Below are 57671 nucleotides of genomic sequence, written 5' to 3'. Positions count from 1 at the left end.
GTTAATAAAAACTTTTTGTTTAACTTTTTTTGTAGCTGCTGTTTTTAAAGAACTCTCTCTACAAAGTCTATCAAGATTAAAGTTCATATCATTTCTAGTAGACTTTTCAAATAGTTCATTTGGATAGATTAAAGTTCCATCAGGTCTAACACCTCTAACTAAAGTCTCATATCCATAAATTTGCTCAGTTTTTGCATCAATTATTGCTTGAAAATGTGAAGTTAAAGATTGATTTTTTATTACATCAAAAAACTCTTCATCTTCAATCATATTTATATATCGTTGAAGTGGTTTTGAATTTAAAACTGCTTTATATGATAGTCCTTCATTGTTGTAATCAATAAAAACTTTTATATCTTCTGATTCTAAAGAGTTAAAAGTTGTTTCAATAGCATCTATATTTTCATAGAAGAACTCTTTTGTATTTTCTACATCTATATAGACTATATTTTCAATTTTTTCAAAGTGAATATTTAATTTTTTTAAAAATAGTTTTACTTTAGTTATAAGCTCATCAAATTCACTTATAAAATAAATTTTAGAAGCAACATTACTAAACTCATATTTTATATCGCATCTATTACAAGGCATAATTTTCCTTTATGGTTCTAATCTATAAATATCCCAAGAGTTATCATCTTTTAGTTCATAAACAAATCTATCATGAAGTCTGTTTAATCCACCTTGCCAAAACTCAAAGTAAGTAGGAACTATTTGGTATCCACCCCAAAAAGAAGGGAAGGGAATCTCCCCTTTTGAAAACTTTTTTCTCATTTCATCAAATTTTGATTCTAAAACACTTCTTGAGTTTACTACTTGGCTTTGGTGTGAAACCCAAGCTCCTAGTTGACTACCTTTAGGTCTAGATAAAAAGTATTTCATAGAAGCAGCTTTTGAGATTTTTTCAATTCTTCCTTCAATTCTTACTTGTCTTTCAAGACCTAACCATGCAAAGTGTGCAGAGACATTTGGATTTTCATCAATATGTTGTGATTTTTTACTTTTATAGTTTGAGAAAAATACAAAACCTTTATCATCATACATCTTAAGTAATACAGTTCTTTGAGTAGGTTTTAGGTCAGTTCCTACAGTACTTAGTGTAAATGCATTTGGTTCTATAAGTTCTGCTTCTAAGGCTTGACTAAACCACTTTTCAAACTGTTTAAAAGGTGTTTCTTCTAAATCTTCTCTATCTAAGCCTTTTGAGATGTACTCTTGTCTCATCTTTGTTAAGTCAGGCATAAAACTTCCTTTATTTTTTAAGCTCTTCTTTTAATTTTTTTAAGTCTTTTTTAGTAGCCAAATCAAGCTCGTTGATAACTTCTTTGATTAAAGATTTAATCTGTTTTTTGATTTTTTTATCTTCAATCTTTCCTTTTTTTTCTAAAGTTTTTAAGAACTCTTTAGCATCAGATTTTTTAATTTTCCCTTTTTTTTCTAAGGTTTTAATCTCATCTTCTACTTTTTGTCTTACTATAACAGCAGCTCCAAGTCCAGAGTAAATTAGTTCTTTAAGCATTATTGCTCCTTTACATTTTAATATGTAGTTTATATATTATAATGAATTTTAATAGATAAAGTAGAATCTTTGTAGTAAAAAAATGTCAGTTTATGTAGAAAGAGGATTTATATCCTCAATAATTATATCCTGAATCTTTTTTGACTGTCCAAAGTGAGGAAGTAGTTTAAACATAATGTTTTTGTGTTCTTCTTTTAACTCTTCAACTATTTTAGGTAAATCTCTACTTACATGTTTTCCAGAGTTTAAAAAATAAGGATAAAGAACAACTTCTCTCGCACCTTTTATTATTAGTTCTGTTACAACACTTTTTATATCAGGAGTTGCAATCTCTAAAAAAGCTGCTTTTTTTAATCCATAAAATCTATCTTTGTGAGAAAGTTCTTCAACTAAAGATAAAAACTCTTCATTTGATTCTTCTTTTTTACTTCCATGTGCTACAAAAACAATCGCTCTCATAATTATCCTTCAAAAGATTTTTTGAAACTTTTACATTTCTCTTCTATATTTTCACTTTGCCATATGTCACTTATAACTGCAACCATATCAGTTCCTTTTTTTATCAGCTCTTTTACATTATCACTTGTAATTCCACCAATAACACAAACAGGAATACTTAATTCTTCTTTTGCTTTAGCTATAACTTCTTTATCAACAACTGCTGCATTTGGTTTAGTTGATGATGTGAAAAATGCTCCAAAAGCAACATAGTCAACATTTTTTTCTTCCATGCTTTTAGCAAGGTTTAGGTCACCATAACAAGAAATACCTAAAACACCTTTATACTCTTTTCTTATTTCTTCAACTCTATGATGGTCACTTCTTCCAATATGTAAACCGTCACATTGAAGTTTTATTGCAAGTTCAACTCTATCGTTTAATACAAATAAAGCATTGTATTTTCTACAAAGTTCTTGCAATTTTAACGTTAGGTTTTCTATCTCTTCATCAGAAGATATTTTATCTCTTAATTGAACTATTGTTGCTCCACCTATTAAGGCTTTTTCTATTTGAAATAAAACTGTCTCTTTAGGTGTTAGTTTATCATCAGTAATTACATATAAACCATTTAAATTTATAGACATTCTTTTCCTTTTTTATGTGCAATTGGTCCTTTTCCATGACCTATGTTTGGTGCATTTAAAATTGCTTGGTATATAAACTCTTTTGATATTTTAATTGCTTCTTCTAAGGACTTTCCAAGGGCTATATTCGCAGCAATTGCACTTGAAAAACTACAACCTGTTCCATGGTTATTTGTAGTTTCAATAAGTTTTGTATAGAAGACTTTTTTATCATTATTATCAAAAAAAGTATCCATACTAAAATCTTCATTCTCTTTTTTTACAATATCATTTTTGATAACTACTTTACAAGGAAGTTTAGAAATCTCTTCTATGGCTTTTTCATTTAATACATCATAATTAAACAAAGCTTTTGCTTCATATAGATTTGGAGTAATAATATTTACATAGGGAAATAGTGTTTTTAAGTTTTCAATTGCATCATCATTTAGAAGTTTTGAACCAGCTTTTGAGATAAATACAGGGTCAAATACAATAGGAATATCTAAATCTTTAATTGTTTCTCTTACAATATCAATTATTTCATTTGAAAAAAGCATTCCTATTTTTATAGCACTTACTTCAAAATCCTCTAATACTCTTTGAATCTGTTCTTGTACAAATGAAGGAGAAATCTCTTGAATATTTGTAACACCTTGTGTATTTTGAGCTGTTAAAACAGTAAGGGCACTACAACCAAAAGTATCAAAGGCTTCAAAGGTTTTCAAATCAGCTTGAATACCAGCTCCACCACTACTATCACTTCCAGCAATTGAAAGTACTACTTTCATAAAAATCCTTCATCTTTTTTGCATATTGTCTTGAAGTTTGACTTTAAAGCAATTTAAAATATTTATTAAAAATTACTTTTTAGGAAAATCTTTTATTATAGTAATTACAAGTTCTCCAACTGTAAAGCCAAACTTTTTCATTTTTGAGTGGTTTATGATTACTCCATCTTCTTGTAAGTGAAGCCAATCTTTTACACTAATATCAATAGTACTATCATTATATGGAACTCTCATTACATAATCAATCATAACAGTGTTTCCTAAAGCTTGCATCTTTGCAGTTCCTACAATATCTCCTGCTGTTGCATCAAAGGTCTTATCTCCTGTGGGAACTAGTTTCCAAACTCTTGTAAGCTCTTCACCATCGTCATAAATAAACTCTTCATGTAAGGTTCCAACTCCATTTTTATCCCAAGAACCTATTAGTGTTCCTTTAAAAGTTCTAATGATTTTTCCAGATCTGTCTTTTACTAAACCATAGGCAGTTAGTTTTCCATTAAAGTACTCTTGTGGAATAAACTCAGGGCTTTTATTTTTAAAATCTTCTATTTGCATTTTGCTACATCCTGTAAAAAATAAAATTGCTAAAGCAATAAAAAAACTGCTAAAAAATCTAGTTAAATTTTTCATGCTACGAGTCCTTCATTTAAATGCATATTCTCATATCTTGTAAACACAAGTTGTACAAGGTTTATATTTCTTGTTAAAAAACCTGCTTCACAATAACAAAGGTACATTTTCCACATTCTTATAAAGTATTCATCAAAACCTAATCTTTGCACTTCATGAAGGTTGTTTAAAAAGTTTTGATGCCAAACATTTAGTGTTTTTGCATAGTGCTCTGTAAACTCTTCCATATGAAGTAAGTTTAGTTTTGTATGTTTTGTTGTTGTTTCAAGTATTTTTCCTACACTTGGAAGATGTCCACCTGGGAAGATATACTTTTGAATGAAGTCTGTTCCTTTGCAATATGAACTATATCTTTGGTCAGGCATTGTAATTATTTGCATAACTAAAACACCACTTGGATTTAACAGACTTTGACATTTTTTAAAGAAGATATCAAAGTATTCACGTCCTACTGCTTCAAACATTTCAACTGCAATGATTGCATCAAATTGTCCTTGCATATCTCTGTAGTCTTTCAGCATAATATTTATTGATTCTTCTATTTTATGCTCTTTAAATCTATCTTCACAAAGCTTTTTTTGCTCTTTTGAAAGGGTTAAAGTAGTAACTTCACACTCATACTTTTTTACTAAGTGCATAGCCATAGCTCCCCAACCAGAACCTATTTCAAGTACTTTTGAACCTTTTTTTAGATTTAGTTTTTTTGCTAAAACATCAAGTTTTCTATTTTGAGCTTCAAATAGGTCTTCATTTTCATTTTGAAAAACAGCAGCAGAGTACATCATCGTATCGTCAAGCATTAGTTTAAAGAAGTCATTTGATAAATCATAGTGTTCTTGAATGTTTTTTTGTGCTCTTGTTTTAGAGTTTTTTCTAAGAATATGTTTGATTTTATTAAAAAAAGGAAATAGATTATAAAGACTAAAACCTTTTTCATCTTCACTTTTTGTTTGAAGTTCACTTGAGTTTAAAAGAGCAATTTTAATTAAAGAAGTTAAATCCTCACAATCAAAATCTTTATCCATATAACTTTCTGCAAAACCAATATCTCCGTAAAAAGTAAGTCTTTTAAAAAGATTTGCATTGTTTAAAATAAGTTTTGCTTTTGGATAAGTTTTATCACCATAGGTTTTTATTTGTCCATTACTAAAGTGAACTTCTAAGTCACCTATTTTTATTTTAGATAAAAATTTATCTCCGATTTTATTCCAGAAAGTTTCCATTAGTATCTCCTTACTGTATCTTTTTGAATAGGTTTATTCCATTTTAAACCCAATAGTTTTAGTTTAATACTTTGATAAATTGTTCTTGTAACAACCCAAAAAGTTAAAAACGTATGTTTAAAAAACAGGCTTGTTAGGTTTTGAGTTGTAAACTCTTTTGCTTTTGCTGTAAAAGTTGAAGTTAATTTTTTCTTTTCATCTTCAAAAAGAGTTACATCTAAACTTAGTATCTTTTCATCATAGATTAGTGAAAACTCATAATCTCCATCCCTTTTAAAAAATGGAGAAACATACATATCTTTTTTTGTTTTTCCTTGGAATATTTTGCCATTCCAAGAAGAGAGTTTAACTGGATAGATAACTCTTCCACCATTGTAGTTATGAACCTCTGCGATAAGAAAAGAAGGCTTATCATTTTCAAAAAGAATTAATACACTAATTGGATTGAAAACAAAACCAGCAATTCTAGGAAGAGTTATGAATCTCATTTTTTCTGTAGGTTCTATTGCAAAGCTTTTTAATAAAAAATCTATATTTTTTAAGAACTCTTTTTTATTTCCAAAATGATCTTTTGAATAAAAAGAGAATAGATTGAATTTGTTATATGAAAATAGTCTATTTTCTAAATTTTCAATAGAAGATAAATCAATATCAAGCATAAAGAATTTGTATTTAAAACTATGCTCTTTTGGTAGTAGTCTTTTATGATAAATCATTCCATCAAAAATTAAGTGTTTCATAACTGACATCCAAACTCTTTTGCAATAGTATTTGCACTATATAATCCATCTTCATGGAAACCATATCTCCAGTATGCTCCTGCATAATATGTATTGTTTTTCCCATTTATAAGCTCTCTTTTTTCTTGAGCTTTTATAGCTTTTAAATCAAATTGAGGGTGGGAATAGTTTATTTTTTCAATTACATTATCTAAAGATTGAGTTTCATTTAAAGAGACAAAATACTCTTTTTCTTTTTTTAGATTTTGTAAAGTATTTAGCCAATAAGAAAGAGTTACATTATCTTCTTTCCCATCTGTTTTATAATTCCAAGCTGCATAGGCTTTTTTATTAGGAAATAAAGCTTTTGTATCTGTATGTAAAACAGCATCATTATCTTTGTATTTAAAGCTTGAAAGAATATTCATTTCATCATTACTTGGGTCATCTAGCATTTCTAGTGCATCAGGAGCGTGCATAGCTAAAATGACTTTATCATAAATAGATTCACTTAAATCTTCATGTACTAAAATAACTTTGTCATTTTCTCTTTTTATACTTTTAACTGTAGAGTTAGTATATGTTTTCCCAGAAATTTCTAAGGCTATTTTATTTACATAATTTATTGAACCACCACTTACAGTTAACCATTGATGGTGAGTATCAACTCCTAATAAGCCATGATTTTTAAAGAAGTTTAAAAAAACTCTTGCTGGGAACTCATTCATTTTTTTAGTTGGTGTTGACCAAATTGATGCTCCCATAGGAATAATATATCTATCTTTGAAGTATTTTGAATAAGGTTTTAAATACTCTCCTAAACTTAAGTCTAAATCTTCTCTGTTGTTTTCTAAATCTTCATTTGCTTTTTTATTGAATTTCAGAATATCTTTAATCATAATATAGTGACTTGGATTAAATAGGTTTTTCTTTTGAAAAAACATACCTTTTAAATCTTGCCCATTATAAGCCGTGTTTGATTTTGTATCCCAAAATGCAAAACTCATATCAGAGTTTTCAATTTTAACATTTAGTTCTCTGAAAAGTTTTGTTAATAAAGGGTAGGTTTCATGGTTAAATACTAAAAATCCAGTATCTACACCAAACTCTTTATCATCTTCTTTTACAAAAGTAGTTCTAGCATGACCACCAAGCCTTGAACTTTTTTCATAAAGGTCAACATGATGTTTTCTACTTAATAAATATGCAGAGCCTAATCCACTGATTCCAGCTCCTAATACTGCTATTTTTAATCTTTCATTTCTCATTTGTATTTTCCATTCTTATCTTGTTTTGTAAATATTAATTTTGATGTATCCATGTAATCTTTTAGAAATACAAGCAGTTTGTCTAGTTCTTGTTTTTCTATAAAAGGGTTTCTATGCATAATCCATAGGTTTTTCATAGATTCATCACTCATAATTGCTGTTTGATAAGAATTGTCTAAATAGATAATTCTATACTTTTTAGAAAAAATCCAATAATAGGTTTTATCAAGTTGTGCAAGGTTGTTTTCTAATGAAGGTTCAACAACACCTGAATAAGAGATTCGTTTTCCAACGATTTCATATTCAAAACATCTATTCAAAACTTTTAATTTGTTGTCATTTATTGGTTTATATTCAACTGTAGCAGCTACACAGTTTTCTTCAAATTTATTGTAAGTTCTAGCTATTTCGTACCAAAGCCCAGCAAAACTTTTAGGACTGACGTATTCAACGGGCTTTGGTGCATTAAATTTAAAAGAAGTTTGAGACGCAGATAGTAGGGAAACTATACTTAGCATTAAAATTATTGATTTCATATCAAACTCCTTTCAATAGATATTTTATATGTTATTGAAGGATTTTTGTATAAAAAAAATGTTAGTTAATAAATTATTGTTTATCTTCTTTATATTTATTGATGAAAAATACTGCAATAACTTTTAAAATAACAGGAGCGAAACCATAAAGTAGGGCAAGTATTAAAATAGAATTTTCACTCGGATTAATCTTATCAAAATCAAAAAGTCCTAAAATACCAAAAGATATAGCCACACTTAAAGCAAGTGATAGTTTTGTAATCATTGCCCATAATCCAAAAAGTAAACCAGAACAGTTGCTTTTTATTTCTTCTGCTTTTTGAGTTAAATCAGAATGAATTGAAGTTGGAAAAGCTAAATCAGCTCCTAAAGAAAAGCCAGAAACAACACATATTATTAAAAAAGGAATAAAACTATTTTCATCTAAAAATGGAACAAAAATAAAAGCACTAGAGGCTAGAATAATAGAGTAAATCCATACTCTTTTTTTACTGATTTTTTTAGAAATAGCAGTCCAAACAGGAAGAGCTAAAACCCCTGATAGAAAATATAATATCAATAGTAAACCACTTGAATCAGGTTTTCTTATTACAAACTCTACAAAAAGCAAAAATAGTGTTGCTGGAATTGCATTTGCAAGGTTATTAAAAAAGTATCCTACTTGAAGAGTTTTGATTTTCGGTAACTCTTTGTAAATAGTCTTTAAATATGAAATCTTAAAATCTTCACTATCTTTTGTAGTAACTGTTTTTATTTTAAGTAATGAAACAATAGTAAAATAAGTAAAAAGTATAAGAAAAACAACAAATAGTAAATCTAAAACCTCTTTTGTATTATTTGAAATAGAGAATAAAAAAGGAAGAAGTAAAGCTATTAAAACACCAATAATTGTTCCTATCTCTCGTACACTATTTAGCTTTGTTTTGAAGTGATAGTTTGAAGTAATCTCTGCTGACCAAGTAAGATAGGGAATATTAACCATACTCCAAGCAATATAAACTATAAATGAAAAGGTAAATAACCAAAGATTTGCATACTCTTCATTTGGATTTATAAGTAAATAAAAACTAATAGTTAATAAAATAGCTCCAACAAGTACAAGAGGTTTTCTTGAGTTAAATATTTGTTTACTTTTATCACTTAAATAGCCTAAATAAGGGTCTAAAAAAACATCAAATAGTCTTGCTAAAAAAAGCGTACCACCTACAATAGCCATATCTATTCCAACATCTTTTGCATAAAATGTTGGCAAATAAATATACAATGGAAGTCCAAGTATTGCTAAAGGAACAGCAAGAAGACTATAGTAGGTTAAAGTTGCCTTAGTCATTTATTTTTCTTTTTATATATTTTATAAGTAATGATACCACAGGTAGTTTTTCATATAGATTTGAAGCTGCATCCCAAAAATCTTCATGTAAAATTACCTTGTCATCTGAGTTGAAAATAACTCTACTAACTCCTTCAAAACTTTGAGTCTCTTTTTCTTTTTTAAATCTAAAAGTAAAAGTCCATTTTATATAAGCAATATTTCTATTTTCAACTATCTCATCGACTTTGAATTTTGGTTCATCTAACTTTTTATACATATTTAAAAAGACTCTAAAAATATTTTGTAAACCTTTTACTTCATGGAAAGGGTCTTTGAATTTTGCATTCAAATCAAAGTATTTTGCATACTCTTTTAATGGTGTGTCTTTATTGATAGACTCGAAAAATGAGCCATAGTTTTGAGCTTTCATTTTAACATCCTTTTTGTAATCGCAAGGGAATACTTATATGGAATAAAACTTAAAAACTGTAGAAATAGTCTTAGTTTTGTAGGAAATCTTATCTCAAAGCAATTGTCTTTTGTAATACCTTTAAAAATCTCTTTAGCAGCAAAATTTGCTTCCATAAGTTGAGGCATTTCAAAGTTGTTTTTATTTGTAAGTCTAGTTTTTACAAAGCCATGATTTATAATTTGTAAATCAATATTCTCTTCTTTTAACTCTGGATGAATTGATTGGGCAAGATTTAGTAAAGCAGTTTTTGGAGCAGAATATCCACCGCCTTTTGGAAGTCCAAAATATGTTGAAAGACTTAAGTTCCAAACCCATTTACCACTTTTTTGTTTTATAAAGTATTTTGAAATAGTTGTCATGATATTTATTGCACCTAAATAGTTTGTACTATTCATTTGTACAAACTTATTATAATCCCATGATTTCATATCCATGACTTCATAAGCTCCTGCATTATAAAACCAAATATCTAAGCCATCAAAGGCTTCCCAAGCCTCTTTTACTTTTGCTTGGATATTTTTAGTATCTTCTACATCAAAATCTAGTAAATAGATATTATCCTTATATGAACTTTTTAGTTTTAAAAGTTGTTCATTTTCTGATGCAGTTCTTGAACTAACTACCAATTTAAAGCCATTTTCTAAAACTATTTTTGCTAATTCTAGTCCTATACCACTACTTCCACCAACTAACCAGATTTTTTTGTTTGAAGTTTCCATGATAGACTCTTTTTATTTTATTATATATTTTATCAAGTAGTTTTAATAGGTTTATTTTGTCAAGATATAGGAAAAATATAGACTATTGTTACCCTTAACAAGGCTATAAACTTTTTTGATGTATAATATATATACTATTTTTGGTTACTGAAGGACTTTTTTTGGCTTATATTAACGATATTTATTATAAAGATCTATTTGAAAATGCCCATATGCCTATGTTTATTATTGATAATGGTTTGATTGTTGAGGCAAACGATGCTATGGCAAAGGTTTTCAAAGTCAATAAAAAAGAAGATATCTATAAACTTCATCCTTCTCAATTATCACCAAAAAATCAACCAGATGGTCAAAACTCTGAAAAGAAAGCAAATGAAATTTTTCATGAGTGTATAAAGCAAGGTTTTACGCAGTTTGAATGGTTACATAAAGACTTAGAAGGCAATGAGTTTTTAGTTGAAATTACTTTAAAAGCAGTAACAATTGACCACAGACAAATGTTCTTTACAACTTTTAGAGATATTTCAAAAGAGAAAGAGTATGAAGAAAACTTACAAAAGAAAAATGAAAAATTAAAAAATAAAAATAAATACTTTTCTGAAATAAATAAAATACTAAAAACTGACCATCAATGGGAACAATTAATTGATAAAATCTTTTTGCTAGAAGAGTTTAGAAAAGCATTAGATGAAAGTTCAATTGTTTCTAAAACAAATAAAAAAGGTATTATCACTTACGTAAATGATAACTTCTGTAAAATCTCAGGCTATAGTAGAGAAGAGTTAATCGGACAAAGTCATAATATTATTAGACACCCAAATACTAAAAAAGAGTTTTTTCAAACACTTTGGCGAAAAATCATGAATAAAGAGGTTTTCAAAGGTGTAATTGAAAACAAAAAGAAAAATGGGGATTCATATTTTGTTGATACAACACTTGTTCCTATTTTAGATAAAAATGATGAAATTGTAGAGTTTATCGGTATTAGAAATGACTTAACTGAAGTTTTTGAAAAAGATAAAGTTATTTATGAGCAGTTTACTGATGATTTAACTTCTTTACCAAACAGACAAAGATTATTAGATGATATAAAAAAATTTGTAAAACCTAAACTTGCTTTAATCAATATTGATAGATTTAAAGATATTAATGATGCTTATGGTTTCGAAGTAGGGGACGAGATACTAAAAATTCTTTCAAAAAGATTACTTAATCATAGATCAACTAATTTAAAAATATATAGGCTTTCTGGAGATATCTTCGGCTTATTAGCTTATGGAAATATTTCAGAAGAAGAATTACTAAAAACAGCAGATAATATTATTCATAATCCTTTAATTCAAAAATATAAAATAGGAGAATATGAGTTTGATATTTCATATACTGCCGGTTTAGCAGGACATGGAGATAAGCTATTAACTCAAGCAGAAGTATCTCTTCAATGGGCAAAACAAACCCATAAGGATATTGTAGTTTTTGATGAAAATATGCCTATATATAAAGAACTAAGAGAGAATATTGAGTTAACAAAACAGATAAAAAAAGCAATTGAAACTGATAATATCTTAATTTATGGTCAAAAAATTGTTTGTAATACTTCTAGTGAATATAAATATGAAACACTAATGAGACTAAGATTAGAAGATGGAACTATTGTTTCTCCATTTAAATTTCTAAATCATGCAAAAAAAGCAAGACTATATCCTCTGATGACAAAGATTATTATAGACAAAGCTTGCAATTATTTTAAAGATAAAAAAGAAGAGTTCTCTATTAACTTAATGATTGAAGATATTAAAGATAGAAAAACTATTGATTACCTTATCTCTAAACTAAAAGAGACAAACACTGCTCACAAAGTTACTTTAGAAATTGTAGAGTCTGAAGAGATAGAGAAGTTTGAAGAAGTTGGAGCATTTATAAAAGAAGTTCATAAACTGGGTTGTAAAGTAGCAATTGATGACTTTGGAACAGGTTATTCTAATTTCGAATATATTATTCAGTTAAAAGTTGATATGCTAAAAATTGATGGTTCATTAATCAAGAATATTCATATTAATGACAATCTTAAACTTACAGTTTCTACTATTGTTAATTTTGCAAAGGTTTTGAATATCCAAACAGTAGCAGAATTTATTCATAATAAAGAAGTTGATAAAATAGTTAAGTCTTTAAAAATTGACTACTCTCAAGGGTTTTATCATCATGAACCCGAATTATTAAACTAAGTATATTTTTTAATCTCATTTTATTACTCTTATGATACTATTTAGTTATATAATTAGTATAATTAATTTTATAGGGAAATAGATGAAAAATTTAACAATCAAAATGAAGCTTATAATTATAGCTTCAGTCTCAACCTTCGGTTTTCTTTTAACTGCTTTTTTTGTTAACAAAATAATCAATGACTTTCATGCTTTAGCTGAGAGTGAGCTTTTAGTAGAAAGATTAAGTTCAAATGCATATGAGTTAAGAAAGCATGAAAAAGATTTTTTGGCTAGAAAAGATTTGAAATACAAAGATAAGTTTGTAAAAACTGTTCAAGACTTAGAAAACAATGAAAAGAAACTTTTAAAAGATTTAACAGAGCAAGATATTGCAACAAAAGATATTGAAATATTTTTATCATATGTAAAAGAGTATGAAACTATATTTTTAGAGTTGGTCTCTTTACAAGAAAAAATAGGACTTCATCCTAAAGATGGCTTATATGGAAATTTAAGGGCATCTGTTCATAAAGTTCAAGATTCAGCAAAAAAATCAAATAATAATGAACTACTTGCTATTGTTTATGATTTAAGAAAACAAGAAAAAGACTTTATGTTAAGAAGAGATTTAAAATATGTAAAGAAGTTTGAATCTATAATTGATAAATTATTGGATACTTCTACTTTAATGACACCAGAAAGAGTAAGAAATCTTGAAATTTATAAAAAAAATTTTTTATTTTTAGTTGATGCAGAAGTAAAAAAAGGTCTTACTTCAAACGATGGTATTATGAAGAAAATGAGAGCTACGATTCATAAAACTGAAAAAATGAATGCTAAAATGATTGAAGATATGTTACTTGCGATTGAAGATAAATTTACACAAATTAAAATTATGGTTTTTATTTTAATTATTATTTCTATTATTTTAGTATTGGTCTTTAGTTTTTATATTAGTTTTGGACTTAATAAGAGTATTATTCAGTTCCAAAGAGGACTAGAAGATTTCTTTAAATATTTAAATAAAGAAGTTGATAATGTAAAACTTTTAGATGATAGTGCAAAAGATGAATTAGGAAGAATGTCTAAAGTAATTAATCAAAGTATTAAAAATATTGAACTTGAATTAGAGAGTGAAAAGAATGTTATAAATCAAGTAGTTCAAGTAATGCATGAGTTTGAACAGGGTGATTTATCTCAAAGAATTAATGTTTCAACTAGAAATCAAGCTCTAAGTGAATTATTGACAGTTGTTAATAAAATGGGTGATAACCTTGAAACAAATATTACTAAAGTATTATCTGTATTAGAAAACTTCTCTAATCTTAATTTTAAAGCAAAAGTTGATAGTCAAGGAATTAAAGAGCATTTAGAAAAACTTGCTCTTGGAGTAAATAATTTAGGTGAAGCAACAACAAAAATGCTACAAGATAATAAAAGAAATGGACTTATCTTACAAGATTCATCTTCAGTATTATTATCAAATGTTAATAATCTAAACAATGCCTCAAATACAGCAGCAGCTTCTTTAGAAGAAACAGCAGCAGCCTTAGAAGAGATTACATCAACAGTTAATAATAACTCTGAAAAAATGCATCAAATGTCAGATTTAGCAAGTGATGTAACGGCATCAGTATCTACAGGTGAAAACTTAGCAACTAAAACAACTGCTTCAATGGATGAAATAAATGAAAAAGTTGGAGCTATTAATGAAGCAATTACTGTTATTGACCAAATTTCATTCCAAACAAATATCCTTTCACTAAATGCAGCTGTAGAAGCAGCAACAGCAGGTGAAGCAGGTAAAGGTTTTGCTGTAGTTGCACAAGAAGTTAGAAATCTAGCTTCTAGGTCAGCTGAAGCTGCAAAAGAGATTAAGACTTTAGTAGAAGATGCAAATGTAAAAGCAAATGAGGGTAAAACAATCTCTACAGAGATGATTCAAGGTTATTCTCAATTAAATACAAACATCTCTAAAACAATTGAACTTATAAATGAAGTTTCATCAGCTTCTAAAGAGCAACAAGTAGGAATTTCACAAATTAATGATGCTGTAAACTCTTTAGATAAACAAACTCAAGAAAATGCTTCTGTTGCAACACAAACATATGATATTGCAACACAAACTGCAAAAATTTCTGAGGATATTGTTGAAGATGCAAATAAAAAAGAGTTTGATGGAAAAGATAATATAAGTATCGATTCAATTAAAACAAAAAGTACAAAGCAAAAAATAGTTCAAGCTGCTCCTGTAAAAGCAAATACAACAAAGAGTAGTGTTTTTCAAAGTGAAACAAAAAAGAGTACCAACTCAATACAAGCTCAAACAAAAACAATAACTGCAAACAATACAAAAGATGATGATGAGTGGGAAAGCTTTTAAGCTTTTCCGCCTTTTCTCATCTTTAAAGTTATATAAATAGAGATTATAAAAATCTCTAAATGTATTTATAGTTTACTTTAGATATAATCGCCCAAAATCAAGAACAAAAAGGTTAATTTTATGGTTCAAGTAGTAAATCTTAAAAAAGCATTCGGACCAAGAGTGTTATTTCAAGATATCAATTTAAAACTAGATCAAGGGAAAAGATACGGTCTTATTGGTGCAAATGGTGCTGGTAAATCTACTTTTCTTAAGATTCTTTCTGGTGAAGATGAAGCAACAGAAGGTGAAGTACAAGTTCAAAATGGTAAGAAAGTTGGAACATTAAGCCAAAACCAATTTGCATATGAAGAGTATTCTTTATTTGATACAGTTTTATTAGGAAACAAAAGATTATATGACGCAATAAAAGAAAAAGAAGAATTATATATGAGTCCAGAGTTTACTGATGAAGTAAATAACAGACTTGCAGAGTTAGAAATCGTTTGCGTTGAAGAAGACCCAACATATGAGTATGATGTAAAAATTACAAAGATTTTAGAAGATTTAGGTTTCCCTGCATCTCAACATACTGACTTAATGTCATCATTAACTGGTGGAGATAAATTCAAAATCCTTTTAGCACAAGTTTTATATCCAAAACCTGATGTGTTATTCTTAGATGAGCCTACGAATAACTTAGATATCGAAACAATTGGATGGTTAGAGAATCAACTTCAACATCATGATGGTACAATGGTAGTTATCTCTCACGATAGACACTTCTTAAATGCAGTATGTACTCATATCTTAGATGTTGATTATAAGCAAATTAGAGAGTTTACTGGTACTTATGATGATTGGTATATTGCTTCAACAGTATTAGCTAAACAAGCACAAGCTGATATGAATAAAAAGCAAAAAGAGAAAGAAGAACTAGAAAAATTCATTGCTAGATTCTCAGCAAATGCTTCTAAAGCAAAACAAGCTACTTCTAGACAAAAACAACTAGATAAACTTGATATGGGAGCAATCCAAATCTCAAGTAGAAGAGACCCTTCAATTATCTTTAGACAAAAAAGAGAAGTTGGTAAAGAGTTACTAACTGTTAAGAATATCTCTAAATCATATGATGAGCAAGTATTAAATGACATCTCTTTCTCTGTTGAAAAAGGTGATAAAATTGCACTGATTGGACCAAATGGTATTGGTAAAACAACACTATGTGAAATCTTAGTTGGTAATATTAAACCAGATGCTGGTGAAGTTCACTGGGGTGCAACTATTCAAAATGGATACTTCCCACAAAATGCAACTGATATTATCAAAGGTGATATGACTTTATATGATTGGTTAAGAGGTTTCGATAGAGATGCAGATATCAATGAGATTAGAAACTGTTTAGGAAGAATGTTATTCAACGGTCAAGAGCAAGAGAAAAAAGTTGAGTCTTGTTCAGGGGGAGAAAAACATAGAATGTGGTTATCTAAGATTATGTTAGAGCAACCAAACTTTATGGTACTTGATGAGCCTACAAACCATTTAGACTTAGAAGCTATTATTGCACTTGGAGAAGGATTATTAGAATATCCAGGATCTGTGATTTGTGTTTCTCATGATAGGGAGTTATTAGACGCTTATGCAAATAGAATTATTGAGATTCAAGAAGATGGTTCTATTGTAGATTTCAAGGGAACTTACGAGGAATATATTGAGTCAAAAGAAGCTTAAGAAGCTTCTTTTCTCATATAAAATAATTAATGACTTTTAGAGTGTTTTGAAGACATTCTAAACTCTCTTCTTTTTAAAGCATCGTTATATCTTCTTTTTTCATCTTCTGTTTCAGGTTCTAGTTTTGGTACAGGAACTGGAGTACCATCTTCATTAACTGCAACCATTGTAAAGTAACAAACATTTGTATTTTTTAAAGTATGGTCTTTTATATCTTCTGAAATTACTTTGATTCCAATCTCCATTGATGTTCTACCTGAATAGTTAACTGAAGCATGGAATGTTACTAATGAACCAATTTTAATTGGGTCTTTAAATAAAACCATATCAACTGAAAGTGTTACAACATATGTTCCACAGTATCTTGCCGCACACGCATAAGCTACATGATCAAGCATTTTTAAAATCTCTCCACCATGAACTGTATTTCCAGTGAAATTTGCCTTATCTGGTGTCATTAGCATTGTCATTGTTAATGATTTATCTTTTCTATTACTCATCTTATAGCCTTATATAATTTACTAACTTTATTATATGAAATAAAGTAAAAATAAAAGAGGGATTTATTGATTTTTTTTATGATATATAAAAAACTATATAAAAAAGTAACATTTTATTTTTTGAAAAAATTTTAAAAATATATATTCTTCTAATATTATTTGAATACTATTAAGTGCTATAATAATCTAATATATTAAAGGATATCTTATGAAACGAGTTTTAGCTTTATTATTGATTTTTAGTGTAAGTGCTTTTGCAGTTGAACTTACTTTAGGTGTTGTACCACAGCAAAGTCCTTTGAAACTTTCTAAAAAATGGAAAAAAATTACACAGTACTTATATAATGAAACAGGAATAAAAGTAATATTTAAAACAGAAAGGTCAATTCCTAGTTTTGAAAAAAAATTATATTTAGGTGTTTATGATATAGCTTATATTAATCCATATCACTTTATTGTTGCAAATAAAGAGCAAAATTATGAGGCTTTTACAAGAGCAAGTAAACAAATTGAAGGTATTCTATTAAGTAAAGATAAAGACTTTAGTTTAAAGAGTAATTATTTAGAAAATAAGATATTTTTATTTCCTGCACCAAATGCATTTGCAGCGACTTTATTAACAAAATATGAGTTAAGAAAACTATATAATTTTGATATAGATAAGCAAGCAAAAGTTTTATATGTAAACTCTCACGACTCCGTATATAAAGGAGTTGCTAGAGAAGTAGGGCATATAGGTGGTGGAATAGTTAGAACATACAATAACTTTAAAGATAAGAATGACAAAGAAAAAATATCTATAGTTTATAAAACAAATGCTTATCCAAGTCACCCAATTGCTGCTCATCCAAGAGTGGATAAAAATATAATAAAAAAATTACAAAAAGCATTTTTAGATATGCCAGAAGATTTAAAAAAGATTTTAAGTATAAAGAAGTTTATTGTTACTGATTCTAGTGAGTATGAAGTAATCAAAGAGATAAAGTCAAATTAATTGACAAAGGACATACATGTCGTTTAAATATAGGTTTATAGTATCTTTTGTACTTTTAGAAGTATTTTTTATTGTTTTAATTGTATCAGTTAACTTCATAGCAATAAATAACTCTTCTAATAAGCTAATTAAAGAGCAAATTGAATCTAATATCACTTTTTTAGAAGAGATGTTGAAAGTACCACTAAGTATTTATGACTTAGCAACTATAGATAATCTTTTATATAAAACAGAAGAGTTAGGACATATTGACTCTATTGTAGTTTTAGATTCAAATAAAAAAATCTTATCAAAGGTCTATAACTTTAAGCACTTTTCTTTAGATAAGCTAATTACATTTGAAAAAGATTTTAAATATGAAATTAATGATGAAAACTATGAGATTAGATATAAAGAGATAAAAGAGGATGAAACACAACTAGGAAGTATATATATTGTTTTTGATACTTCAGAGAATAAACAGTTTATTTCAAAAAATATTAGAAATACTCTAAGTATTATTTTTTTAGAGATACTTCTTTCAACACTTCTTTCTTATTTAATTGGTTCTAGATTAACAAGAATGTTAACAAACCTTTCAGATATAGCTAAAGAAATAGGTGAAACAAAAACGCCAGAAATACCTTATAAAAACAATAAAGATGAAATAGGAGTTTTAGCAAATTCATTAAATAAAATGCAGTTTGATTTAAAAACAAGAAGAGAGAAATTAAAACTCTTAACTAAAGATTTAAAGGAACAAAAAGAAGAATTAATTCTTGCAAATAAAGCAAAGGATGATTTTTTAGCAAATATGAGTCATGAGCTAAAAACACCACTAAACTCTATTAATATAATTAGTTCTGTAATGTCAAGGAATAAAAAAGAGAACTTAAGTGAAAAAGATGTTTATAATCTAAATATGATAAATAAATGTGGACATGATTTACTTTATTTAATTAACGATGTTTTAGATATCTCAAAGCTTGAAGCAAATCAAATTGTTCTTAATAAAGAGGATATAAATCTAAAGCTTTTAATCAAAGATATAACAGAAACTTTTAAACCACAACTTACAAATAAAAACCTAGAATTAAAAGTTTCAGTTGAAGACTCAATTCAGTTTATTCATAATGATAAGCAAAGAATAAAACAAATAGTTGAAAACCTTTTAAGTAATGCTCTAAAATTTACTGCTAGAGGAAAGATAGAGGTTTCCTTAAAGGATAAAAACAATTTTGTCGAAATAGTCGTAAAAGATGATGGAATAGGAATAGAAAAAGATAAATTAGAACATATTTTTGATAGATTTAAACAAGCAGAAGAGAGTACTTCACGAAGATATGGTGGTACTGGATTAGGTCTTGCAATTTGTAAAGAGCTAAGTATTTTATTAGGTGGAGATATTAAAGTAGAAAGTGTTTTAGGAAAAGGAAGTATTTTTAAAGTTTTTATTGCTAAAAATGAAAAAGAGATTAAAACTTTAGGGAATAGTAACGAAAAAGATGATTTGAATACAAAAGAAAAAAGAAAAACGGTTTTATTTCTAAATAAAAACCCAATAAATCTGTTTAAAACTATAGTAGGGCTTAATCAGTATCTTAAAGTAGAACAAGTTGGTAGTATCGATGATTTTATAGAGGCTAAAAAAAGAAAAAATTATGACTTTTATATTATTGATGTGGCAGATGAAGATATAGAAAAGATAGAAAAAATAGAAGAGAAAGAAGTTTTATTATTAGTTGATAAAAATAAAATTGTCAATAGCTTATTAAAGTTTAAAACTATAAGTAAAACATTAGATTCAAAAGAAATAATAAAACAAGTAAGAGATGAATTAAATCATCTCTAACATCTGCTCTTCTGTAAGAGTATTTACTCCTAAATCAACTGCCTTGTCATATTTACTTCCTGCATCTTCACCGTAAATAAGGTAGTCAGTTTTTTTAGATACAGATGAGCTAACTTTAGCTCCTAAAGCTTCAAGGTCTTTTTTAATAATACCTCTACTTTTACTCATAGTTCCTGTTAAAACTACTGTTTTGCCTTTAAAGGCATTTTCACTTACTTCTTTTTTCTCTTCAACTTTTGGGTTAATTATTTCAATAAGCTTAGTAACTAAATCATGATTTACTCTCATAAAATCAACAAAAGACTTAGCCATTTGTTCACCAATTCCATCAAGGGCAATAAGAGAATCTAAATCAATATTTATAACTTCTAATCCAAACTCTAAGCAGATTTGTTTTGAAGCTACTTCTCCAATATGTTCTATTCCTAGAGCATTTATCACCCTATGAAGTTCAGTTTCTTTTGTTTTTTCAATAGCATTTAAAAGGTTTGAAATTCTTTTTTCTTTAAAACCTTCTAGGTCTTGTAAATTTTCATATTTTAAAGAGTATAAATCTAAGATATCATAAATCTTTTTTTCATTTACAAGTAGCTCTACAATCTTGTTTCCTAAACCATCTATATTCATGCAGTTTTTACTAGCAAAGTAGATAATAGAGTTTGTAACAATACTTGGGCAATCAAGATTTTGACACTTGATTAAAGTACCTTCATCATGTAATTGACTATCACATTTTGGGCAGTTTGTTGGTCTAGATATTTTTTCTTGACTTCCATCTCTTCTATCATGAAATACTTTCGTGATTTTTGGAATGATATCCCCACTTTTGATAATAATAACTTCATCATTGATTCTTAAATCAAGTCTTTCTATCTCATCATAGTTGTGTAAGGAAGCTCTTTCAACCATACTTCCATCAATATGTGTTGGTTCAACAACAGCAACAGGAGTGATAACACCTGTTCTTCCAACTTGTTGGATGATATCTTTTATTTTTGTAGTTTTTTCAACTGCTGGGAATTTATAGGCACAAGACCATCTTGGAAACTTAACTGTATATCCTAACTCTTCTTGTGTTTCTATATCATCAATTTTTACAACCATTCCATCAAGCATCATAGGAATATTATTTCTTGAAGCAATTATCTCATGGTAAACTTTTTCTATACCTTCAACGTCATTTACAACTACTTGTAAAGGAGGCTTTACAAAGCCTAAAGAGTAGATATAATCCATTTTTTCAGAGATTCTTTTAAACTCTAAATCATTTTGTCCTACTCCCCAAACATTAAAAAATAGTTTTCTTGAAGCAGTAATACTTGGGTCTAGTTGTCTTAAACTTCCAGAAGCTGCATTTCTAGGATTTGCAAAAGGTTGTTCTTCATTTTTTAATCTAAGCTCATTGATTTTTTCAAAATCTGCTTTTTTTATAACAACTTCACCTCTTATTTCTAAAAGCCCTTTTTCTTCTATTTGAAGTGGAATAGAGTGGATAGTTTTTACATTGTTTGTAACATCTTCTCCAACAGATCCATCACCTCTTGTAATTGCTTGTTTTAAAACTCCATTTTCATAAATAAGATTTAATGAAGCTCCATCAAACTTAGGTTCACACATAAACTCTAAATTTGTATTTACTTTTTTAGCTCTATTTATCCAGTCTATTAACTCTTGTGTATCAAATACATCTTCTTGAGACCACATTCTTGAAAGATGAGAGGCTTTTTCAAAACCTTCTAAAACCATTCCTCCAACTCTTTTATTAGGAGAGTTTGGGTGAGAATTTTGAGGGTATGTTTGCTCATAAGCTAAACAAGTTCTTGCTAATTTATCATACTCTTCATCTGTTGCAATTGGATTGTCTTCTACATAATAAGCATGTGCCCATGAAATAAGTGTTTGTATATTATTGTTGTATTCTTCTTGTGTGATTATTTCTTCCATATTTTTTATACCTTTTGTAATATATCTACTCTGAATGGTTTTAAAAATGTTAGTTTTTCATTACTACATTTTTTAACACCAAAGCTTTTGTATTTTTCTTCTACTTTTTTTCGTAAAGTTTCATCTATATTGTTATCATTATAAGTTACATTCATCATTTTGTTTTCAAAATCTTCAAAGCTTTCATATGTAACTTCACTTTGAAAAAAGATTTCTTGAAATAGTTTAAACTCTTCTTTTTCTACTGCTTCTTTTATAGCTTCAAAGGCATCAATTCTTACTTGTTCTTCATCGTGAAACAATCTTATAAGTTCATTTTGTTTACCTTGAAAAAGTGGTTCAGAAATATAAGCAATACCATTTGGCTTTAAAACTCTCTTTATCTCACTTAATGCTTTTTGCATCATATTCTTTGGAACATGATGAAATGATTTAAACATAAAAACAAAATCAATTGAGTTATCTTTTAGTGGAATATCTTCTGCTCCTGCTAAAATGAACTCTATATTATCTATTTTTTCTTTTAGATTTTTTTCATGTTGAATTTCATCTACTTCACAGGCAATGATTTGTCTATCGAAACCATTTTGTGCAATCATTTTTGTCATGTTTGCATTTCCACAACCAAGCTCTAATATTTTTTTATTATTTAAATTTAGTGTTTCTATTAAATATGATTCATTTATTGTTTGAGTAATATTTTTTTCTAATAGTTTCAAGTAAATCCTTTTTGAAAAATGTATTATACAAAAAGAACTTATGTAAAAGAATAAACACATATGTATTTAGTTAAAATAATCGAAATAAATATGGGAGTAAGTAGAATTGTCGTATGAAGAGATATTTATTTTAGGTTGGAATTTAAACCTATTAATGTTTTTTATAAATTTAGTTATTGCAATTAGAACAATGAATCAAAAGTCAAGAGAACAACTATTAGAAGAGAATAAAATCTTAACTGAACTAAAAATGGAGTTTGACTTATATTATCCATATAGAAGATATGAAACTTTAGTAACTTATCTTATTCCTTTTACTGCATTTTTTAGAATGTCATATAGAATTATTGAAATGTTGTCATTTCTTTCAAAAAATAGAGGAAGTACTTTAATAGATTATATGATTTACAAATACAAAAGTGACATAGAACTAGCGAAAAATAGGATTAAATAGTGTCTATTTTTATAAAAGAACACTTAATAAATAACGCATCCCTAATAAGAGAAGCGCAAGGCTTAACACTTTTACGAAAATCTTTAGACCTTTATAATATAAGAGAAGTTTTTGTTCCTAAAATATATAAAGTTACACAAAGAGAACTACATCTTCAAAAAATCTTGATAAAAGATTTTGACACAAACAATATGAAGAAACTTGGAAAAGGTTTAGCTAAACTTCATAAGATAAAGTTCAAAAACTATGGTTTTGAAATTGATAATTTCATTGGTCTTGCAAATCAAAAAAATATTTTAACTAAAGAGTGGGGAGAGTTTTTCTTTGAGTATAGATTGCTGTATCAAGTGTCTTTAATTGAGAATGAAAAACTTAAAAGTGATTTTTTATCAGTATTAGAAAAAAACAAAAAGAAATTAATCTCTTATTTAAATAAACATACGAAACATCCCTCTATAGTGCATGGTGATTTATGGTATGGAAATGTTCTTTATAATGATATAGATAAAAATATATATTTAATGGACCCTTCTGTTCATTTTGCAAATAGAGAAGTTGATGTTGCTATGACTTATATGTTTGGTGGTTTTTCAAAAGAGTTTTATGATGAGTATAATAAAGAGTACCCATTGGAAAAAGATTTTGAGACAAGAAAAGAGATATATAATCTATACCACTATTTAAATCACTATAATCTTTTTGGAATCACTTATTTAGAAGATTGTAGAGATAGAATTAAATTAATTGATTATTTATAATGAGTAATTTAAAAGAGCAGTTTTTAGGCTTTTATAATACACCTGTTCTTTTTGATGAACTTTATACTTTGAAGCAGTTCTCTTTTGAGAAGATTGATACTTCAAATTTAGAAATAGAAAATATAAGAATTGATACAAAACTTCCTTTAGGAAAAAGAGTAGAGTACTTTTTTGAACACTATTTAAATTTAAGTAATAGATATGAAGTTCTTAAAAAAAATATTCAAATAATCAAAAATAAAAATACCTTAGGTGAGTTGGATTTCATAGTTTTTGATAAAAAAGAAAACTGTTTTAAACATGTTGAACTAATATATAAATACTATTTTTATGATGCAAGATTAGAAAAAGAGCTTGATAGATATATTGGTCCAAATAAAAACGATACCTTAGTTAGAAAACTAACGAAACTAAAAGATAAACAATTACCACTACTTTTTAAAGATAGTACAAAAGAGTATTTAGAAGGAATTGATTTAACTAATCTTAAACAAGAGGTTTGTTATAAAGCAAATATTTACTTGCCTTTTTATGAAAAAAACTTACAAATAAAATTCCAAGACAGTATAAGAGGTTATTATATAGGTTTTGATGACTTTCAAAATGATATAACTTTTAAGAAGTGTTCCTTTTATTTTCCTCATAGATATGACTGGGTTATTTTTGAAGTACAAAATCAAGAGTTTATATCCTATGAAGAAGCTCTTTTAGAAATAGAATTTTTCCATAAACACAATAAGTCACCATTAGTCTGGGTAAATAATAATAAAACTATCTACCAACTCTTTATAAGCTTTTGGCATTAAAATAATATATGTAACCACCTTGTAACCTATTAAAGCTACTATGTCACCTTAAAAATAATATTTTAAGGTAAAACTTTATGCATAACATCTCTTTAAAAAATAAGATTTTACTTATTTTGACACTTCCTATTTTAACTATCATATTCCTTTGTGCAGACATACTTCTTAGCAAACTAGATGAAAAAAACTCAATGGTAAACACTAAAAGCTATTTGGAGTTTACAATTCTTTCAAATAAGGTATTAAGTTCATTACAAGAAGAAAGAGAAGTTAGTTTAATATTTATTTCAAGTTATGGAAAAAACAAAAAAAGTGAACTTTTAACTTTAAGAGAAGATACGGATAATAAAATTAATATCTTAAATGAGTATTTAAAAGAGTTTGATTCTTCTAAATATGGAAATGACGTAATCACTAAAATAGATACATTAAAAAAGCAGTTGACTTCAATACAAGAAACAAGAAATAAAGTTGATAGTATCTCTATTAGTGATGAAGATTTAATTGTTTATTATACTTCGATTATAAATACTATACTCTCTTTTATGGATGAAATTCTAAGTTATAGTAATGATGGGGAGTTATCAAAGAAACTTCAAGCATATATCTCTATTGCAAATATTATCGAAAAAGCAACAAATGAAAGAAGAGTTGTAAGGGAAGTATTTGAAAAGGGACAATTGTCAAATGATGATTATTTTAATTTTACTTCATCAGTTGTTGCCCAAGAAACATTTTTAGAACTTTTTAAAAAAGTTGCTACAGAAGAACAATTAGAATTAATAGAAAAAATGTCAACTTGTGATGAATGTAAACAAGTAGATGATTTTAGAAATATTATCTATAACAAAAGTCAAAAAGACAAACTTATCTCAGAAGTACAAGCTTATCTAGGATATGGTGGTTTAATTCATAATTTCAAAGACTATGTTTTAAGTGGTGATGAAAATAAGATGAACAAAATTCAAAAATTTCACACTTCTGTTTCACGAAAGCTAAATAGATATAGAAGACTTCCTAATACAACAAAAGAAGAGAAAAGACTTTTAAAAGATATAAAAAGAGTTTTTGACAACTACTTGGCTAGTTCTCTAGATATCATGGATGCATACTTATTAAATAAACCAATCAAAGAGATAAACTCTATGATAGAAATAGATGATGCAAAAGCTATAAAATCACTTAATCTATTAAGTTCAAATATGTACGGAGTGGATTCTGAAAAATGGTTTTTATCTTCTTCAAATAGAATTGACTATTTCAACTCTTTATCAAATAGTTTAGCTGTAAATATCAAAAAGTATATTGATAAGAAAAACTCTAGTTTAAATACTGATTTTATTATGATGGTTACATTTAATATTATCATGTTAGTTGTTGTGTTTATTATAAGTATTTTTATGACAAGAGTTATTGTTAAGTCTTTAAGAAACTTCAAATCTGGACTTGAAGATTTCTTTATGTATGTTATTAGAGAAAAAGAGCATATTCATCCTATGGAAGTAAAAGGAAGTGATGAGTTTGCTTTAATGACAAAAGATATGAATGAAAAAATCAAAAGAATTGAAGCTTCTATTGAACAAGATAAAAAAGTTGTTAGTGAAATCTCTGATGTTATGGGTAAAGTTTCAAATGGTTTCTTTGAATACAAAGTACATGAAGTAGCTTCTACAAGTGAAGTTGAGTCTTTAAAACAGATTATTAATAAAATGATTACTTATACAAAACAAAAAGTAAATAATATAAATAAAGTTCTTGACCACTATGCAATGGGTAAATACAACTTTAGATTAAATGATGAAGAAAAAATTGGTATGTATGGTGACTTTGGTACACTTTCAACTGGTTCTGTTCTTTTAGGACAATCTACATCTCAGCTTATAGCTATGATTACAAATGCGGGAGAAGAGCTACAACATAATACTAGAACTTTAACTCAGTTATCTCAAATGCTTTCAAGTAGTGCAAATGAACAAGCCTCAAGTTTAGAACAAACAGCAGCAGCTGTAGAAGAGATAACTAGTAATATGAAATCAAGCTCAAATGATGTAAGCAAGATGCTTAATATTGCAGGTGAGCTTGACCATACTGCGAAAGAAGGAAATGATTTAGCAAATAAAACTTCACTTTCTATGGATGAAATAAACGAAAAAGTAAGTGCTATCAATGAAGCAATTTCTGTTATTGATCAGATTGCATTCCAAACAAATATTCTTTCACTAAATGCAGCTGTAGAAGCTGCTACTGCTGGTGAAGCTGGAAAAGGTTTTGCAGTAGTTGCAGGTGAAGTAAGAAATTTAGCAAATAGATCTGCTGAAGCTGCAAGGGAGATAAAAACATTAGTTGAGGAAGCTAGTACTAAATCAGATGAGGGTAAAACAATTGCTGATGAAATGATTGTTGGATATGATAATCTATCAGATAAAATTTCACAAACAAGAGGTATTATTGATAGTGTAAGTTCAGCAATAAAAGAGCAAGAAACAGGAATGGTTCAAATTAATGATGCTGTAAACTTACTTGATCAAATGACGCAAAAAAATGCAACGACTTCATCAAATATTGACAACTTATCAAAACAGGTTGCTAACCTTTCAACTAGGCTGTTAGGAATCACTTCTCAAGCGCAAATAGATGATAAGTATTATGATATGGTTGATGATATTAATCTTATTCAAGAAGTATCAAAATATAAGAATGACCATATCAATTTTAAAAGAAAGTTCTTTGATGATTTAGATAAGTTTGAGACTTGTACGGTAACTGATTGTAAATCTTGTAACCTTGGAAAATGGGTACTAACTTGTGAAACAGAACAAAGAGATTTTGTACACTCAAATGAATGGAAAATCTTAAAGAAAAAGCATGAACTAGTTCATAGTAAAGTACAAGATTATATAAATCTAAATGCTTCAAGAGTTGATAATAAATCACTTAAAACAGCAGCTGCACAAATAGAAGATGCTACAACTGAAGTATTTAACTCTTTAAATGATATCCTAAAACTAAATACACAACTACTTAGAAAATAATCTTCAAAATAAGAACTATTTATTCAATAGTTCTTATCTCATATAAGTTTAACTTATAATAAAATTAACAAAGAATTAACTTTATCTTATTATAATTTCAATATAAGTCTATATTATAATAGGATTATAAGATGAACAAATGTAAAAACTTTTTATTTATGTATATTGATGGCTTTAAAAATATGACATTAGGTAAAACTTTATGGAAAATTGTTTTCATAAAACTTGCAGTTATTTTAATCTTTTTGAAATACTTTATACATGATAAAAATATAAAAACTGAATATATAACAGAACAAGAGAAAATAGATTTTGTTTATAAGAATATAACAAAGGAATAGAAATGGAAGAGCAATTAGTAGATTGGTCAAGGGCTCAATTTGCATTAACTGCAATTTATCATTGGCTTTTTGTTCCCTTAACTTTAGGACTTGGATTTATCATTGCATTTATGGAAACAATCTATGTTAAAACAGGTGATGAGTTTTGGAAAAAGACTACAAAATTTTGGATGACACTTTTTGCAATTAACTTTGCAATAGGAGTTGCAACTGGTATTATTATGGAGTTTGAGTTTGGTACAAACTGGGCAAACTACTCTTGGTTTGTAGGAGATATTTTTGGAGCTCCCCTTGCTGTTGAAGGAATATTGGCTTTCTTTATGGAGTCAACATTTTTTGCAGTGATGTTTTTTGGTTGGGACAAAGTTTCAAAGGGCTTTCACCTTTTATCAACTTGGTTAGTTGCTATTGGTTCAAACCTAAGTGCACTTTGGATTTTAGTTGCAAATGGTTGGATGCAGTATCCAGTAGGTATGACTTTCAATCCTGATACTGTAAGAAATGAAATGAATAACTTCTGGGATGTTTTATTTTCTCCCGTTGCTATTTCTAAATTTTTACATACAATTACAAGTGGATATATTGTTGCTTCACTTTTTGTAGTAGGAATTTCTGCTTGGTATTTACTTAGAAAAAGAGAAGTTCTTTTTGCCAAAAAGTCTATGATTGTAGGAGCTACTTTTGGTTTAATTTCTTCTATATTTATTATTCTTACAGGAGATGAATCAGCTCATCAAGTTGCACTTAAACAACCAGTAAAACTAGCAGCGATGGAAGGTCTTTATGAAGGGAAAGAACAAGCTGGAATTGTAGGAATAGGAGTATTAAATCCTAAAAAGACTCTAACAAACGATGAAGAGCCTTTTCTTTTTGAACTAGAAGCTCCCTATGCACTATCTTTTTTAGGTTATCACGATATAAATGCTTTTGTTCCTGGACTTAATGATTTAGTTTATGGAAATGAAAAATACAATATCGAATCAGCACAATCAAAAATAGATAAAGGAAAGATTGCAGTAGAGGCTTTAAAAAACTATAAAGAAGCTAAAAAGAACAATGAGATAGTAAAAGCATCACAGTATCAAAAAGTCTTAGAAGAAAATATGCAGTACTTTGGCTATGGACACTTAGAAAAACCAGAGGATATCGTTCCTCCTATTGCAATAACCTTTTATACTTTTCACTTAATGGTTGCCCTTGGAACTTGGTTTTTAATTCTTTTTGCTCTTTTATTATTCTTAACACTTAAAAAAGAGATTATGAATTATTCATTAGTTCTTAAAAGTGCAGTACTTTCAATTCCTTTAGGATACATAGCAAGTGAAGCAGGGTGGATAGTAGCTGAAGTTGGAAGGCAACCTTGGGCTATACAAGATTTAATGCCAGTTGGTGTTGCTGTAACAAATATTTCAACAACAAATGTACAAATTACCTTTTTCTTATTTGCCTTTTTATTTACTGCACTTTTAATTGCAGAGATAAAAATTATGCTAAAGCAGATAAAAATCGGTCCAAACGGAGGTCACTAAGATGTTTGAAGAATTAACACTTTTACAATTACAACAATACTGGTGGATTATAATATCTTTACTTGGAGGACTGTTTGCTTTTATTATGTTTGTTCAAGGTGGACAAACTTTAATAGGAAGACTTTCAAAAGGTGATGAAGTTTTAAAAACTATGCTTATTAATTCACTTGGTAGAAAATGGGAGCTAGGTTTTACTACTTTAGTTTTATTTGGAGGAGCTTTATTTGCTGCTTTTCCTCTGTTTTACTCTACTAGTTTTGGTGGAGCATATTGGGTTTGGATGTCAATACTTTTTTGTTTTATTATTCAAGCAGTAAGTTATGAGTTTAGAAAAAAGCCTGATAATTTTCTAGGACAAAAAGTATATGAAAGTTTCTTGTTTATAAATGGAAGTTTAGGAGTTATTTTACTTGGAGTTGCAATCGCAACATTTTTTTCAGGTTCTTCTTTTTTAGTTGATGATAATAACTTTTCCCATTGGCAAACACCTTTCCGAGGTTTAGAAGCTTTAACAGATATATTCAATTTATCATTAGGTTTTGCCTTATTCTTTTTAGTAAGAATCTCTGGGGCACTTTATTTTATAAATAATATAAACCATGAAACAATAAAACAAAGAGCAATCAAAAGTATAAAAATTGATATGCTTATATTCTTATGTTTCTTCTTAATATTTTTATATTTATTATTTACTAAAAATGGTTTTACTTATGATGAAAATGCAACTGTTTTTATGCAAGAGTATAAATATCTTCAAAACTTTTTAGATATGCCATTTGTTTTAGGTATGTTTATTGTTGGTGTTTTGATGGTTATTATTGCAGTTTTTGCAACAATTCATCTTAATATGACTTGTTGTATTAAAACAGGTGGAGTAGGGATTGTCTTAACTGTAATGGCACTATTTTTAAATGTTGGTTTTAATAATACAGCTTACTATCCTTCAACTTTTGATTTACAAAGTTCACTTACCATACAAAATAGTTCAGGAAGTCACTATACTTTAACTGCAATGTCATATGTATCGTTGATGGTTCCTTTTGTAATCGCATATATAACTTATGTTTGGTATCAAATGGATAAGGTGAAAATTACAAAAGAGGAGATAGAAGATCCTCGTGCACATAATTATTAAGGAAAAATGATGGAATATTTAAGTTCGATAATATGGCTTAGTTTATGGCCTGTAGTTATTTACTCTTCATATAGAATAGTTTTAAGAAATCTAAAAAAGTTTAATGCTAATAAATAAGGATAAGAAAATGATCGTATTTCCAGTGAAAACAGATAAAGAAAATAGCAATATTTCACCACTATTTGGAAAGGCAAAATATTTTGCTTTTTATGATGGTGAAACAGTTAAAATTGAAGCAAACCCTTATAATAAAGGTTCAATGATAATTGATTGGTTTTTAAGTAGAGGTGTTAGAATAGTGATAATCAAAGAAATGGGAAATACTCCATACAAAAAGATTAAAGATACGGATATTGATATTCTTTATGCAGGTGAGAAAAAAATATCTATAAATGATTTAATAGAAGAATATAATAGCCAAAAGTTAGAAGTATTAGATGAAGATAGAATGATGGAAATCATAAAAAATCATAAAAAATCCCATAAAAATAATTAGTTTTTATTATCTTAAATTATAATTAAAACTTATATAAAATTAATAAAAATTTAATATTAGTGGTGATATTATTTTAACCAATAAAGGATAATTTTTATCCTTTAAAAAAAAATATCTTATAAATAAGGAGATAGTATGGCTTGCGATACAGGAGCAAAACCAATAGAAGAAAAAGAGAATTTAGTAAATATAGAAAATAACAATAAACAAGAGGAGAAAAAACAAATGAGTTCAAGTTTAGTACTAAGAAAAGCACCAGCATTTAAAATGGAAGCATATGATTCAAAGACAGGACATTATACAGAAGTTAATAGTGAAGATATGAAGGGAAAATGGCATGTAGTGTGTTTTTACCCAGCAGATTTTACATTTGTTTGTCCAACAGAGATTGCAGCAATGAATGCAAAATATGATGAGTTTCAAGAGTTAGGTGTAGAGATTACAGCTGTATCAACAGATACAAAATTTTCTCATAAAAGATTTGTAGAGACTGAACCAATTTTAGAGGGTTTAAAACTTACAATTGCAGCAGATCCAACTGGAGAAGTGAGTAGAGCATATGGTGTAATGATTGAAGAAGAGGGAGTTGCATTAAGAGGAAGGTTTTTAATTAATCCTGAGGGAACAGTTGTAGCGCAAGAAGTACAAGCACCAATGGTAGGAAGAAATGTACATGAGTTTTTAAGACAAGTTAGAGCTTGGCAACATGCAGAAAAGACTGGTGAAGTTTGTCCAGCTGGTTGGCTTCCTGGTAAAAAAACACTTCCTGTAAATACTGATGTTGAACAAATGACTGGTAGAGTAGGTGATTATATTACTATTGATGAGATTATGTCTTAATTTAATATAGTTTATAAGGAGTTAGTTAAAATAACTCCTTTATAAGTTTTATTTATGCAACTAAGTTGCATTTAAATAGTTTTTACTTATAATTCTTCAAAATATGCAACTAAGTTGCAAAGAAGGAATAAAATTTGAAGAAATCGATATTATCTTTTTTATTTGTAAGTGGTCTTTTATATGCAAATAATACTAGTATCTCTTATGAGTATGGGTTTAAAGACTATAAAAACTCTATGACAAAAAAAGATGGAAATGTTAAAACTATAGGTATTTCACACAAGGTATCAAATCATAAAATTGACTTATCTTATCAAGGGAATAATGTTATTAGACAGCATTCTATTTCAAATGTAAATTTGAAATCTCTAGATGTAGAGAAATATAGTATTAAATACAACTATAAAATAAATGACGCTTTTTCTTTAAAAACCAGCTATATAAAGATTATAGATAATCTAGCCCCAACAGACCAAGGTAAAGTATATGGTTTAGGTGGAACTTATCAGTTGTCAAAAGGTTTAAGTAGTTCATTAAGTGCATACAAAAGTGACTATAAAGATTTTGATGTAAAGCAATATGATTTTGCTATTTCAAAAAGCTTTAAAATAGAAGATATCGAACTAAGAGCAACTGCTCTTGCTAAAAAGATTGATATTGATGGTAATACTTATGGAAACTATGTATTTAAAGACAAAGACTATTTTACTACTGGTATAAAGTTTACAGCGAACTATCAAGGTTATGTAGCTGGTGTTGGTGCATTCTTTGGAGAGAGAATTTTTACAGTTTTAGATGATGGAACAAAGGTACAACATCATGCAATGCAGCAAGATAAAACCTATATGCTAAGTTTTGGTAAGAAATTTAAAGACTTTGATATTATTGCTAAGTACTCATTCCAAAATGGAAAAGAGCTTCCTGAAAATAGAGATGATGTAGATACTAAAGTAATGGCAGTTGCATTAGCTTATAAATTTTAGTATAGTAGTTTTAGGGTATGGTAGAGTATTTCTACCATACAATTTTATGGTTTGGAAATCAATACTCCACCAGCTGTTATCATTACACTTCCCGCTACAATATTAATTTTTCTTTTAGCACTTTTACTTTTAAATAGTTTTTTCGCACTATTTGCACTATATGCATAAGCTAAAAGTACTCCACTAAGTACTATCGTAACAAGAGTAGTAACAATAACAATATCAGAAATTGTCAATGTCTGTAAATTTATAAAAGTAGGTAGAAAACCTAAATAAAAGAAAATAACCTTTGGATTACTTAGTGTTATTAATAGACCTGCAATAAAGTTTTTCTTCCAAGGTAAACTTTTTATTTCTCTTATATTTGTTTCTTCTTCTTTTGTAGTTATTATTTTATATCCTAAATATAATAGGTACATACCTCCAATATATTTTACAATAATAAAAAAATCACCTAATATTGAAGCTATTGCACTTAATCCAAAAATAGCTAAAAGTAAAAAAACTATATCACCAATAACCATTCCAATTACTAAAAAAGAAGTATTTTTTAAACTTGAAGATAGAGCATTTGAAATAATTGCAAATAATCCAGGTCCAGGACTAAGTGCAAATAAAAACATTGCTCCAGAAAATGTTAATATATCAATTAATGACATATCTTCTCCTAATAAATACATTAATTGTATTTTTTATTTGTCTACTTTTTTAAATTTTGAGTAAAACTCTTCTTTGCTTCTTACAAACTTGTACTCACAATCATCTGTTGTGTATAAAACACCTTCTACCCAAACATCGTCAATTTGAATTTTAACTTTATCTTCTAAAACATAGTAGTTATTACCTTTGTAAGTATATTTATTGTTCACTTACTAATCCTTTTTAAAGAATCATAACATAAACATTTTGATTCTACTATTTTTTAGGATAAGTCATCTCTTCTGGTTTAACATATTTGTCAAACTCTTCTTCACTTAGAAGTTTTAACTTAATAGCTTCTTCTTTTAAAGTTGTTCCATTTTTATGAGCTGTTTTAGCTATAAGTGCAGCATTTTCATATCCAATATATGGATTAAGAGCTGTTACTAACATCAATGAATCATTTAGATATTTTTCTATGTTTTTCTTATTTGGCTCAATTCCTACAGCACATTTATCATTAAAGGCAAGCATAGTATCACTTAGAAGTTTGATTGATTGTAAGATATTATATGCAATCACAGGCTTAAATACATTTAGCTCAAAGTTACCTTGAGATGCACTAACTGAAACAGTTGTGTGATTTCCCATAACTTGGACAGCAACCATAGTCATAGCTTCACTTTGAGTAGGGTTTACTTTTCCTGGCATGATAGAACTTCCTGGCTCATTTTCAGGAATATTAAGCTCACCAATTCCACATCTAGGACCAGAAGCTAACCATCTAATATCATTTGCTATTTTCATAAGATTTGAAGCAAGGGCATTTAGAGCTCCACTTAATACTACTTCACCATCATGGGCAGTTAGGGCATGAAACTTATTTGGGTGAGATTTAAATTTATATTTTGTTTTTGTCTGTTTGTTTAATACTTTACAAACTCTTTGTGAAAACTCTGGATGTGAGTTAAGTCCCGTACCAACTGCTGTTCCACCAATTGCTAGTTCACAAATATATTTCATGCTATCATTGATCTGTTCTAAAGCTTTATCAAGCATATCAACATAGGCACTTAACTCTTGTCCTAAAGTAAGTGGAGTTGCATCTTGTAAGTGAGTTCTTCCTATTTTTACTATATTATTAAACTCTTTGCTTTTTTTCTTGAATGTCTTTTTTAAAGTTTTAATAGCTGGAATTAACTGTTTTTGCAGTTCAAGTACAAAAGAGATTCTCATTGCAGTAGGGTAGGTGTCATTTGAACTTTGTCCCTTGTTTACATCATCATTTGGATGTACAAGTTTTTCTTTTCTAAAATCACTTCCTAAAATCTCAGTAGCTCTGTTTGCAACTACTTCATTCATATTCATATTTGATTGAGTTCCAGAACCAGTTTGCCAAACTACAAGAGGAAAGTTTCCATTTAGTTTTCCTTTGATAACTTCATTGCAAGCTTGTTCTATAGCTTTACACTTTTTATCATCAAGTCTTTGAAGTTTGTTATTTACTATTGCACAAGCTTTTTTTAAAAAGCTAAAACCTTCTATAACTTCACTTGGCATTGTTTCATTTCCAATAGGAAAGTTTTCTATACTTCTTTGAGTTTGAGCAGCCCAATACTTATCGTTTGGTACTTGCATTTCTCCCATAGTATCTTTTTCAATTCTATAATTTTTCATCTACAATCCTTTTTCAAGATAAAGTTATTATATCATAGATTATCATCTAATTTTAATAATTAATATCAAAAAAGGTATAAAAAAAGAGAAGTGTTACAAAGTGAAGTATTCTTCACTTTGTAAGGAGTATTAGATAGTTCTCCATTTAGCTGGTCCAGTCGTATGAATAGATGTACCTTCTGTATCAACTGCAACAGTTACAGGCATATCTTTTACTTCAAACTCATAGATAGCTTCCATTCCCATTTCTTCAAATGCAAGAACTTTTGCATCTTTAATAGATTGAGAAATTAAGTATGCAGCACCACCAGTTGCAATTAAATACATAGATTTGTACTCTTTGATTAAATCAATAGTTGGTTGCTTTCTTTCTGCTTTACCAATCATACCCATGATTCCAATTTCCATCATGTCTTTAGTAAATTTATCCATTCTTGTAGATGTAGTTGGCCCTGCAGGTCCTACTTTTTCATCTCTTACTGGGTCAACTGGCCCAACATAGTAGATAAATCTGTCTTTTAAATCAACACCATTTGGAAGTGGTTTACCAGCATTTTTGTACTCAACGATTTTTTTGTGAGCAGCATCTCTTGCTGTTAAGATTTTTCCAGATAATAATAGAGTATCACCTGATTTGAATTGAGATAGGTTTTCTTTTGTTAAATCTTCAATATTTACTTTTTTAATTGTATCCATTGGTAATTCTAAGTCTGGCCAAATATCTAAATCTGGTTTTTCAAATTTAGCAGCACCATTTCCATCTAATTCGAAGTGAATGTGTCTAGTTGCAGCACAGTTAGGAATCATAGCAACTGGTAAAGAAGCCGCGTGACATGGGTAATCTAAGATTTTAACATCAAGAACAGTTGTTAATCCACCTAGACCTTGTGCACCAATACCAATTTTATTGATATCTTCATATAGTCTTAGTCTTAACTCTTCTAAAGCATTTTGAGGACCTCTTAGCTTTAGCTCATGGATATCAACGTGACCCATTAAAGCTTCTTTTGCAAGTAGCATTGATTTTTCTGGGTTTCCACCAATACCAATACCTAAGATACCAGGAGGACACCATCCTGCACCCATATTTCTTACATTTTCCATAACCCAGTCATAGATTGAGTCAGATGGATTTAATACAGCAAATTTAGATTTGTTTTCACTTCCTCCACCTTTAGCTGCAACTGTGATATCAATTTTATCAGAGTTTGCATCTACAGAGTAGTGGATTACTGCTGGAGTATTATTTTTAGTATTTTTTCTTTCACCTGCTGGGTCCGATACAACAGAATATCTTAATGTATTATCTGGGTCAGTATAACCTTTAGCAACACCTGCATTTAATACATCTTCTAAATCTCTTGAAATATCTAAATCAGCTTTTAAACCAACTTTGATGAAAATATTTACAGAACCAGTATCTTGACATAATGGTCTATGTCCCATTGCACACATTTTAGAGTTAATTAAAATTTGTCCAATTGCATTTTTTGCAGATTCAGACTCCTCTTTTTCGTATGCTTTAACCATTCCTTTTACAAAATCTTCTGGATGGTAAAAAGAGATGTATTGACAGGCATCTGCAATACTATCGATAATATCATTTTCAGTAATTTTTCCCATATTCTCAAAACCTTTTCATTAAATTTAAAATAGATTATATCGAATATGTGTTTATTAAAAAGAATAAAAAAGCAAATAAACTACCTTTCCCTAGGGGAAAAGTTACGCTTATTCACAAATTATTTATTTATATTTAGCTTTATTATGGTTTTTACACCAGTGTAGTCTTTGTCTTCGTAGTTATAAGTAGAGTTTTCCATTAGAATTTGACCGTGCATATGTTTTACAATAATCTCTTGACTCATATAAAGTCCAATTCCAGTGCCTTGTGCAGGTCCTTTTGTAGTAAAGTATGGTTCAAAGACATGTTCTAAAGTCTCTTTTTTTATTCCACCTGCATTATCTAATATTTCAATTATTAGTTGTTCATCTTTTTCAAAAGTTTTTATAAAAATAAGTTTTCTTTGTTCATTACTTATTTTTATAAGTTCATCCCTAGAGTTGTTTAAAATATTTATAAGTACTTGTACCAACTCTGTTTGTATTCCATAGATTTGAGTATCGCTAATATCCTTGATAACCTCTATTTGATGGTTTTTAAACTGTACTTTTATAAGATTAAATGTATTTTCAAAGGCTTCATCTATAGTAAACTCTTTCTTTACTTTATTAGTAGAAAAGAAATTTCTAAAATCATCAATTGTTTTAGACAGGTATTGAGTTGATTGATTTATATATTCTAGATTGTCACTAAACTCTTTATCACTTAAATCTCCAATCTCTCTTTTTAGTTTCATTCCTGTTGCTGCAGTTGAAATTAATGATAAAGGTTGTCTCCATTGGTGTGCAATATTTCCAATCATAGTACCAATGGCTGCCATCTTTGATTGTTGAGCTAAAATATTTTGTTGATTAGTTATCTCTTCTAGGTGTTCTTTTATTTGATTTCTATATTGTGAAAATCTTGTTTCTAGGAATTTTGAAATTCTAACTGATAATACAAGTAATAAAGTAGTTAATGATAAAGACAAAAATAGAAGTTTATAAAGGTCTTCTTCAAATCTTTTATCTAAAACTTCTTTTTGTATCTTAATAAGTTTATTTACATCTTCTTGGTAAAAGCCTATTCCCATAGCCCATTGCCAGTTTTGAACACCTCTTATATAGGTTGTTTTTGTAGCTTCTTTATTTGTAAGAGGTCTAATATGAGTATAGTCTAAATAGGCAGTTCCTTCTTTTCTTGCAATATTTATTATCTTTTCAATAGTTTTATATGCTTTTTTATCATAAATATCAACTGCATTTTTTCCTATTAGATGTTTGTTTTTATGTGCCAAATAGTTTGAGTTGTAATCAAGTATAAAAATATAGTTGTTATCACTAAATTGTTGATTTGCAATATATTGTAATACTTCTTTTTGAATATCACCTTCAAAGTCTTCTACATATTCACCAGTTCCTATATACCAGTCATATGGTTCAAATTTTTTATTGAAACCTATTTTTTCATATTGGTTTTTCATATCATTTGGTTTATGATAAGACCATTTTAGGAAGCTTTCATCTTTATTTTCAAGACTTTTAATGATGTTTCTAGTTAGATATTTGCCTTCACCATCTTTAAAGTTATAAAAGCTACTTCCTTCAAGATGTTTTGCTACAGGTAATAAAATACATTCATAATCAAAAGAATAGATAAAGAAATATCCTCTTCCTTCATTGAACCTAATATTTCTAATAGCATCTTTTATCATCTTTTGGACAACTTCTTTTTTTAGATGCTTATTTTCATTGTAAATATTCATAGCAATACTATGAGCTTCATTTACTCTTTGTTTTAGATTTTTCTTTAATTTAATCTCTGTTGTTTTTTGTTCTTCTAGAATAAATCTATAAATAGTATCAAGTTGATTTTTTACATCTGTTCTATTTCTTTGAACATACTCTTTTTCGATTAAATCTTTTTCTTCAATAAAAGCACTTTTGTAATTTATATATAAAGTAAGTGAGATAATAACAGATAAAGAGAGGATAAAAACAATGGGTCCATATTTAATTATATTTAAAATGAGTAGTTCATTTTTATTATTCATTTAACACCTTTTTCTACACGTGATTATATCTTAAATAATAAAAAGAAAAGTAAAATAAAAGAGCAAAAAAATGCTCTTTTATAATATATAATATTAAAATTTATCAGCTATTTCTTTAACAATTTTCCCTAGTTTTTCTATTGAACTAATTTCTACAGACTCTTTATTTGAATGAGGATTAAAAATATTTGGACCAATAGAAGCTAGTTTCATGTGAGGAAATTTATCTTTAAAAATAGCACACTCTAGACCTGCATGAATTGCTTCAAGTGAAGCAGAAGAATCATAAGTTTTATAAATATCTAAAACCTCATTTGTAAACTCATTTACATCAGGTTTCCATGCTGGGTATTTTCCATCAGTTTTAACTTCAAATCCAAAGTTCTCTAGTAGGGCTGTTGTCTCTTTTTTTATAGTTTCTAAGTTTTTATTATCCATTGATCTTGCACTTAGTTCTATATCAATAGAATCAATATTTGTAGTAATTTTTGCTAGATTTATTGAGTCTAAAACTACATTTAATTTTTCATCATAAGCTCTAACTCCATTTGCAAATGTACAAATGAAAGTAGTAATATCACTACTCCAAACATTAAAGTGTTCACTTTTAGTATCTATTTTATCTATACAAATGAAATCTTCATTAAAATTCTTTGGATAAGACTTAAAGGCTACTATTGCTTTTACATTTACGGGGATTGAATTTATTCTCTCACCTGCATTTATGTCTAATAATAAACCACTATTTTCTTTTACAAGTTCTCCAAATAGTTTAATTGCATTTGGTCTATTTTCATGGATATTTACTCCACTATGACCACCTGGAAGGTTTGAAATTTTCACTTCATATAGTTCATAATTATCACTATTTTTTATGATTTCTTTGTTAGAAGTTTTTCCAAAAATATCAACTCCACCTGCACATCCAATACAGATTTCACCTTCTTCTTCACTATCAATATTTAACATATATTTTGCGTTTAATTTATGCTCTAAATTGTTAGCCCCAATAAGACCAATCTCTTCATCACTTGTAAATAAAAACTCACAATCATAATCTTGTGACATAAGACTTAACATGTATGAACATCCAATTCCATTGTCTGCTCCAAGAGTAGAATTTTCTGCTTTAAAAAATCCATCTTCTTCAATAATTTTTGGAATATTATTGTCAATTAAACAAACAATATCATAGTGATTTTGAATACATAAAGTTGCTTTTGAATCTTGTTTTTTACATAAAATATTATTGTAATTATCTACTAAACATTCATAATTATACTTAGAAGAAAACTCCTTAACATAAGAGATAAAATCGTCATAATTTCCACTACATCTATTTAAGGCTGTTATCTCTTTAAAAATATCTATTACATTATTCATGTTATTAAACCTTTTTTTCTTTGGATTATATCAAATTGTATTGAATTTAAGATAATTTAAAAGTAGAAAAAAGCTTGATTTTAAGCTCTTTATAAACAGATTTTAATATGATAAAAATTATTAAAAATAGGGGAATATAAATGATAATTGATTATAAAGATGTGAATGATTTAAATAGGTATAAAATCATGTCAGATACTGTTGTTCCAAGACCAATTGCTTGGATAGTTACAGAGGATGAAGGAGTTGTAAATGCAGCACCATTTTCATATTTTATACCAATTTCAAGTAATCCAGCAACACTTATAGTTGCCATTGGACAAAAAGAAGAGGGCATTCCTAAAGATAGCTTAGCAAATATTTTAAAACATAAAAAAGCAACTATCTGTTTTGTAAACAAAGATAACGTTGATAAAGTTAAACTTAGTGCTAATATGTTAGATAAAGAGCAAAGTGAGATTAGTGAGTATGAAATTGAAGTAGAAAAGCCTTTAGAGGATTTTCCACCTATGATTAGTTCAACTCAAACAGCACTTTTCTGTGAGCTTTATGATGTAGTTAAATTACCTGGTAAAACTACTCCTTTAATCTTAGAGATTAAAAAACAGTATATCGAAGATGATAGAATAAATGAAAAATTCCATGTAAATGTAGAAAATGTAGGAAGAAGTGGAGTTTTCTTTAAAGCTATGGTTGATTTATAATTTAGTTAGAGCAAGGCTCTAACTAAACTTTTTTCCTTCAAAATTATTTTTACTTACACTATTTACTACTTCTTGTGCAATACTATTTGTTTCTTTAGCAATGCTATTTGTTGTATCAGCAATTGATGCATTTTCTTGTGTAAACTTATCAAGCTGTCCCATTGCATCAGCAATTTGTGACATTCCTATTGTTTGTTCTTTTGCTGCATTTGATACATCATCGATTAAAGCATTTGTATGTGTGATTTTTTCTTCTAATTGATTAAATCCTTCAATCATCCTACTACTAATCTCTTTACCATTTGTAGCTCTTGTAGTTGCAGATTCAACTAAGTCTTTAATCTCTTTTGCTGCTTCAGCAGACCTAGAGGCTAGATTTCTAACTTCTTGTGCAACAACGGCAAATCCTCTTCCTGCTTCACCAGCCGTAGCTGCTTCTACAGCTGCATTTAGTGAAAGAATATTTGTTTGGAAGGCAATTTGGTCAATAACTGTAATTGCTTCATTAATAGTATGTACAGTCTCATTTATTTCATCCATTGAATGAACAGTATTTGATGCTAACTCCTTACCTTGGTTTGCAGAGTTTTTAGTATCATTTGAGATTTTTAGCATCTCTTGTGCTTTTTGACTTGTACTTTCAATGTTGCTTGTAATCTCGTCAATAGAAGCAGCAGTCTCTTCTAAACTTGCAGCTTGTGATGTTGCATTACTACTTAATGTTTGAACACTTGCTGTTAATTCATTAGAGCTAGCTTGTAAGGAAATACCATCTCTTTGACTATCTTGAAGCATAGATATAATCATTCTATTCATCTCAATAAGCTCTTTACCTATTTTTCCAGAATCTTCTTCATTTAGTTTTGCAGTAAAATCCCTTTGCGTATATTTAGCTAAAACATCACTAATTTTATTTAAGTCTTTACCTACTAAACCTTCAAGATTATTAAGCATATCATTTAGTAGTGATTTTAATTCATTTAATGAGTCATTAGAAGTAGAAGAGTTAATTCTATCTTCTAAGTGTCCATCACTTACTTTATTTACAATTGATTTTAGATCAGATATTAGTCTGTTATCTTGATCTATTCCTTTTTTTACTTTCTCTATATTGGTATTAATATCTAGTGCCATTTGTCCAAATTCATCATTTGAAATTAAATCAATCTCTTTAGTAGAAGAACTCTCTTTATTTAAGTAGTTAAAAAATGATTTAAGACCAGAACTAATAAGGTTTAGATTTGATTTTAATTTTCTAATACTTAAGTAAATAACAGCTGCAATAATTAATAAACCAAATAAGGCTGCAATAATAGAAAAGTTTCTTAAGAAGATAGCTAAAGCTAGATACTCATCTTTAGGAGCTAAGATAACAAAGGTCCAATGATATCCTGTATTTCCTATTTCAAAGGCTTTTGCATAATAGTAAGACTCTTTTCCTGTATTTACAGACACCTTATCGAAAGAACTATCTTCACCCTTGTTTGATTTAGAAAGAAGAGTTTTATATTCAGTATCATTTTTAGTTACTTCAAGTATCTCTTTTCCTAAAAACTCTTTATTTGGATGTCCTAATACAATTCCATAGTGATCTAGTAAGAAAGTATAACCTGTTTCATAAACTTTTTTAGAAGAAGAAAGTTTTACGAAAGTATCTAGAGCAATTTCTGCTCCAATAACTCCAACATAGTTTCCATCTTTATAAAGAGGAATCCCAATTGTTGACATTAATACTTTTTTACCATCAATAGGATAAAGATAGGGTTTTGTTATAAATAGCTTTCCTGCTTCTTTGGGTCCTTTTATCCAACCATTCTCTTCATTGTAATCTGCTGATTGTTGAAGAACAACTTTTCCTTTTGCTCTTGTAACATAGGGAGAAAACTCTCCATCTTTTGTATACCAAGATTCAGGAGCATCTACTCCTTCTTGTTTGGGGTTAAAAAGAATTGTCTTATCTTTCATCCCCCACCAAATACCAAGAAGTTGCTCATTTTCACTTAAAATTGAGCTAAGCATTGCAATAGTCTCTTTTTCATGAAGTTTTTTATCATGATTAATTGCTTCTTGAAATTTAGATCTTAGTGCTTGAACAATTTTAACTGATAGATTTACTTCTCCTTCAACTTTTCCTGCAAAACTACTCGACATCTCTTTTACATACTCTTTTGCACTTGACTGGGCAGTTTCGTATGAATATTTAGCAATAAAGAAGATAGTAATTGCAAAAACTAGGATTGTAGTACCTAAAACTTGTAATAAAAGCTTATTTCCAAAGCTTCCTTTTTTTGAATCTTTATTTAACATAATACAACCTTTAAAATCATCTTAAATTATTATAACACTAAAAAGTATCATTTTGGTAGTAAAGTAACAAAAAAGTTAAAAATATTATAAAAAAATATCGAATAAATTATTTGTTGAAATTATTTCATAATGTTATAACAATTTGAGATAGTTTTAAGGTTTTTTATGTATAATTTCGACCCTCAAAAAATAAAACAGGAGAAAAATTGAGAATCACAATTTCAAATAATGAATTTAATGCACTACAAAAAATATTAGCTCAAAATGATATGACTTTATATAATAGAATCAATGAAGAGTTTCAAAAGTCAATGCAATCAAGAACAAAAAAGAAAATAAAAGCAACGGTAAAAGCAAATAATATAAAGAAAAAAAGAAGTAAAGAAGCTGTACAAAATGCTGTAAATATCTTAAGATTAGAAAATAAAAGTATCACTGTGTATAGTGTTGCAAAAACAGCAGAGATAAGCTATAACACTGCTAAAAAATATAAAGACTTCATTCAAGCTCAATAGAGCAAAAAAATCAAATAAATTATAGAATAAACCTCTTGTTTAGAGGTTTGTTTTTCTCTTTCAAAACATCATAATAATCTGAAATAAGGATAAAGGCTAGTAGGTTAGTTCCCCTAAATTTAGGGAAACTAAAAGGTTTTATTCAACTATTTGATGTAGTTTACTACATTTTGAAAGGTGTAAGTCCATTCCTGACATATCTTGAATGATATCTTCAAATGAATGGAAGTGTGCATCATAAACATAAACAAATATCTCATCACCTTTTTCTAAGAAGTGAGTTTTACCAAAGTCTGAATATGCTGTTGCACCAGCAGCTATTAAAAGACCTTTGTAGTTGTTTATATCTTTAATAAATGGTTTTAACTCTTCTAATGGTCCCATATCTTCTTGAGTATTGAATTTATCAATCATCCAGTCTTTTAACTGATTAAAGAAGTATGAGTATGATTTAACAGCACTAACTGTACCATAGTCTCTTAAGATACCATCTCTTCTAATAAAAGAAGCAATATGATATTTACTTAAAATACCATCTTCATCAAAGTTATCAACTTCGATTAAATCGTCGGCAATCCCTTTAGAGTTTGCTCCCCAGTTTTTCTTTGTACTAAGTTTGTTTCCATCTTGAATTCTATTTGAACAGTCATTAAATGCACCAAAAAGCTTTGGTTTAATATCTACTAACTTATCATTTTCATATACAAAATCACAAAGTAAGGCTACTTCAGCTTCAACTTGTAAATGTTCAATATCATTGTGGTTAATAACATCCGTACTAATCGGATATTCTCCTAAAAAGCTATCATGATTTGGAATATAAAAAGGAAAAAGTCCTTTTGGAGCATCTTTCTCTTTTGTTTCAATAACAGAAAATTCATCTGCCTCACCAGCTTCACCTAAGTGGTTTGCAAAGTTTCCTGCAACACCAAACCCTAAATAATCTTTTAACTCTTCTAAATTTGCTTGGTTTTTATTCATATTTGTACCTTTGTTTGTTAATAGTTGACAATAAGTTTTTATTAATTTGGATTGATTATTTAAGTGAGGGTATTTGTGAAGTTTACAGGGTAGTTATATTGTCTGATGTTCTACCTGGAAGTAAATCTTTCCTCACTGAACTTCATGAGTTTGACCTTGACTAATAGTTTCATTTTTTTGTCCTTAGTTAAAAATAGATAAGAAGATTACTCCTCTTATCTAAAAAGTTTAATTAAATTTATTTTCTAAATATTTCTATTAAGAAAAGAATCTTTTCTCAACGTCATCTAGTAATTTAGCACCAGAGTACTTAGCTCTTTGTACTAATTCCCAGAAGTATCTATATGTTGCTCTATCGTGTAACTCACCATCATATTGGATTGGTCCCCACTCAGCATCTTGTGCAGCTAAAAGAATATTTTGTGCAGCTTCTAACTCAGTAAAGTCTGGTTTCATTGCATCAACGATAGCTTGTACTTGTGTTGGGTAAATTGACCACATTCTCATGAATCCAAACTCGTTTCTAGCTCTTTCTGCATCTTTATAAGTTTGGTATGGGTTTTTAAGGTCCAATGTTACGTTATGACAAGGAATAACATGGTTTTGGATAGCAGCTTGTGCAACTCTTGCTTTAGCAGCTCCAATTAATCTGTGGTCAAATTGACCTGGGCTTCTCATGTTAATTGCTGGAATAGCACCTTGGTATCCTGATACAAAGTCCATTAAACCAAAGTCTAATACTTGTAGCCATGGTAATGTAGCGATTTTTTCTACATCTTGTAATGCACCATGAGTTTCAATTAAGATATGAATTGGAATCTCTCTTGTGATACCAGATTTTTTAGCTACTTCTTGAATATACTCAACTTGAGTTTTTACATCTTCATAAGAAGTTGATTTTGGTAATGTAATATACGCTAATTTTTCACCAGCACCTGGTACAAGAATATCAACATCTTGTCTCCAATCTGGATGAGAGAAATCGTGGATTCTAGTTCCAGCCATTGCATATGGGTTGTCTTCAGAGTTAACAACTCTAACAATCATTTCTGCATGCTCAACTTCTTTACCAGTCTCAGCTCCATCTTCACAATCACAAGTGATATCAAAAACAGGTCCAAGTTTTCTTTGCATATCAAAACCTTTTTTGATTAGCTTTTCGCTTCCTGCAAAGTGCTCACAAGTAGGAATAATCGGTAAAGATTTTCCAGATTCAAATAGTGCTTCATTAGGGTGTGTCATTTTATATCCTTTATATCAAGTTATATTTATTTTTTTGTTTTTTTCTTTGGGATTACAACAGTGTAATCTAAATCAAGTACTACATTTTTTAAGTACTTACCATCTTCACCTTTTGGTGATTCAATCTCTTCTGGTTTTTGATTTTTAACAGCAATTGTTCTTAATCTTAATAAACCAATATCATCTCTTTTATGATCAATAGTATCAATCACTTCCGTATATGCATAGATAGTATCACCTGCATATGTTGGGTTAGCATGAGCTCCAGAGTTAATAGCATACATCCATTGTGCATTTTGTAAACCATTAAATGAAATTGCTCTAGCCATAGAGATAACAATTCCACCATACATTAATCTCTCTCCCATAGGAGTAGATTTCATCATATGATCGTTGAAGTGAACCTTCGCATTGTTTTGGTATAACTTAGTTGCTAAAGTATGGTCACTATTATCAACTGTAATACCTTCTGGGTGATTTAGTCTTTCACCTTTTTCATAATCTTCAAAGAAGAAGTTTCCACCAGATGCGTTAGTATCAACACATTTGATCTCTGGAATATTGATTTCATCTAAAATAGGAGTTGACTCTTTAAACTCAGGAATCTCTTTGATACCAGTAGTTGTAGTTTTGTCCTTTTTATGAACCATAACCCATCTTTTGAAGTTAAGTACTTCTTCACCTTTTTGGTTTACACCAATTGAGTGAACGTAAACAACTCCAGATTTTCCATTTGAGTTTTCTTTTAATCCGATAACTGTTGAAGTCATTGAAACTGTATCCCCAATGTAAACTGGATTTGGGAATGAAATCTCTGCATAACCTAAGTTAGCAATGGCATTTAATGAAATATCTTGCACTGACTTACCAAAAGTCAAGTGAAAGTTTAAAGTATCATCAATAGGTCTTTTTTCATATCCCATCTCTTGTGCTACTAGATCTGAAGAGTGTAAAGCAAATCTAGAACCAGTGAAAGCGATGTATAAAGATATATCTCCTTCACTTACTGTTCTAGGAAGAGGGTGTACTATTTTTTGTCCTATAGAAAAATCTTCAAAAAAGTTTCCCATATTTATCTTATTAGACACTTACTTCTCCTTATTTACCAAATAGGTTTTGACCTAATGATTTATATGTCTCATAAAGAGTAATCATTTTTCTAGCCCATTTAATTCTAGAACCATCAACAAGCTTGTTGTTGTGCATAATTACTTCTTTACCTTGTTTTTTAGCTTCTTCATATTCATTAATCATTGCTTCATAATCTTCAACTTCTTTTTGTTTAGGAGTAAAGATATCATTGATATACTCAATTTGAACTGGGTGAATCAGTGATTTACCATCAAACCCTAAGTTAAACGCATCTTTAGTTGAATCTTCACAAGCAAACTCATCATGAACATCAAAGTGTGGTCCATCAATAACAGTTTTACCATATGCTTTTGCAGCAAGTGCAATTTGCGATAGGTAGTTAAACATTGCTTTTGAACCTTTTTTGATATCAATATGAAGTCTGTTAGCTAACTTATTTGAACCAACAACTACAACTTCAACTCTTGGACTTGCTGCACAAATCTCTTGGATATTTAGTACAGATAGTGGAGTTTCAATCATAATCATTAATGTTAACTCAGGGTTAACTTCATCAATTAATTTAACTGCTTCTAGTACATCTTCTTTAGTATCAATTTTAGAGAACAGTAAAGCATCAAGCTCAATCTCTTTTGCTAATTCTAAATCTTTTTGTAAATCTTCACTTCCTAGGTTATTGATTCTTAGAATTCTTTCAGACTCACCGAATTTACAACCTTGGTTTTTATAAACATCTCTAACAACTTCTCTACCAACTTCTCTTTGCTCATGTAAGATAGCCTCAAGGTCGAATATAACGCTGTCCGCAAGTACAGATTTAGCTTTTTCTACGTTATGTTTATTGTATGACGGTACGAATAACATAGATCTTCTAGCTTTATATTCAATTACTTCTTCACCTCTTGCATGTGCACTTTCAAGCTCATGTAGATTTTTTACAAGTTGTTTTCTAAGAACTTTACCATTCTTAGTTCTTGGATAATCAGCCATTGCAAAGATTTTCTTTGGTGCTTTGTATTTAGCAAGATTATCTTGAGAGAATTTAAGAACCTCTTCTTGTTGAGCTTCAGTTAATTCTTCATGTCCAATTACAGCAATCGCCACTAATGTTTTATCTTTAGCTAAGTCAAATCCAAATGCTACACAATCTGCTACTAAAGGATGAGTTTTTACAACTCTTTCAACTTCGTGTGGTGATACTCTAAATCCAAATGTGTTGATAATATCATCTTTTCTACCAATGAACCAGATATAACCATCTTTATCTCTCTTTGCATAATCTCCTGTAAAGAAGTATCCATCATGCTTAGCTTTAGATGTTTCATCTTCAAGTTGCCAGTACTCTAAGAATAGACCTGGATCATCAATACCGATACAAATCATACCTTCTTCTTCAACACCAACTTCTTCTAATGTATCTGGGTCAAGTAGTTTAACTGTGTGACCTGGTTGAACAAATCCAGCAGACCCTGGTCTAATTGGATTATTTACAGAGTGAGAAATATAGTATGAACACTCAGACATACCAATTGCTTCAAAGATATCTTGTTTAAATCTATCTCTCCATAATTCAATCATCTCAGTTGAAAGGTGCTCACCAGCAGACATACAATATCTTAATGATGGACAATCTTCAATTGTGAAGTCAGTCTTTTGAATGATTTGTCTATAAATCGTTGGAACACCAATGAAAATAGTACATTTATGTTTTTTGATTAAATCAACCCAAGTTCCAGCGTCATTTGCACCTTCATATGCAATAACAGTGTGTCCATTGAATAATGGATCCATTAATGCTGAACCTAATACATATGTCCAGTTGAACTTACCAGAGTGCATGATTCTATCATTCTCTTTAAAGTTAAACCAATATTCAGTAGCAGGAGTTCTTCCAACTAGTGATCTATGTGAGTGTAATACACCTTTAGGGAAACCAGTTGTTCCCGATGTATATACTAAATATGCAGGCTCACCAGCTTTTGAGTTATAGTGATTAGGCGTTTTATCTGTATCTTTTAAGATTTCATTTAACGCGTAAACATTAATTCCCTTAGGCTTTTTTAAATCTTCAACACTATCAGTTGCAGCAACGATAATTGTTTTTAAGTTATCACAGTTTTCTAAATATGGAACAAGGTTCTCATACATAGAAGCTGATAATACAATTGCACTTGCTTGTGAATCTTCTGCTAAATATTTAACTTCTGAACCACTTAAAAGTGTAGATGTAGGTACAGCGATAATACCTGCTTTAATTGCTCCAAAAAATGAAATTGGGTATGCTAAAGAGTTTTTTAAACAAACTAAAACTCTATCTCTTGCACCAATTCCAATAGATGTAAGGAAGTTACAAACTTGGTCAGATTTTTCTGATAAATCTTTATAAGTTATCTCATCAGTCCCTAATTTATCATCTTCGATAATCATTGCTGTATTATTTTCATTCTTTGTACCAAGGTGTGCAGATGTACAAGCAACACCAATATTTAAAAATTCTGGTACTTCGATTTCAATAGTTGAACTCATTTTTGACTTCCTTTCTTAGATTAGACCGTATGGCCAGTTTTCTTTAAATGTGTGTAAAGGCATTCTATTTAATACATTTACTGCAAATGCTTCATCTTCTTTAGAAAGACTATTTAATGCATAAGCTCTTAATAGGTTCTGTAAAGATTTACCAAACATTGGTGGATCTAACATTTCACCTTTGTATCTAATTGCACCAGATAATAGTGCATCAGCTTTAATAGCTTCTTGTAAAATATCAACATCTTTTGCAATCTCATTTGGAGATGGAGTAAATGCAACTTTACAAACATTAATGTGATTTGGAGTAATAACTTGTTTACCTGTTAATCCCATTGCTGTTTCTCTTTTAGCGTGAGCATAAACATGTCTTGATGCATCATCACCATGTAAATCTAACCATCTTCTGATATCTTTTTTCTCAACACATGAATCTGGTAAAGAGTTTGGTGTTAATAATACTTCAACCCCACCAATAACTCCTTTACCTTTAACTCTTGCTTCCATAGTAAGAATATTAAAGAAAGTTTCTAACTCATCAATCCATCCCTCAGGAGTGATTTTATAAGCCATAGCTTTAGAGAAATCGTGAATACCAAATACTACGTGTTTAACTGTAGAGTGGCTCATTAATTTATCTGCAATTTGTAAAGATTTTGGGTGCTCAATAATTGGTTGAATTTGTAAATTACTTCCAATTGAAACTAACCATGAAGATAAGTCTCTAATCTCTGCATCTCCATATACTTCTCCAGCTTTTGCTAAAACGATTGCATCAATATACTTGTGCACTTGCTTTAACATTTTTAAATCCTCTTCATACTCATCTGTTCTGAATGGATTAATTCTAATAGCTATTTGGAAATCTCTCTCTGGGAATTTTGGTAATTCTTCGATTAAAAGTTTTCTTGACATAGCTTTTTGTCTACAACCATCTTCAAGGTCAAATAAAACAGTGTGAGCTTTTGTTTTGTAAGCATGCTTTTGTAATCTAAGCTTTGCTTGCTCCATTGTTTCATAGCTTCCATCTAATGGATTGAATTTAATTGGCGGATAATATATTTGAATTCCTGGCCAGTGTCCACCTAACACAGGAGTTAAATCATCATTTGCTGTTAGTTTTGATAAATCTACAACTGATGCAGTCATGATAGTACCTCTTCTTTTTTATTTTATTGAAGAATTTTCAATAATTTTTCAGACTATTTATTCTTCTGACACTGAAATTAATCCATACATTTCATAAGTGAAACCAAAAGAATTAAACTAGTTATTTATTTTAAGCAAAAAATAATAATTTGTCAATAGCCCATGAAATAGGCTTATTAGAATATGTTCAGAAAAAAGTTGCATATAGTGAGAAAATTTAAAAAAGTTGTCACAGATAGTAAAATATTTTTTTCAAAATTTGTTACCTAAAATGTAACGAAAATATATATTTGGTGACATTTTCCTACTTTTAAATACAAAAATGCTAATATAACAGCCTTAATAGAAATGACTAGGAGTAGAGTTGGTACAAAACAATCGAAATAAATCTTTGTCAAGAGGACTTAGAATTTTAAAAGAGATTATGATTGCCACTAAACCTTTAACTGCAAATACATTATGTCAAAAACTTGTTATTGATAAAAGTACAATGTCAAGACTTATTACAACACTAATAGATGAAGAGTTTATAGAGTATAAAGATAATACTAAAGAGATAATTTTAAGTGACTTCATGCAAAATATTTTAGAAGATGAAGATAGAGATAGAATTGTAGAGAAAACAAAAGCAATCTTAGAAGAGATTCACGAGGTTTCAAATGAGTGTGCATACGTGGGTGTATTAGAAGAAGGTGCTGTTTTATATTTAAATCAAGTAGATAACTCAAATAGAGTACTTAAAACTAGAAACTCTATTGGATTAAAAACTCCACTTCATACAAATGGCTTTGGTAAGATTTTATTAGCCTTTTCAGATATAGAAATAAAAAACTTGAAGTTAAAAAAACATACAAGTAATACAATAACTTCTACAACAAAACTTCAAAAAGAGTTAGAATTAATTCAAGAAAGAGGTTATGCAATAGGAAATGAAGAACATGAGTTTGGATTACGGTCTGTTGCAGTACCATATTTTAATAAGAAAAATAAACTAATTGCAACAATTGGTGTATCTGGACTTTCTGTAAGACTTGATTTAGAGACGCTACATAAAATAGGTCAAGAGATATTTTTAATAGTAAACAAGCATAATATCTAAATAGATACTATGCTTAAGAAGGAACTTCTAAAGAATTGTTCCTTTGTTGTTTGATAAATATTCATGTGCTAAGTAAGAACTTCTAGCGTATGGTGTAGAGTGTACAAAAGAGAACCCTAACTCTTTTGCAAGTTTTTTATATCTATCGAATTGATCAGGGTGAACAAACTCTTTTACTTTTGCATAATCACCACTTGGTGCTAAATATTGACCAATACTTAAAAACTCACAGCCAACTTCTCTTAGGTCTTTAAATACTTGAACCATCTCTTCTTCTGTTTCTCCAAGACCAACCATTAATGCAGATTTAGTTTTTATTTTATTACCACCAAGCTCTTTTAATCTTCTAAGAACATCAAGTGATCTTTGATATGTTGAACCTTTTCTAATTTTATACATTGATGGAACTGTTTCAATATTATGTCCAATAATCACAGCACCTGAGTCAACAACTTTTTGTAAAGATTCATCTTTTGCTTGAAAATCAGGGATAAGTATTTCAACTTGAGTATCTTCTGTATTTTTTAATATACTTTGTGTAACTTCATAAAAGTGATTTGCTCCACCATCTTTTAAATCATCTCTTGCAGGACTAGTAATAACTACAAATTTTAATCCTAACTTTTGAACAGATAGTGTAATCTTTTCTACTTCTTCTTGATTTACGTAACCATTAGGGTTTCCTGTTTTTACATTACAGTATTGACATCTTCTAGTACATAAGTCACCTAAAATCATAAATGTTGCATTTTTCTTTGCATAACACTCTGAAATATTTGGACACTTTGCTTCTTGGCAAATTGTATGTAATCCATGTTCTCCAAGTAAGGCTTCCATCTCTTTTTGTGCATGTGGTACAAGTTTTTTTCTTAACCATTCTGGTTTTTTGAAATCAACTTTTTTTCTTGGTGTAAGTTTATTTTCTGCTATAGTCATATTTATCCTTTAGTAGCTGATTTTTTTTAGCAATCTCTTCTTCTGTTAATTCACTATGTTCTAATTCAACATTAAATGTCTCATTAAATGCTTCGATTAGTAACACACATGCCTTATCAAATTCTAAATTTATGTCAAAATCTTCTAATGTTGTACCTATTTTCTCATCATACTTATCGTTTAGACTCTTTAATGGTATTGAACCATGTTGAAATATCGCTTTTTTGGTTCTTCTTTGTGCATTACCGCCAACTTTTTTTCCGTTTACAATAATGTCATATGCTTCAAAACCTACTTGACAAAATTCACTTTTTGATAAATCAATCTCTTCAATATCTTTAGCGTATCTTGCATCTAAGTTTAATTTTTTGTAAAAATTTATAATAAACCTACAAATGAACTCATAAGATTCTTTTATATTTAAACCCTCTAAAAGATTAACAGGTATAACTAATGAGTATGAAACATCATGTCCATGAAATAATACTCCACCACCTGTAATTCTTTTGGCATAGTTTTCGTTATATTCATCTTTAAAGCTGTACATCTCAAAGTCTTGAGAAATACCAATAGTAAAGGATTTATCCCAATAATAAACCCTTAGTATTGGCAAGTTATTTTCTTTGTAACATGATAGTAATGCATCATCACTTGCCATGTTATTTTTTGCACTTGCTTTTGCCGATTTAATTACTCTAAATTTACTTTTTTTATCTTTCATATATAAAGTCAACCAAAAAATTTATTTAAAAAGTCATAAAAAAATAGGTAAATTTTCTGACTCTTTTTTCCATTATATTTCTTTTTTTTATCATAAAACTTAAGTGAATAGTACTAAAAATTTGATTAAGTAAAAATTAAAAATATTAAAGTATCATATGTTCATAATTCGACTTGACGGTACGAATAGCTACACAATTTTTACACAATGAACATATGTTCATTCAAAAACACTAGTAAATCTAGTAAATTCTTTACAAGGAAACGCAAATGTCAGATTTAAACTTAAATGATATTGATCCGGCTGAAACACAAGAGTGGATAGAGGCCTTAGATGCAGTATTAGAAACAGAAGGACCTAGAAGAGCACATTATCTTTTAGAAAAACTAATTGATAAAGCTAGAAGAAAAGGAACTTACTTACCTTTTAAGGCAACTACAGCATATTTAAATAGTATTGATGTAAACGATGAACCTAAAATGCCAGGTGATAGAGATATTGAAAAGAAAATCAGATCTGCTATTAGATGGAATGCAGCAATGATGGTACAAAGAGCATCTAAAAAGAACTTAGAGCTTGGTGGACACATCGCATCTTTCCAATCATCTGCTACATTATATGATGTTGGATTCAATCACTTCTTTAGAGCACCAAATGAAAAAGATGGTGGAGATTTAATTTTTTATCAAGGACATATTGCTCCTGGTATTTATGCAAGATCTTTTGTTGAGGGAAGAATTTCTCAAGAACAAATGGATAACTTCAGACAAGAAGCATTAGAAGATGGATTATCTTCATACCCACACCCAAAACTTATGCCTGAGTATTGGCAGTTCCCAACAGTATCAATGGGTCTTGGACCAATTCAAGCAATTTATCAAGCAAGATTCTTAAAATACTTAACAGATAGAGGAATCAAAGATTGTTCTGAGCAAAAAGTATATTGTTATATGGGTGATGGTGAGTGTGATGAGCCAGAATCATTAGGTGCAATTGGACTTGCAGGTAGAGAAGGACTAGATAACTTAGTATTCGTTATTAACTGTAACTTACAAAGACTTGATGGTCCAGTAAGAGGAAACGGTAAAATCATTCAAGAGCTTGAAGGTAACTTCAGAGGAAATGGATGGAGAGTAGTTAAAGTAATCTGGGGAAGACACTGGGATGAACTATTAAGAAAAGATACATCTGGAAAACTTCTTCAACTTATGGAAGAGACTGTTGATGGTGAGTACCAAAACTTTAAACAAAAAGGTGGAGCTTACACAAGAGAGAACTTCTTTAATAAATATCCAGAAACTGCAAAATTAGTTGAAAATATGTCTGATGCTGAAATTTTTGCATTAAACAGAGGTGGACATGACCCATTAAAAGTTTATGCAGCATATAAAGCAGCAATGGAAACTAAAGATAGACCAACTGTAATCCTAGCAAAAACTGTAAAAGGTTATGGAATGGGTGAAGCAGCAGAAGGTAAAAATATTGCTCACGGTGTTAAAAAAGTTGACACTGATTCATTAAAACAATTTAGAGATAGATTCAGAATTCCAGTTTCTGATGAAGATTTAGAGAACTACCCATATTATACATTTGCTGAAGATTCAGAAGAAATGAAATATATGAAAGAAAGAAGAGCTGAATTACATGGAGCACTTCCTCAAAGAAGACCAAAATTCTCTGAAAAACTTGAAATTCCTGCTTTAGATAAATTCAAAGCTGTATTAGACGGAAGTGGAGATAGAGAAATTTCTACAACTATGGCATTCGTAAGAATCTTAAATGTATTAGTTAAAGATAAGAAAATTGGAAAAAGAGTTGTTCCAATCGTTCCAGATGAAGCTAGAACATTTGGTATGGAAGGTATGTTTAGACAATTAGGTATCTACTCTTCAGAAGGTCAAAGATATATCCCTCAAGATAGAGATCAAGTTGCATACTATAAAGAAGATAAAAAAGGTCAAGTACTTCAAGAAGGTATTAATGAGCTTGGTGCTATGGGTTCTTGGATTGCAGCAGCAACTTCATACTCTGTAAATGATTGTCCAATGATTCCATTCTATATCTTCTACTCAATGTTTGGATTCCAAAGAACAGGTGATATTACTTGGGCAGCTGGTGACCAAATGGCTAGAGGTTTCTTAGTTGGTGGAACATCAGGTAGAACTACATTAAATGGTGAAGGTTTACAACACGAAGATGGACATTCACATATCATTGCTAATACAGTACCTAACTGTGTATCTTATGACCCAACATTTGGATATGAGCTTGCAGTTATCGTTCAAAAAGGTATTGAAAGAATGTATGGTGAAAACCAAGAAGATGTATTCTATTACTTAACAACATTAAATGAGAACTACAAACAACCTGCAATGCCAGAAGGTGTTGAAGAAGGAATTTTAAGAGGTATCTATAAGTTTAAAACTGTTGATGCTAAAGAGAACTTCAAAGTTAAATTATTAGGTTCTGGTTCAATTTTCCAACAAGTATTAGCAGCAGCTGATATTTTAGCAAATGAGTATGGAATTGCTTCAGATATCTACTCTGCTACTTCTTATAATGAATTAACAAGAGAAGCACAAGACGTTGAAAGAAGAAACTTCTTAAATGTTGATGCTGAAGATGAGATTGCATATGTTGATCAAGTTCTTGGAAGTGATGATGAAAACATTATTATCTCTGCAACTGATTACATGAAATCATACTCTGAGCAAATTGCTCCATTTGTAAAAGGAACATTTAAAGCATTAGGAACTGATGGATTTGGTAGATCAGATAGTAGAGCGAACTTAAGAACGTTCTTCGAAGTTGATACTAACTATATTGTATTTACTACATTAGCACAATTAGCTAAATTAGGTAAAGTTGAAAAATCAGTTGTTACTGAAGCAATGAAAAAATACAATATTGATGCAAATAAACTAAACCCACTAAAAGCATAAGGAGTAAAAGATGAGTACTTTAGTAGATATTTTTATTCCTGATTTAGGAGCAGACAAAGACGTTGATTTAATTGAAATCATGGTTGAAGTTGGTGAAACTGTAGAAGTTGAAGATGGTCTTATTACTTTAGAGACTGAAAAAGCTTCTATGGATGTTCCTACAACTCATGCAGGTGTTATTAAAGAAATTCTTGTAAAAGTTGGAGATAAAGTAAACTCTGGTGATTTAATCGCTAGAGTTGAAGTTGAAGAAGAGGGTGCAACTGAAGAAAAAGTTGAAGAAACTCCAGCCGCTCCTGCACAAGAACAAAAAACAGAAGAAGTTGCAGCAACTCCTGCAGCTGATTCATCTGAACCAATGGGATTAGAAGCAGCAGAAGCTGAATTAAAAGCTATTTCAGCAGCTGGTGCAGAAATCTCTTGTCAATTTGTAAACGAGCAAACTATTTGTTCTGTAGTTGAAGAAGTTCATGTACCAGATTTAGGTGCAGATAAAGATGTTGATTTAATTGATGTAATGGTTTCAGTTGGTGATACAGTAGAGTTTGAAGACGGTCTTATTACTTTAGAGACTGAAAAAGCTTCTATGGATGTACCAGCTCCATTTGCAGGTGAGATTATTGAACTATCAGTAGAAGCTGGAATGAAAGTAAATTCTGGTGATTTAATTGCAAAAATGGTTAAAACTGTAGTTATGGAATCAAAAGTTCCAACTCCAGCTAAAAAAGAAGAACCAGTTAAAAAAGAAGAGCCAAAGAAAACTACAACTGTTCAAGAAGTTGCAGCAGTAAGTGCACCTGAAGCTACATCTGTATTAACTGAAAAAGCTAAGAAAATCTATGCTTCTCCTTCTGTTAGAAAAGTTGCAAGAGAGTTTGGTGTTGACTTAGGTTTTGTAAAAGGAACTGGTAGAAAAGGAAGAATCCTTAAAGACGACATTAAAGCTTATGTAAAAGAGCAATTATCTAAACCAGCAGTAGCAGCTGCAGGAACTGGAACAGGTCTTGGATTTAACTTCCCTGAGCTTAAAGAGATTGATTTCTCACAATTTGGTGAAATTGAAACTGTTGAGCTTAGTAGAATTCAAAAGATTTCTGGACCATCATTACATAGAAACTGGGTTTCAATGCCTCACGTTACTCAATTTGATGAATCAGATATTACTGAGATGGAAAGCTTTAGAA

Annotated in this window: 50 protein-coding genes and 1 pseudogene (1 of these 51 running past the window's edge); 20 read left to right on the top strand and 31 right to left on the bottom strand. The window is 29.1% G+C overall.

Features of this window, described 5'->3' with window-relative positions; translation table 11 throughout:
- From CRV02_RS08055 to CRV02_RS07990, 14 genes are all read right to left on the bottom strand, one after another.
- Nucleotides 1-591: the 5' portion of an EAL domain-containing protein gene (locus CRV02_RS08055; protein WP_129089894.1), read on the bottom strand. It extends 474 nt beyond the left edge of the window; 591 of the gene's 1065 nt are visible here — the first part of the coding sequence; it begins with the start codon at nt 589-591; the stop codon falls past the left edge of the window.
- A gap of 9 nt (nt 592-600) precedes the next feature.
- On the bottom strand, nt 601-1242 hold the full coding sequence (gene pdxH, locus CRV02_RS08050) for a pyridoxamine 5'-phosphate oxidase (RefSeq protein ID WP_129089893.1): 642 nt from the start codon (nt 1240-1242) through the stop codon (nt 601-603).
- A gap of 10 nt (nt 1243-1252) precedes the next feature.
- Nucleotides 1253-1519 (bottom strand): hypothetical protein, encoded by a 267-nt coding sequence (locus CRV02_RS08045; RefSeq protein ID WP_129089892.1) that lies wholly within the window; start codon nt 1517-1519, stop codon nt 1253-1255.
- 90 nt (nt 1520-1609) lie between these two features.
- Nucleotides 1610-1978, bottom strand: a complete 369-nt coding sequence (locus tag CRV02_RS08040; RefSeq protein ID WP_129089891.1) for a sirohydrochlorin chelatase — start codon at nt 1976-1978, stop codon at nt 1610-1612.
- A 2-nt stretch (nt 1979-1980) separates the two neighbouring features.
- On the bottom strand, nt 1981-2604 hold the full coding sequence (gene thiE, locus CRV02_RS08035) for a thiamine phosphate synthase (protein WP_129089890.1): 624 nt from the start codon (nt 2602-2604) through the stop codon (nt 1981-1983).
- Nucleotides 2595-3374 carry a bifunctional hydroxymethylpyrimidine kinase/phosphomethylpyrimidine kinase gene (gene thiD, locus CRV02_RS08030; RefSeq protein ID WP_129085145.1) on the bottom strand — a complete coding sequence of 260 codons (780 nt, stop codon included), beginning with the start codon at nt 3372-3374 and terminating at the stop codon, nt 2595-2597. Before thiD ends, thiE begins: the two co-directional genes overlap by 10 nt.
- Before the next feature lie 72 nt (nt 3375-3446).
- The gene (locus CRV02_RS08025) at nt 3447-4004 is read right to left on the bottom strand and encodes a DUF3833 domain-containing protein (protein ID WP_129089889.1); all 558 of its coding nucleotides are present in this window, start codon (nt 4002-4004) and stop codon (nt 3447-3449) included.
- Nucleotides 4001-5227, bottom strand: coding sequence for a cyclopropane-fatty-acyl-phospholipid synthase family protein (locus CRV02_RS08020; RefSeq protein WP_129089888.1), 1227 nt, complete (start codon nt 5225-5227; stop codon nt 4001-4003). The genes CRV02_RS08025 and CRV02_RS08020 overlap by 4 nt, the downstream gene beginning before the upstream one ends.
- Nucleotides 5227-5976 carry a DUF1365 domain-containing protein gene (locus CRV02_RS08015; RefSeq protein ID WP_258239260.1) on the bottom strand — a complete coding sequence of 250 codons (750 nt, stop codon included), beginning with the start codon at nt 5974-5976 and terminating at the stop codon, nt 5227-5229. Before CRV02_RS08015 ends, CRV02_RS08020 begins: the two co-directional genes overlap by 1 nt.
- Complete coding sequence (locus CRV02_RS08010) at nt 5964-7214, bottom strand: NAD(P)/FAD-dependent oxidoreductase (protein ID WP_129089887.1); 1251 nt, start codon at nt 7212-7214, stop codon at nt 5964-5966. Before CRV02_RS08010 ends, CRV02_RS08015 begins: the two co-directional genes overlap by 13 nt.
- Nucleotides 7211-7750 (bottom strand): lipocalin family protein, encoded by a 540-nt coding sequence (locus CRV02_RS08005; RefSeq protein WP_129089886.1) that lies wholly within the window; start codon nt 7748-7750, stop codon nt 7211-7213. The genes CRV02_RS08010 and CRV02_RS08005 overlap by 4 nt, the downstream gene beginning before the upstream one ends.
- 73 nt (nt 7751-7823) lie before the next feature.
- Nucleotides 7824-9080, bottom strand: coding sequence for an MFS transporter (locus CRV02_RS08000; protein ID WP_129089885.1), 1257 nt, complete (start codon nt 9078-9080; stop codon nt 7824-7826).
- Nucleotides 9073-9492 (bottom strand): nuclear transport factor 2 family protein, encoded by a 420-nt coding sequence (locus tag CRV02_RS07995; RefSeq protein ID WP_129089884.1) that lies wholly within the window; start codon nt 9490-9492, stop codon nt 9073-9075. The genes CRV02_RS08000 and CRV02_RS07995 overlap by 8 nt, the downstream gene beginning before the upstream one ends.
- The gene (locus tag CRV02_RS07990) at nt 9489-10253 is read right to left on the bottom strand and encodes an SDR family oxidoreductase (protein ID WP_129089883.1); all 765 of its coding nucleotides are present in this window, start codon (nt 10251-10253) and stop codon (nt 9489-9491) included. Before CRV02_RS07990 ends, CRV02_RS07995 begins: the two co-directional genes overlap by 4 nt.
- A gap of 161 nt (nt 10254-10414) precedes the next feature.
- Between CRV02_RS07990 and CRV02_RS07985 the strand changes: the two genes are divergently transcribed.
- The 3 genes from CRV02_RS07985 to CRV02_RS07975 all read left to right on the top strand — a co-directional run bounded on the left by CRV02_RS07985 (nt 10415) and on the right by CRV02_RS07975 (nt 16556).
- Nucleotides 10415-12481, top strand: coding sequence for an EAL domain-containing protein (locus tag CRV02_RS07985; protein WP_129089882.1), 2067 nt, complete (start codon nt 10415-10417; stop codon nt 12479-12481).
- Between the two features lie 82 nt (nt 12482-12563).
- Entirely contained in the window at nt 12564-14846 is a 2283-nt protein-coding gene (locus tag CRV02_RS07980; RefSeq protein WP_129089881.1) for a methyl-accepting chemotaxis protein, read from the top strand.
- A 120-nt stretch (nt 14847-14966) separates the two neighbouring features.
- Nucleotides 14967-16556, top strand: coding sequence for an ABC-F family ATP-binding cassette domain-containing protein (locus tag CRV02_RS07975; protein ID WP_129089880.1), 1590 nt, complete (start codon nt 14967-14969; stop codon nt 16554-16556).
- Between the two features lie 26 nt (nt 16557-16582).
- Here CRV02_RS07975 and CRV02_RS07970 read toward each other — a convergent pair whose 3' ends face one another.
- Complete coding sequence (locus tag CRV02_RS07970; protein ID WP_129089879.1) at nt 16583-17056, bottom strand: acyl-CoA thioesterase; 474 nt, start codon at nt 17054-17056, stop codon at nt 16583-16585.
- 208 nt (nt 17057-17264) lie between these two features.
- Between CRV02_RS07970 and CRV02_RS07965 the strand changes: the two genes are divergently transcribed.
- Together CRV02_RS07965 and CRV02_RS07960 are read left to right on the top strand one after the other, a co-directional pair.
- Nucleotides 17265-18050: a phosphate/phosphite/phosphonate ABC transporter substrate-binding protein gene (locus CRV02_RS07965; RefSeq protein WP_129089878.1), complete on the top strand. Its 786-nt coding sequence runs from the start codon at nt 17265-17267 to the stop codon at nt 18048-18050.
- Between the two features lie 16 nt (nt 18051-18066).
- Entirely contained in the window at nt 18067-19881 is a 1815-nt protein-coding gene (locus CRV02_RS07960; RefSeq protein ID WP_129089877.1) for a HAMP domain-containing sensor histidine kinase, read from the top strand.
- Here the strand turns inward: CRV02_RS07960 and ligA are convergent.
- Together ligA and CRV02_RS07950 are read right to left on the bottom strand one after the other, a co-directional pair.
- On the bottom strand, nt 19867-21813 hold the full coding sequence (gene ligA, locus CRV02_RS07955; protein WP_129089984.1) for an NAD-dependent DNA ligase LigA: 1947 nt from the start codon (nt 21811-21813) through the stop codon (nt 19867-19869). The genes CRV02_RS07960 and ligA overlap by 15 nt on opposite strands.
- Before the next feature lie 17 nt (nt 21814-21830).
- Nucleotides 21831-22544, bottom strand: a complete 714-nt coding sequence (locus CRV02_RS07950; protein ID WP_164968979.1) for a class I SAM-dependent methyltransferase — start codon at nt 22542-22544, stop codon at nt 21831-21833.
- A gap of 106 nt (nt 22545-22650) precedes the next feature.
- On the opposite strand from CRV02_RS07950, the gene CRV02_RS07945 reads away from it, so the two are divergent.
- From CRV02_RS07945 to CRV02_RS07900, 10 genes and pseudogenes are all read left to right on the top strand, one after another.
- Nucleotides 22651-22998: a hypothetical protein gene (locus CRV02_RS07945; RefSeq protein ID WP_129089875.1), complete on the top strand. Its 348-nt coding sequence runs from the start codon at nt 22651-22653 to the stop codon at nt 22996-22998.
- Nucleotides 22998-23756, top strand: a complete 759-nt coding sequence (locus CRV02_RS07940; protein WP_164968978.1) for a fructosamine kinase family protein — start codon at nt 22998-23000, stop codon at nt 23754-23756. The genes CRV02_RS07945 and CRV02_RS07940 overlap by 1 nt, the downstream gene beginning before the upstream one ends.
- Complete coding sequence (locus CRV02_RS07935; protein WP_129089873.1) at nt 23756-24562, top strand: DUF1853 family protein; 807 nt, start codon at nt 23756-23758, stop codon at nt 24560-24562. Before CRV02_RS07940 ends, CRV02_RS07935 begins: the two co-directional genes overlap by 1 nt.
- 77 nt (nt 24563-24639) lie before the next feature.
- A pseudogene (locus tag CRV02_RS07930) lies at nt 24640-27033 on the top strand (methyl-accepting chemotaxis protein); the annotation flags it as partial.
- Nucleotides 27034-27725: 692 nt separating this feature from the next.
- Nucleotides 27726-27935: a DUF4492 domain-containing protein gene (locus CRV02_RS07925; protein WP_129007500.1), complete on the top strand. Its 210-nt coding sequence runs from the start codon at nt 27726-27728 to the stop codon at nt 27933-27935.
- Nucleotides 27936-27937: 2 nt separating this feature from the next.
- On the top strand, nt 27938-29464 hold the full coding sequence (locus tag CRV02_RS07920) for a cytochrome ubiquinol oxidase subunit I (RefSeq protein WP_129089872.1): 1527 nt from the start codon (nt 27938-27940) through the stop codon (nt 29462-29464).
- A 1-nt stretch (nt 29465) separates the two neighbouring features.
- Nucleotides 29466-30599 carry a cytochrome d ubiquinol oxidase subunit II gene (gene cydB / locus CRV02_RS07915; RefSeq protein ID WP_129089871.1) on the top strand — a complete coding sequence of 378 codons (1134 nt, stop codon included), beginning with the start codon at nt 29466-29468 and terminating at the stop codon, nt 30597-30599.
- 127 nt (nt 30600-30726) lie between these two features.
- Nucleotides 30727-31095, top strand: a complete 369-nt coding sequence (locus tag CRV02_RS07910; protein ID WP_164968977.1) for a NifB/NifX family molybdenum-iron cluster-binding protein — start codon at nt 30727-30729, stop codon at nt 31093-31095.
- A gap of 135 nt (nt 31096-31230) precedes the next feature.
- Nucleotides 31231-31935: a peroxiredoxin gene (locus tag CRV02_RS07905; RefSeq protein ID WP_129089869.1), complete on the top strand. Its 705-nt coding sequence runs from the start codon at nt 31231-31233 to the stop codon at nt 31933-31935.
- Nucleotides 31936-32069: 134 nt separating this feature from the next.
- Complete coding sequence (locus tag CRV02_RS07900) at nt 32070-32918, top strand: hypothetical protein (RefSeq protein WP_129089868.1); 849 nt, start codon at nt 32070-32072, stop codon at nt 32916-32918.
- A gap of 44 nt (nt 32919-32962) precedes the next feature.
- Here CRV02_RS07900 and CRV02_RS07895 read toward each other — a convergent pair whose 3' ends face one another.
- From CRV02_RS07895 to CRV02_RS07870, 6 genes are all read right to left on the bottom strand, one after another.
- Nucleotides 32963-33577, bottom strand: coding sequence for a LysE family translocator (locus CRV02_RS07895; protein WP_129089867.1), 615 nt, complete (start codon nt 33575-33577; stop codon nt 32963-32965).
- Between the two features lie 33 nt (nt 33578-33610).
- Nucleotides 33611-33787: a DUF1653 domain-containing protein gene (locus tag CRV02_RS07890; RefSeq protein ID WP_129089866.1), complete on the bottom strand. Its 177-nt coding sequence runs from the start codon at nt 33785-33787 to the stop codon at nt 33611-33613.
- A gap of 46 nt (nt 33788-33833) precedes the next feature.
- On the bottom strand, nt 33834-35234 hold the full coding sequence (fumC, locus tag CRV02_RS07885) for a class II fumarate hydratase (RefSeq protein ID WP_129089865.1): 1401 nt from the start codon (nt 35232-35234) through the stop codon (nt 33834-33836).
- 129 nt (nt 35235-35363) lie between these two features.
- Nucleotides 35364-36857: a fumarate hydratase gene (locus CRV02_RS07880; RefSeq protein ID WP_129089864.1), complete on the bottom strand. Its 1494-nt coding sequence runs from the start codon at nt 36855-36857 to the stop codon at nt 35364-35366.
- A 119-nt stretch (nt 36858-36976) separates the two neighbouring features.
- A complete protein-coding gene (locus CRV02_RS07875; RefSeq protein ID WP_129089863.1) occupies nt 36977-38890 on the bottom strand; it encodes a cache domain-containing protein in 1914 nt (637 codons plus the stop codon).
- Between the two features lie 93 nt (nt 38891-38983).
- On the bottom strand, nt 38984-40273 hold the full coding sequence (locus CRV02_RS07870; RefSeq protein WP_129089862.1) for a M20/M25/M40 family metallo-hydrolase: 1290 nt from the start codon (nt 40271-40273) through the stop codon (nt 38984-38986).
- A gap of 140 nt (nt 40274-40413) precedes the next feature.
- Between CRV02_RS07870 and CRV02_RS07865 the strand changes: the two genes are divergently transcribed.
- Nucleotides 40414-40977, top strand: coding sequence for a flavin reductase family protein (locus CRV02_RS07865; protein ID WP_129089861.1), 564 nt, complete (start codon nt 40414-40416; stop codon nt 40975-40977).
- A gap of 18 nt (nt 40978-40995) precedes the next feature.
- On the opposite strand, the gene CRV02_RS07860 is transcribed toward CRV02_RS07865, so the two are convergent.
- Nucleotides 40996-43284: a methyl-accepting chemotaxis protein gene (locus CRV02_RS07860; protein ID WP_129089860.1), complete on the bottom strand. Its 2289-nt coding sequence runs from the start codon at nt 43282-43284 to the stop codon at nt 40996-40998.
- Between the two features lie 206 nt (nt 43285-43490).
- Between CRV02_RS07860 and CRV02_RS07855 the strand changes: the two genes are divergently transcribed.
- Nucleotides 43491-43799 (top strand): hypothetical protein, encoded by a 309-nt coding sequence (locus CRV02_RS07855; RefSeq protein ID WP_129085109.1) that lies wholly within the window; start codon nt 43491-43493, stop codon nt 43797-43799.
- 138 nt (nt 43800-43937) lie between these two features.
- On the opposite strand, the gene CRV02_RS07850 is transcribed toward CRV02_RS07855, so the two are convergent.
- From CRV02_RS07850 to CRV02_RS07830, 5 genes are all read right to left on the bottom strand, one after another.
- Nucleotides 43938-44780, bottom strand: coding sequence for a DUF5718 family protein (locus CRV02_RS07850; RefSeq protein WP_129085108.1), 843 nt, complete (start codon nt 44778-44780; stop codon nt 43938-43940).
- Nucleotides 44781-45038: 258 nt separating this feature from the next.
- Nucleotides 45039-46022: a CoA ester lyase gene (locus CRV02_RS07845; RefSeq protein WP_129089859.1), complete on the bottom strand. Its 984-nt coding sequence runs from the start codon at nt 46020-46022 to the stop codon at nt 45039-45041.
- Between the two features lie 26 nt (nt 46023-46048).
- Complete coding sequence (locus tag CRV02_RS07840) at nt 46049-47110, bottom strand: MaoC family dehydratase (RefSeq protein WP_258239258.1); 1062 nt, start codon at nt 47108-47110, stop codon at nt 46049-46051.
- A 10-nt stretch (nt 47111-47120) separates the two neighbouring features.
- Entirely contained in the window at nt 47121-49640 is a 2520-nt protein-coding gene (locus tag CRV02_RS07835) for an aldolase/citrate lyase family protein (RefSeq protein ID WP_129089858.1), read from the bottom strand.
- Between the two features lie 15 nt (nt 49641-49655).
- A complete protein-coding gene (locus CRV02_RS07830) occupies nt 49656-50789 on the bottom strand; it encodes a CoA ester lyase (RefSeq protein WP_129085105.1) in 1134 nt (377 codons plus the stop codon).
- A 364-nt stretch (nt 50790-51153) separates the two neighbouring features.
- On the opposite strand from CRV02_RS07830, the gene CRV02_RS07825 reads away from it, so the two are divergent.
- The gene (locus CRV02_RS07825) at nt 51154-51888 is read left to right on the top strand and encodes an IclR family transcriptional regulator (RefSeq protein ID WP_129089857.1); all 735 of its coding nucleotides are present in this window, start codon (nt 51154-51156) and stop codon (nt 51886-51888) included.
- Nucleotides 51889-51915: 27 nt separating this feature from the next.
- On the opposite strand, the gene lipA is transcribed toward CRV02_RS07825, so the two are convergent.
- A complete protein-coding gene (gene lipA / locus CRV02_RS07820; protein WP_129089856.1) occupies nt 51916-52824 on the bottom strand; it encodes a lipoyl synthase in 909 nt (302 codons plus the stop codon).
- Nucleotides 52805-53545: a biotin/lipoate A/B protein ligase family protein gene (locus tag CRV02_RS07815; RefSeq protein WP_129089855.1), complete on the bottom strand. Its 741-nt coding sequence runs from the start codon at nt 53543-53545 to the stop codon at nt 52805-52807. The genes lipA and CRV02_RS07815 overlap by 20 nt, the downstream gene beginning before the upstream one ends.
- A 269-nt stretch (nt 53546-53814) precedes the next feature.
- Between CRV02_RS07815 and aceE the strand changes: the two genes are divergently transcribed.
- Entirely contained in the window at nt 53815-56487 is a 2673-nt protein-coding gene (gene aceE / locus CRV02_RS07810; protein WP_129089854.1) for a pyruvate dehydrogenase (acetyl-transferring), homodimeric type, read from the top strand.
- A gap of 10 nt (nt 56488-56497) precedes the next feature.
- Nucleotides 56498-57671 (top strand): biotin/lipoyl-containing protein (locus CRV02_RS07805; protein ID WP_129089853.1); only part of this gene is annotated, 1174 nt, incomplete at its 3' end.

The organism is Arcobacter sp. CECT 8989, assembly GCF_004116715.1.
Classification (GTDB): Bacteria; Campylobacterota; Campylobacteria; order Campylobacterales; family Arcobacteraceae; genus Halarcobacter.
The sequence above is the reverse complement of the archived record's forward strand: the minus strand, read 5'-3'. Positions and strand labels throughout refer to the sequence as shown.

Excerpts from the sequence above, each read along its gene's own strand:
- pdxH (WP_129089893.1), bottom strand. The coding sequence starts at position 1,242 with ATGCCTGACTTAACAAAGATGAGACAAGAGTACATCTCAAAAGGCTTA.
- aceE (WP_129089854.1), top strand. The coding sequence starts at position 53,815 with ATGTCAGATTTAAACTTAAATGATATTGATCCGGCTGAAACACAAGAG.
- thiE (WP_129089890.1), bottom strand. The coding sequence starts at position 2,604 with ATGTCTATAAATTTAAATGGTTTATATGTAATTACTGATGATAAACTA.
- CRV02_RS07860 (WP_129089860.1), bottom strand. The coding sequence starts at position 43,284 with ATGTTAAATAAAGATTCAAAAAAAGGAAGCTTTGGAAATAAGCTTTTA.
- CRV02_RS07960 (WP_129089877.1), top strand. The coding sequence starts at position 18,067 with ATGTCGTTTAAATATAGGTTTATAGTATCTTTTGTACTTTTAGAAGTA.
- CRV02_RS07970 (WP_129089879.1), bottom strand. The coding sequence starts at position 17,056 with ATGAGTAATAGAAAAGATAAATCATTAACAATGACAATGCTAATGACA.
- CRV02_RS07935 (WP_129089873.1), top strand. The coding sequence starts at position 23,756 with ATGAGTAATTTAAAAGAGCAGTTTTTAGGCTTTTATAATACACCTGTT.
- CRV02_RS08015 (WP_258239260.1), bottom strand. The coding sequence starts at position 5,976 with ATGTCAGTTATGAAACACTTAATTTTTGATGGAATGATTTATCATAAA.
- CRV02_RS07875 (WP_129089863.1), bottom strand. The coding sequence starts at position 38,890 with ATGAATAATAAAAATGAACTACTCATTTTAAATATAATTAAATATGGA.
- CRV02_RS07905 (WP_129089869.1), top strand. The coding sequence starts at position 31,231 with ATGGCTTGCGATACAGGAGCAAAACCAATAGAAGAAAAAGAGAATTTA.
- CRV02_RS07880 (WP_129089864.1), bottom strand. The coding sequence starts at position 36,857 with ATGGGAAAAATTACTGAAAATGATATTATCGATAGTATTGCAGATGCC.
- CRV02_RS07980 (WP_129089881.1), top strand. The coding sequence starts at position 12,564 with ATGAAAAATTTAACAATCAAAATGAAGCTTATAATTATAGCTTCAGTC.
- CRV02_RS07895 (WP_129089867.1), bottom strand. The coding sequence starts at position 33,577 with ATGTCATTAATTGATATATTAACATTTTCTGGAGCAATGTTTTTATTT.
- CRV02_RS07865 (WP_129089861.1), top strand. The coding sequence starts at position 40,414 with ATGATAATTGATTATAAAGATGTGAATGATTTAAATAGGTATAAAATC.
- cydB (WP_129089871.1), top strand. The coding sequence starts at position 29,466 with ATGTTTGAAGAATTAACACTTTTACAATTACAACAATACTGGTGGATT.
- thiD (WP_129085145.1), bottom strand. The coding sequence starts at position 3,374 with ATGAAAGTAGTACTTTCAATTGCTGGAAGTGATAGTAGTGGTGGAGCT.
- CRV02_RS08040 (WP_129089891.1), bottom strand. The coding sequence starts at position 1,978 with ATGAGAGCGATTGTTTTTGTAGCACATGGAAGTAAAAAAGAAGAATCA.
- CRV02_RS07835 (WP_129089858.1), bottom strand. The coding sequence starts at position 49,640 with ATGAGTTCAACTATTGAAATCGAAGTACCAGAATTTTTAAATATTGGT.
- fumC (WP_129089865.1), bottom strand. The coding sequence starts at position 35,234 with ATGAAAAATTATAGAATTGAAAAAGATACTATGGGAGAAATGCAAGTA.
- CRV02_RS07925 (WP_129007500.1), top strand. The coding sequence starts at position 27,726 with ATGAACAAATGTAAAAACTTTTTATTTATGTATATTGATGGCTTTAAA.
- CRV02_RS07815 (WP_129089855.1), bottom strand. The coding sequence starts at position 53,545 with ATGAAAGATAAAAAAAGTAAATTTAGAGTAATTAAATCGGCAAAAGCA.
- CRV02_RS08045 (WP_129089892.1), bottom strand. The coding sequence starts at position 1,519 with ATGCTTAAAGAACTAATTTACTCTGGACTTGGAGCTGCTGTTATAGTA.
- CRV02_RS07870 (WP_129089862.1), bottom strand. The coding sequence starts at position 40,273 with ATGAATAATGTAATAGATATTTTTAAAGAGATAACAGCCTTAAATAGA.
- CRV02_RS08025 (WP_129089889.1), bottom strand. The coding sequence starts at position 4,004 with ATGAAAAATTTAACTAGATTTTTTAGCAGTTTTTTTATTGCTTTAGCA.
- CRV02_RS08005 (WP_129089886.1), bottom strand. The coding sequence starts at position 7,750 with ATGAAATCAATAATTTTAATGCTAAGTATAGTTTCCCTACTATCTGCG.
- CRV02_RS08010 (WP_129089887.1), bottom strand. The coding sequence starts at position 7,214 with ATGAGAAATGAAAGATTAAAAATAGCAGTATTAGGAGCTGGAATCAGT.
- CRV02_RS07975 (WP_129089880.1), top strand. The coding sequence starts at position 14,967 with ATGGTTCAAGTAGTAAATCTTAAAAAAGCATTCGGACCAAGAGTGTTA.
- CRV02_RS07990 (WP_129089883.1), bottom strand. The coding sequence starts at position 10,253 with ATGGAAACTTCAAACAAAAAAATCTGGTTAGTTGGTGGAAGTAGTGGT.
- CRV02_RS07920 (WP_129089872.1), top strand. The coding sequence starts at position 27,938 with ATGGAAGAGCAATTAGTAGATTGGTCAAGGGCTCAATTTGCATTAACT.
- CRV02_RS07965 (WP_129089878.1), top strand. The coding sequence starts at position 17,265 with ATGAAACGAGTTTTAGCTTTATTATTGATTTTTAGTGTAAGTGCTTTT.
- CRV02_RS08020 (WP_129089888.1), bottom strand. The coding sequence starts at position 5,227 with ATGGAAACTTTCTGGAATAAAATCGGAGATAAATTTTTATCTAAAATA.
- CRV02_RS08000 (WP_129089885.1), bottom strand. The coding sequence starts at position 9,080 with ATGACTAAGGCAACTTTAACCTACTATAGTCTTCTTGCTGTTCCTTTA.
- CRV02_RS07995 (WP_129089884.1), bottom strand. The coding sequence starts at position 9,492 with ATGAAAGCTCAAAACTATGGCTCATTTTTCGAGTCTATCAATAAAGAC.
- CRV02_RS07845 (WP_129089859.1), bottom strand. The coding sequence starts at position 46,022 with ATGACACACCCTAATGAAGCACTATTTGAATCTGGAAAATCTTTACCG.
- CRV02_RS07830 (WP_129085105.1), bottom strand. The coding sequence starts at position 50,789 with ATGACTGCATCAGTTGTAGATTTATCAAAACTAACAGCAAATGATGAT.
- CRV02_RS07910 (WP_164968977.1), top strand. The coding sequence starts at position 30,727 with ATGATCGTATTTCCAGTGAAAACAGATAAAGAAAATAGCAATATTTCA.
- CRV02_RS07850 (WP_129085108.1), bottom strand. The coding sequence starts at position 44,780 with ATGAATAAAAACCAAGCAAATTTAGAAGAGTTAAAAGATTATTTAGGG.
- lipA (WP_129089856.1), bottom strand. The coding sequence starts at position 52,824 with ATGACTATAGCAGAAAATAAACTTACACCAAGAAAAAAAGTTGATTTC.